44 protein-coding genes, 2 tRNA genes, 1 pseudogene and 2 riboswitches (1 of these 49 running past the window's edge) are annotated in these 48,361 nt (G+C 65.4%); of the genes and pseudogenes, 32 read left to right on the top strand and 15 right to left on the bottom strand.

Annotated features, from left to right (window positions below; all coding sequences use genetic code 11):
• Positions 1 to 151, bottom strand: the beginning of a protein-coding gene (locus Q7514_RS12180) for an HNH endonuclease signature motif containing protein (protein ID WP_330133498.1). Its footprint begins 1,082 nt before the window's first position; the window shows 151 of its 1,233 coding nt (coding positions 1-151); its start codon is at positions 149 to 151; its stop codon lies beyond the left edge, outside the window.
• Between the two features lie 220 nt (positions 152 to 371).
• Positions 372 to 464: riboswitch (SAM riboswitch) on the top strand.
• Positions 465 to 665: 201 nt separating this feature from the next.
• On the opposite strand from Q7514_RS12180, the gene Q7514_RS12185 reads away from it, so the two are divergent.
• The 10 genes and pseudogenes from Q7514_RS12185 to Q7514_RS12230 all read left to right on the top strand — a co-directional run bounded on the left by Q7514_RS12185 (position 666) and on the right by Q7514_RS12230 (position 10,752).
• Positions 666 to 1,637 (top strand): amino acid ABC transporter permease, encoded by a 972-nt coding sequence (locus Q7514_RS12185; RefSeq protein WP_330133499.1) that lies wholly within the window; start codon positions 666 to 668, stop codon positions 1,635 to 1,637.
• A pseudogene (locus Q7514_RS12190) lies at positions 1,634 to 2,128 on the top strand (amino acid ABC transporter ATP-binding protein); the annotation flags it as partial. The gene Q7514_RS12185 and the pseudogene Q7514_RS12190, both read left to right, overlap by 4 nt.
• Positions 2,129 to 2,145: 17 nt before the next feature.
• Positions 2,146 to 2,493, top strand: a complete 348-nt coding sequence (locus Q7514_RS12195) for an FAD-dependent oxidoreductase (protein WP_330133569.1) — start codon at positions 2,146 to 2,148, stop codon at positions 2,491 to 2,493.
• On the top strand, positions 2,490 to 2,996 hold the full coding sequence (locus Q7514_RS12200) for a GNAT family N-acetyltransferase (protein ID WP_330133500.1): 507 nt from the start codon (positions 2,490 to 2,492) through the stop codon (positions 2,994 to 2,996). The genes Q7514_RS12195 and Q7514_RS12200 overlap by 4 nt, the downstream gene beginning before the upstream one ends.
• Positions 2,993 to 4,042: an LLM class flavin-dependent oxidoreductase gene (locus Q7514_RS12205; protein WP_330133570.1), complete on the top strand. Its 1,050-nt coding sequence runs from the start codon at positions 2,993 to 2,995 to the stop codon at positions 4,040 to 4,042. Before Q7514_RS12200 ends, Q7514_RS12205 begins: the two co-directional genes overlap by 4 nt.
• Before the next feature lie 154 nt (positions 4,043 to 4,196).
• Positions 4,197 to 5,336, top strand: a complete 1,140-nt coding sequence (locus tag Q7514_RS12210; RefSeq protein WP_330133502.1) for an LLM class flavin-dependent oxidoreductase — start codon at positions 4,197 to 4,199, stop codon at positions 5,334 to 5,336.
• Entirely contained in the window at positions 5,326 to 6,681 is a 1,356-nt protein-coding gene (locus Q7514_RS12215; RefSeq protein WP_330133503.1) for an NtaA/DmoA family FMN-dependent monooxygenase, read from the top strand. Before Q7514_RS12210 ends, Q7514_RS12215 begins: the two co-directional genes overlap by 11 nt.
• A 35-nt stretch (positions 6,682 to 6,716) precedes the next feature.
• Positions 6,717 to 7,943, top strand: coding sequence for an LLM class flavin-dependent oxidoreductase (locus Q7514_RS12220; protein WP_330133504.1), 1,227 nt, complete (start codon positions 6,717 to 6,719; stop codon positions 7,941 to 7,943).
• Positions 7,944 to 7,975: 32 nt separating this feature from the next.
• On the top strand, positions 7,976 to 9,334 hold the full coding sequence (locus Q7514_RS12225) for an NtaA/DmoA family FMN-dependent monooxygenase (protein ID WP_330133505.1): 1,359 nt from the start codon (positions 7,976 to 7,978) through the stop codon (positions 9,332 to 9,334).
• A 5-nt stretch (positions 9,335 to 9,339) separates the two neighbouring features.
• Entirely contained in the window at positions 9,340 to 10,752 is a 1,413-nt protein-coding gene (locus Q7514_RS12230; RefSeq protein ID WP_330133506.1) for an MFS transporter, read from the top strand.
• Here Q7514_RS12230 and Q7514_RS12235 read toward each other — a convergent pair.
• On the bottom strand, positions 10,747 to 11,877 hold the full coding sequence (locus Q7514_RS12235) for an NADH:flavin oxidoreductase/NADH oxidase (protein WP_330133507.1): 1,131 nt from the start codon (positions 11,875 to 11,877) through the stop codon (positions 10,747 to 10,749). The genes Q7514_RS12230 and Q7514_RS12235 overlap by 6 nt on opposite strands.
• A 135-nt stretch (positions 11,878 to 12,012) precedes the next feature.
• A riboswitch (SAM riboswitch) is annotated at positions 12,013 to 12,104 on the top strand.
• 200 nt (positions 12,105 to 12,304) lie between these two features.
• Here Q7514_RS12235 and Q7514_RS12240 point away from each other — a divergent pair.
• The 8 genes from Q7514_RS12240 to Q7514_RS12275 are packed head-to-tail and all read left to right on the top strand — an operon-like array spanning position 12,305 to position 21,852.
• Positions 12,305 to 13,933, top strand: a complete 1,629-nt coding sequence (locus tag Q7514_RS12240; RefSeq protein ID WP_408016072.1) for an ABC transporter substrate-binding protein — start codon at positions 12,305 to 12,307, stop codon at positions 13,931 to 13,933.
• A gap of 2 nt (positions 13,934 to 13,935) precedes the next feature.
• Positions 13,936 to 14,970, top strand: coding sequence for an ABC transporter permease (locus Q7514_RS12245; RefSeq protein ID WP_330133508.1), 1,035 nt, complete (start codon positions 13,936 to 13,938; stop codon positions 14,968 to 14,970).
• Complete coding sequence (locus Q7514_RS12250; RefSeq protein WP_330133509.1) at positions 14,963 to 15,859, top strand: ABC transporter permease; 897 nt, start codon at positions 14,963 to 14,965, stop codon at positions 15,857 to 15,859. Before Q7514_RS12245 ends, Q7514_RS12250 begins: the two co-directional genes overlap by 8 nt.
• Positions 15,856 to 17,463 (top strand): ABC transporter ATP-binding protein, encoded by a 1,608-nt coding sequence (locus Q7514_RS12255; protein ID WP_330133510.1) that lies wholly within the window; start codon positions 15,856 to 15,858, stop codon positions 17,461 to 17,463. Before Q7514_RS12250 ends, Q7514_RS12255 begins: the two co-directional genes overlap by 4 nt.
• Positions 17,453 to 18,562 carry an LLM class flavin-dependent oxidoreductase gene (locus Q7514_RS12260; RefSeq protein ID WP_330133511.1) on the top strand — a complete coding sequence of 370 codons (1,110 nt, stop codon included), beginning with the start codon at positions 17,453 to 17,455 and terminating at the stop codon, positions 18,560 to 18,562. The genes Q7514_RS12255 and Q7514_RS12260 overlap by 11 nt, the downstream gene beginning before the upstream one ends.
• Before the next feature lie 7 nt (positions 18,563 to 18,569).
• Complete coding sequence (locus Q7514_RS12265) at positions 18,570 to 19,946, top strand: NtaA/DmoA family FMN-dependent monooxygenase (RefSeq protein ID WP_330133512.1); 1,377 nt, start codon at positions 18,570 to 18,572, stop codon at positions 19,944 to 19,946.
• A complete protein-coding gene (locus tag Q7514_RS12270; protein ID WP_330133513.1) occupies positions 19,943 to 20,713 on the top strand; it encodes a DUF1684 domain-containing protein in 771 nt (256 codons plus the stop codon). The genes Q7514_RS12265 and Q7514_RS12270 overlap by 4 nt, the downstream gene beginning before the upstream one ends.
• Positions 20,710 to 21,852, top strand: coding sequence for an LLM class flavin-dependent oxidoreductase (locus Q7514_RS12275; RefSeq protein ID WP_330133514.1), 1,143 nt, complete (start codon positions 20,710 to 20,712; stop codon positions 21,850 to 21,852). The genes Q7514_RS12270 and Q7514_RS12275 overlap by 4 nt, the downstream gene beginning before the upstream one ends.
• On the opposite strand, the gene Q7514_RS12280 is transcribed toward Q7514_RS12275, so the two are convergent.
• The 3 genes from Q7514_RS12280 to Q7514_RS12290 are packed head-to-tail and all read right to left on the bottom strand — an operon-like array spanning position 21,853 to position 24,915.
• Positions 21,853 to 22,497: a hypothetical protein gene (locus Q7514_RS12280; protein ID WP_330133515.1), complete on the bottom strand. Its 645-nt coding sequence runs from the start codon at positions 22,495 to 22,497 to the stop codon at positions 21,853 to 21,855. It abuts the gene before it with no gap.
• Positions 22,484 to 24,031 (bottom strand): hypothetical protein, encoded by a 1,548-nt coding sequence (locus Q7514_RS12285; protein WP_330133516.1) that lies wholly within the window; start codon positions 24,029 to 24,031, stop codon positions 22,484 to 22,486. The genes Q7514_RS12280 and Q7514_RS12285 overlap by 14 nt, the downstream gene beginning before the upstream one ends.
• Positions 24,028 to 24,915 carry an ABC transporter ATP-binding protein gene (locus Q7514_RS12290; RefSeq protein WP_330133517.1) on the bottom strand — a complete coding sequence of 296 codons (888 nt, stop codon included), beginning with the start codon at positions 24,913 to 24,915 and terminating at the stop codon, positions 24,028 to 24,030. Before Q7514_RS12290 ends, Q7514_RS12285 begins: the two co-directional genes overlap by 4 nt.
• A gap of 133 nt (positions 24,916 to 25,048) precedes the next feature.
• On the opposite strand from Q7514_RS12290, the gene Q7514_RS12295 reads away from it, so the two are divergent.
• The 3 genes from Q7514_RS12295 (at position 25,049) to Q7514_RS12305 (ending at position 28,157) form a co-directional block, all read left to right on the top strand.
• Complete coding sequence (locus Q7514_RS12295; protein ID WP_330133518.1) at positions 25,049 to 26,383, top strand: sensor histidine kinase; 1,335 nt, start codon at positions 25,049 to 25,051, stop codon at positions 26,381 to 26,383.
• The gene (locus Q7514_RS12300) at positions 26,368 to 27,039 is read left to right on the top strand and encodes a response regulator (RefSeq protein ID WP_456239143.1); all 672 of its coding nucleotides are present in this window, start codon (positions 26,368 to 26,370) and stop codon (positions 27,037 to 27,039) included. Before Q7514_RS12295 ends, Q7514_RS12300 begins: the two co-directional genes overlap by 16 nt.
• 146 nt (positions 27,040 to 27,185) lie before the next feature.
• Positions 27,186 to 28,157 carry an alpha/beta hydrolase gene (locus Q7514_RS12305; protein WP_330133519.1) on the top strand — a complete coding sequence of 324 codons (972 nt, stop codon included), beginning with the start codon at positions 27,186 to 27,188 and terminating at the stop codon, positions 28,155 to 28,157.
• Positions 28,158 to 28,189: 32 nt separating this feature from the next.
• Here the strand turns inward: Q7514_RS12305 and Q7514_RS12310 are convergent, their stop codons facing one another.
• Both Q7514_RS12310 and hisC read right to left on the bottom strand, forming a co-directional pair.
• Positions 28,190 to 29,878 (bottom strand): bifunctional metallophosphatase/5'-nucleotidase, encoded by a 1,689-nt coding sequence (locus Q7514_RS12310; protein WP_330133520.1) that lies wholly within the window; start codon positions 29,876 to 29,878, stop codon positions 28,190 to 28,192.
• A 98-nt stretch (positions 29,879 to 29,976) separates the two neighbouring features.
• Positions 29,977 to 31,056 (bottom strand): histidinol-phosphate transaminase, encoded by a 1,080-nt coding sequence (gene hisC / locus Q7514_RS12315; RefSeq protein WP_330133521.1) that lies wholly within the window; start codon positions 31,054 to 31,056, stop codon positions 29,977 to 29,979.
• 26 nt (positions 31,057 to 31,082) lie between these two features.
• Here hisC and Q7514_RS12320 point away from each other — a divergent pair, with 26 nt between their 5' ends.
• The 6 genes from Q7514_RS12320 (at position 31,083) to Q7514_RS12345 (ending at position 35,559) form a co-directional block, all read left to right on the top strand.
• Positions 31,083 to 31,829: a dienelactone hydrolase family protein gene (locus tag Q7514_RS12320; protein WP_330133522.1), complete on the top strand. Its 747-nt coding sequence runs from the start codon at positions 31,083 to 31,085 to the stop codon at positions 31,827 to 31,829.
• Between the two features lie 76 nt (positions 31,830 to 31,905).
• Positions 31,906 to 31,997 (top strand) — tRNA-Ser (locus Q7514_RS12325).
• A gap of 42 nt (positions 31,998 to 32,039) precedes the next feature.
• Positions 32,040 to 32,112, top strand: a tRNA-Arg gene (locus Q7514_RS12330).
• 149 nt (positions 32,113 to 32,261) lie between these two features.
• Entirely contained in the window at positions 32,262 to 33,908 is a 1,647-nt protein-coding gene (locus Q7514_RS12335) for a flavin-containing monooxygenase (protein WP_330133523.1), read from the top strand.
• Complete coding sequence (locus Q7514_RS12340) at positions 33,905 to 34,699, top strand: SDR family oxidoreductase (RefSeq protein WP_330133524.1); 795 nt, start codon at positions 33,905 to 33,907, stop codon at positions 34,697 to 34,699. Before Q7514_RS12335 ends, Q7514_RS12340 begins: the two co-directional genes overlap by 4 nt.
• A gap of 2 nt (positions 34,700 to 34,701) precedes the next feature.
• Positions 34,702 to 35,559: a mycofactocin-coupled SDR family oxidoreductase gene (locus Q7514_RS12345; protein WP_330133525.1), complete on the top strand. Its 858-nt coding sequence runs from the start codon at positions 34,702 to 34,704 to the stop codon at positions 35,557 to 35,559.
• Positions 35,560 to 35,585: 26 nt separating this feature from the next.
• On the opposite strand, the gene Q7514_RS12350 is transcribed toward Q7514_RS12345, so the two are convergent.
• A complete protein-coding gene (locus Q7514_RS12350; RefSeq protein WP_330133526.1) occupies positions 35,586 to 35,909 on the bottom strand; it encodes a hypothetical protein in 324 nt (107 codons plus the stop codon).
• A 120-nt stretch (positions 35,910 to 36,029) separates the two neighbouring features.
• On the opposite strand from Q7514_RS12350, the gene Q7514_RS12355 reads away from it, so the two are divergent.
• The gene (locus Q7514_RS12355; protein WP_330133527.1) at positions 36,030 to 36,719 is read left to right on the top strand and encodes a PadR family transcriptional regulator; all 690 of its coding nucleotides are present in this window, start codon (positions 36,030 to 36,032) and stop codon (positions 36,717 to 36,719) included.
• Positions 36,720 to 36,783: 64 nt separating this feature from the next.
• Here the strand turns inward: Q7514_RS12355 and Q7514_RS12360 are convergent, their stop codons facing one another.
• From Q7514_RS12360 to Q7514_RS12375, 4 genes are all read right to left on the bottom strand, one after another.
• Entirely contained in the window at positions 36,784 to 37,542 is a 759-nt protein-coding gene (locus Q7514_RS12360; RefSeq protein WP_330133529.1) for an IclR family transcriptional regulator, read from the bottom strand.
• A 194-nt stretch (positions 37,543 to 37,736) separates the two neighbouring features.
• A complete protein-coding gene (gene bphC / locus Q7514_RS12365) occupies positions 37,737 to 38,642 on the bottom strand; it encodes a biphenyl-2,3-diol 1,2-dioxygenase (RefSeq protein ID WP_330133530.1) in 906 nt (301 codons plus the stop codon).
• Positions 38,643 to 38,692: 50 nt separating this feature from the next.
• Positions 38,693 to 39,874, bottom strand: a complete 1,182-nt coding sequence (locus Q7514_RS12370; protein ID WP_330133531.1) for an acyl-CoA dehydrogenase family protein — start codon at positions 39,872 to 39,874, stop codon at positions 38,693 to 38,695.
• A 38-nt stretch (positions 39,875 to 39,912) separates the two neighbouring features.
• A complete protein-coding gene (locus Q7514_RS12375; protein ID WP_330133532.1) occupies positions 39,913 to 41,091 on the bottom strand; it encodes a Rieske 2Fe-2S domain-containing protein in 1,179 nt (392 codons plus the stop codon).
• Between the two features lie 143 nt (positions 41,092 to 41,234).
• Here Q7514_RS12375 and Q7514_RS12380 point away from each other — a divergent pair, with 143 nt between their 5' ends.
• Positions 41,235 to 42,056 carry a class I SAM-dependent methyltransferase gene (locus tag Q7514_RS12380; RefSeq protein WP_330133533.1) on the top strand — a complete coding sequence of 274 codons (822 nt, stop codon included), beginning with the start codon at positions 41,235 to 41,237 and terminating at the stop codon, positions 42,054 to 42,056.
• Positions 42,057 to 42,065: 9 nt separating this feature from the next.
• On the opposite strand, the gene Q7514_RS12385 is transcribed toward Q7514_RS12380, so the two are convergent.
• Positions 42,066 to 42,959, bottom strand: coding sequence for a TIGR03619 family F420-dependent LLM class oxidoreductase (locus Q7514_RS12385; RefSeq protein WP_330133534.1), 894 nt, complete (start codon positions 42,957 to 42,959; stop codon positions 42,066 to 42,068).
• A 292-nt stretch (positions 42,960 to 43,251) separates the two neighbouring features.
• Between Q7514_RS12385 and Q7514_RS12390 the strand changes: the two genes are divergently transcribed.
• Positions 43,252 to 44,484, top strand: coding sequence for an acyl-CoA dehydrogenase family protein (locus Q7514_RS12390; protein WP_330133535.1), 1,233 nt, complete (start codon positions 43,252 to 43,254; stop codon positions 44,482 to 44,484).
• Complete coding sequence (locus Q7514_RS12395; protein ID WP_330133536.1) at positions 44,484 to 45,638, top strand: acyl-CoA dehydrogenase family protein; 1,155 nt, start codon at positions 44,484 to 44,486, stop codon at positions 45,636 to 45,638. The genes Q7514_RS12390 and Q7514_RS12395 overlap by 1 nt, the downstream gene beginning before the upstream one ends.
• Positions 45,639 to 45,672: 34 nt before the next feature.
• Here Q7514_RS12395 and Q7514_RS12400 read toward each other — a convergent pair whose 3' ends face one another.
• Both Q7514_RS12400 and Q7514_RS12405 read right to left on the bottom strand, forming a co-directional pair.
• Positions 45,673 to 46,089, bottom strand: a complete 417-nt coding sequence (locus Q7514_RS12400) for a very short patch repair endonuclease (protein WP_330133537.1) — start codon at positions 46,087 to 46,089, stop codon at positions 45,673 to 45,675.
• Between the two features lie 22 nt (positions 46,090 to 46,111).
• A complete protein-coding gene (locus tag Q7514_RS12405) occupies positions 46,112 to 47,257 on the bottom strand; it encodes a DNA cytosine methyltransferase (RefSeq protein WP_330133573.1) in 1,146 nt (381 codons plus the stop codon).
• A 154-nt stretch (positions 47,258 to 47,411) separates the two neighbouring features.
• On the opposite strand from Q7514_RS12405, the gene Q7514_RS12410 reads away from it, so the two are divergent.
• Positions 47,412 to 47,978: an AAA family ATPase gene (locus Q7514_RS12410; RefSeq protein WP_330133538.1), complete on the top strand. Its 567-nt coding sequence runs from the start codon at positions 47,412 to 47,414 to the stop codon at positions 47,976 to 47,978.
• The last annotated feature ends 383 nt before the right edge of the window (positions 47,979 to 48,361 follow it).

Consider the following 48,361-nt stretch of genomic DNA (forward strand, 5'->3'; position numbering starts at 1 on the left):
TGCGGTAGCCGTGGTCTTCGACGGTGTCGCGTTCGTACATCGCGATCATCAGATCCACTCGTTGCACCTGCATGGTGTGGATTTCGGCGGACACGGCGAGTGTCTCGGCCATGAGTTGCTTGTTGTCGAGTTTCCAGAGTTCCCCACCCATGATCAGATTCTATCGAACTAGCATTCGATTTGCAAGACTCACTCGAACATACAATCGATATTGGCGGTGGTGGTCTCGGTTCCAGCTCGGCGGCGCGGTGGAGTCCTCCGGCCAGCGGAGAATTCAGATCAGAGTGATTCTAATTGTGTACCAACATAATTCAGTCGACTTCAACAGGCTCAACTATTGACCACATGTCCGAATGGCCTTACAGTTCGAGGCGCCATCCAGAGCGACCGAGAGACCTGGCTCAATGACGTCGCAGCAACCCCCCGCTTTCGGGTGCGGGTGCTACCGCCGGGACCGATGGAGGTCGGAGATGACTAGCAGTATCGAACGCGCTTCGTGGCGCCGCAGGCACATCGATCTGTGCCGCGGCGCATCATCACGCTGTTGCTGAACGACACCGACAACGCTGTTGCGAAGTGCCGCCACCGAAACCGGTTGCGGAATACCGTCTCCTTGTCTCCCGTGAAAGGCATGTTTCGATGTCTCCTGTTCGCAGGAGGTCGGCGTGAGCGCGCCGACCGATATCCGTACCACCGACTCGGCCCCGGAACGCATAGACGACGCAGACTTGTCGGTGGCCCGCACCCGGCACCCATGGAGATGGGTGACCAGCGCCGCGGTTCTGATCGTCGTTGCACAGTTCATTCACGGTCTCGCGACCAACCCCGGCTGGGACTGGCCGACCTTCGCTCAGTACTTCACCGCGGGGTCGGTCCTCTCGGCCCTGTGGATGACGATCAAGCTCACCCTGTGGGGGACCGTCGTCGGATTCGCGCTCGGTGTGCTCCTGGCGGCCAGCAGATTGTCGAACAATCCAGTACTGCAGGTCATTTCGTGGACCTACATCTGGGCGTTCCGGTCCATCCCACTGATCGTCCAGCTGCTCTTCTGGTTCAACATCGCGTACCTCTACCAAACCCTGTCTGTCGGAATCCCGTTCGGACCCGGATTCTTCGAATTCCAGGTCTCGGGAGTGATCTCGGGTTTCACAGCCGCCGTGATAGGCCTTGCACTCCACCAGGCTGCGTACTCGGCGGAGATCATTCGTGCCGGCATCATCTCCGTCGACCACGGGCAGATCGAAGCGGCCAACGCACTCGGCATCCCGCGGCTGCGCCAGTTCTTCCGGATCGTGCTGCCGCAAGCGATGCGCTCGATCCTGCCGAACGCAGCCAACGAGGTCATCAGCCTGTTCAAGGGCACATCGATCGTGTCGACGATGGCGATCGCCGAGCTGTTCTACCAGGTACAGGTTATTTTCGGCCGCAACGGCAGGGTCGTGCCGCTGCTCATGGTCGCGACCGTCTGGTACATCGTCCTCACCACGGTGCTGTCCATCGTGCAGTACTACATCGAGCGGCACTACGCGCGCGGCTCGGCCCGCGCCTTGCCTCTCACCCCGTGGCAGAAAGCGGTCGCACAGTACCGCGAGATCCGAGACACCGGTGTCGGTGCACCCCGAGGAGCAACCCGATGACCGCCACCGAACAGCAGAGCGAATACGCCGTCGACGTGCGAGGCGTCCATAAATCCTTCGGGTCGCTCGAGGTGCTCGCGGGCGTGGATCTGCAGGTCCGCAAGGGTGAGGTGATGGTGATCCTCGGCCCGTCAGGGTCCGGGAAGTCCACGCTGCTGCGCACCCTCAATCACCTCGAGAAGGTCGACCGCGGCACCATCCGCATCGACGGGGAGCTCGTCGGCTACCGCCGTCGCGGCGACAAGTTGCATGAACTGCGCACCCGCGACGTCCTCCGGCAACGGTCCCGGATCGGGTTCGTATTCCAGAACTTCAATCTCTTTCCCCACCTCACCGCACTCGAGAATGTCATCGAAGCACCGCTCTCCGCGCAGAAACGCAGACGCGCCGTGGTCGAAGCCGAAGCCCGCGAACTGCTCGAACGCGTCGGTGTGGGAGACAAGATCCACGACTACCCCAGGCAGTTGTCCGGCGGCCAACAGCAACGCGTGCGCTCGGGGCCGTCGGGATCGATCACGAGCTCCTCGATCCGTCCGACGCCGGAAAACGCTGGCCCGGTGTCCGATTCGATACCGCGGTCGTGCATCACCGCAATGCAGGACGACTCCACGCCGACCGATCCGTCGTCGCATTGCAGCACGCCGCAGCCCTCGCCGGCGCCGACGTCCGCTTCGGTGTCGCAGTGCGCGGACTGCGTCCCGTCCCCGACGGAATCGAAGTCGTCACCGACCGCGACGTGGTGCGCGCCAAGTTCGCACCCGCAGTCGGCGAACTCGTTGCAGGACCGGCCGACGGCACTGCCGTCGCACCGGAACTGTTCCGATTCGGAACCCGAGAGGAAGCGGTGGTCCGATGAGCGAGACCCGACGACTGCAGATCCGGGCGGTTGCACAGGACGATCCGCTGGCGGCGCCGCTGCTGGAAGAACTGGCGGTGGAATACAGCACTCGCTACGAGCGGCCGCTCGAGGAACAGGTCGAGTCCCTGACCACGTATCCAGCAGAGGAGTTCGCACCACCGGACGGCGCGTTGCTCGTCGTCATCGAAGACGGCGAGCCGGTCGCGGGCGGTGCCTTCCGTCGGTACGACCAGACCACGGCCGAGCTCAAGCGAATCTGGACCTCCCGCGGGCACCGTCGCCGCGGACTCGGACGCATCGTCCTCGCAGAACTCGAAGCCGAAGCCGTGGTGCGTGGATACTCCCGCATCTATCTCACGACGGGGTGGCGTCAACCGGAGGCCGTCGGCCTCTATCTGTCGACCGGTTACACGGCGTTGTTCGACCCGAGTCGCCCCGCCGAGGAGATCGGCCCGCACCCGTTCGAGAAGCACCTGACCCGAAAGGTGGAGTCCGCATGAGATTCCTGCTCCTGAGCTTGATCACCCACCAGCCGGACCCTGCGACAGGCGAACTACTCACGCCCTCCGAACGGCTCCTCGAGGTGGTGGACACCGCAGTACTGGCCGAGCAACTCGGCTTCGAAGGATTCGCGGTCGGTGAGCGGCACGAGCATCCGTTCCTCTCGTCGTCACCTCCGGTCGTGCTGAGCAACATCGCGGCTCGTACCAGCACACTCGAGCTGTGGACCGGTGTGACGACGCTGAGCCTGCTCGATCCGGTGCGAGCATTCGAGGACTACTCCACACTGGACAACCTCTCGGGTGGTCGACTGCAGTTGATGATCGGGAAGGGAAACGGCACAGCTCAGGCAGACCTGTTCCACGTCACCCCCGACGACCAGTGGGACCGCAATCGTGAAGGATACGAACTGTTCCGGGCGCTGTGGGGCAGTGAAAAGGTCACCTGGGACACGCGGTTCCGGCCGCCGCTGACGGATGCGGTGACCGTGCCGCGTCCGCTGCAGTCGCGGCTGACGATCTGGCACGGCAGCGCAACCAGCCGGGAATCCGTAGATCTGGCTGCACAGTACGGGGATCCGGTGTTCTCGGCGAATGTCACGAACCCCATCGAGCCCTACGCCGATCTGATCGAGTACTACAGTGAGAGGTGGACGGCGTACGGGCACGATCCCGCGGATGCTCGCGTCGGTGCCGGGACCGCCGGACTGTACGTCGCGCCGACGTCGCAGGAGGCCGTCGAGCGGTTCCGCCCGCTGTTCGAGCAGCGGCTGCAGTTCGCGCGCGAGTCGGGACTGCCCGTCGTGTTCGAGACCGTCGAGGATTTCGTCGAGCGGAGCTCCGCGCTCATCGGTAGTCCGCAGCAGGTGATCGACAAGGTGCTGCGTTACCACGAGCGTCTCGGACACGAGGTCATGCACGTGACGGCCGACAGGGGTGGGCTCACATCCGCGGAGCAGCGCGCGAGCCTCGAGTTGTTCCAGGCCGAGGTCGCTCCGGAGCTGCGCAGGGCAACCCCGCACCGCGAATCCGTCTCGGTGCGCTGACCCGGTTCGAATCTCGACTCGGTTCGAATCACGGTGAGAGGAAGGGTGTTCCCTCCCCGATCCGATTTCTAGTCTGAGTAGAACGATCCAGAGGCTTTCCTCCCGCCCGGTGGCATCGCGAGTACGCGGTGCCACCGGAGCCATCCTCGAAGTGGTGAGTACCTTGCCAGTCACATCCACATCACTTGCGCTCGCGGTCGAGCTCGACGGCACCGGTGCGCATCCCGCGTCCTGGTACTTCGGTGACCTCGCTCCGAGCGACGGCCCGTCGATCATCGATCTCGTTCGACGCGTCGAACGCGCCGGATTCGCGCTCGCGACGTTCGCCGACCCCGCGACACGCGGCGAGCATCCGACGATCCGAGGCAGGCTCGATCCGGTGGAGGTCGTGGCATTCGCCGCCGCCGCGACCGACGCGATCGGATTGGTCCCCGCAGTGGGCGCGATCCACGCCGAACCGTTTCACCTGGCGAATCAGCTCGCCAGCGCCGATTTTGCGTCGTACGGTCGCGCCGGCTGGATCGCAGAGGCCACCGACAGTCCTGTTCGAGCACACGCATACGGCTCCGTCCAGGTGACCGATCCGGACGCGCTCCACCGCGAGGCCGACGAGGTGATCGCCGCCGTACGTCGGCTCTGGGACACCTGGGAGGACGGCGTGGCCATCGCAGATGCCGCGACCGGGCACTTCCTCGACCCGCAGCGACTGCACTACGCCGACATCGGCGGGGGGTTGTTCGCTGTCAAAGGACCGTCGATCACACCGCGACCTCCGCAGGGCCAACTCGTCGTGTTCGCGCCGTTCGGGACCGTCTCCCCGCATCTCGCCGACGTGCACCTCGTCGATGCGCCGACCGCACTCGAGACAGGCGCCCGTGCCGATGCCGCGCACCTCGCAAGCGAGGGACGTGAACATCGGGTGTTCGCCGAGGTGGAGGTCGTGCTCGACTCCGAACACGGCAGCGCAACGCAACGGCTCGCCGAACTCGATGGGCGCACTCCGTGGCCACTCGGCGACCGCCTGCGGTACGTCGGATCCACAGACGGGTTGATCGGGTTGCTCGAAGACCTCATCGGTCGAGTCGACGGAGTGCGACTGCATCCCGCGGTGCTCGCGACGGACCTGTTCCTCCTCGAACACACAGTGCTGCCCGAACTCCGCCGGAAGCGGCGCCTCGTCGTACCCCATCCGGACTCCTCGCTGCGTCGGACACTCGGCCTGACCCGACCTGTCAGCGTGTTCGCGCAGAGCGGCCACGAAAGTTTCCTGATCGGAGCGCGACATGACCAGTGAAAACCAGCAGCGCGGCCGACGCCTGCATTTCAACCTCTTCTTCCCGTTCGCTCCCGATTACGTGTGGTCGCAGCAGTCGCGCACCGACATCTACTACGACTTCGATGCTCTCACCGCACTGGTTCGCAGTGCGGAACGGGGACTGTTCAGCGCCGTCTTCTACGGAGAGAGCCTGCGACTGCGCGAACACCTCGGCATGCTGAACACCGACGCGATCACGGGCCGCCCCGACGCACTCGTGCTGTTCGCGCACCTCGCGGCACGCACCGAGCACATCGGTCTCGTGGCGACCTTGAATACCACCTACTTCGAACCGTACGATCTCGCTCGACGAATCGGGACGATCGACGTCCTGTCCGGCGGACGCGCCGGTTGGAACATCGTCACCACCGACAGTGCCTGGACCGGAGCCAACTTCCGTAAGGGCGGCTATCTTCCGCACACCGACCGCTACACCCATGCCGCCGAGCACGTCGACATCGTGCAGGCCCTGTGGGACGCGTGGCCGGACTCGGCGCCGATCACGCCGCTCGACGCATTCGAGTGGGCCGACACCTACTACCGGATCACCGCGCAACCCGAGTGGCCACGGAGTCCGCAGGGCCAACCCGTCTTCTTCCAGGCCGGCGAGTCGGACCAGGGCCGCGACTTCGCCGCCCGCTACGCCGAGGGAATCTTCTCCCGCTACCTGGAATTCGGTGCCGCCCTCGATTTCGCAGACGACCTCGGCAGGAGGCTGGTTGCGGCGGGGCGCCCCGCGGACGATCTGAGGATCTTCCCCGCCACCTCCATCGTTCTCGGCGACACGGACGCCGATGCCCGCGACCGCCACGAGTGGTTCCGCGACCAGGTGTGGACCGACCGGCGTACGCGCGCGGTGATCGAGAAGGTCTGGGGCCGCGACCTGTCCGACCTGGACCTCGACGGACCACTCCCGGACGCACCACCGACGATCGTCAAGCAGAGCCGCAGTCACGGCGTGATGAACAGCCGCGACCGGCCCCAGGCGATCGCGCAGCAGTGGCGTGAACTCTCCCAGGAACGCGGATTCACGGTGCGCACACTAGTGCGCCATCTCGCTCCGAGTGCGGGCTTCGTCGGGACACCGGCGGGCGTGGCCGACCGGCTCGCCGAGTACGTCCGAGCCGGAGCGATCGACGGACTCAACCTGACACCCACGGCATTTCCCGACGGTCTCGACGAGATCGTCGACCGGCTCATCCCGGAACTACAGGACCGCGACGTCTATCCGAGCGAGTACGCGGGCATCACCCTGCGCGAGAACCTCGGGCTGTCCACGAACGTCGCGCGCCGCGAGATCCGAGACCGAACACTCGCGGTATAGGTCACCTTTCCCCACCGACCACAGGAGTTCACCCGATGTCCCAGTCCCATCCCTTCCACCTCGGCGTCGCGCTCGACGGAGCCGGCTGGCATCCGGCCTCCTGGAGGGAGCCGAATTCTCTTCCGCAGGAGCTGTTCTCGGGCGCCTACTGGACCGGGCTCGCTGCGGCCGCGGAGCGGGGTCTGCTGGACTTCCTCACCATAGAGGACACTCTCGCGGCGCCCACCGATCCGTATGTCGCCGAGGACCCGGACGCAACGGACGTGGTGCGGGCGCGACTCGACGCCCACCTGGTTGCCGCCCGCATCGCACCGCAGACACAACATCTCGGGCTGATCCCGACGATCACCACCACACACACCGAACCGTTCAACGTCTCGAAGGCACTCGCGACGCTCGACTACACCTCACGTGGTCGTGCCGGATGGCAGGTCAAGGTGTCGCCGTCGCAGCAGGAAGCATCCCACTTCGGGCGCCGTACGATTCCCGGACTGAACAAGACGGGCCGGGAGGCATCGGCGAACAGTGAGCCGCCCACGTTCGTCCGCGATCTGTTCGATGAGGCCGCCGACGTGGTCGAGGTGGTGCGCCGGCTGTGGGACAGCTGGGAGGACGGCGCGGATATCCGCGATGTGGAGACCCGCCGGTTCATCGACCGCGACAAACTGCACTACGTCGACTTCGAAGGACGTTTCTTCAGCGTGCGTGGGCCGTCGATCACCCCGCGTCCGCCGCAGGGGCAGCCGGTGGTCACCGCACTCGCGCACCGCGACTTCGCATACGAATTGGCCGCACGCGGGGCGGATCTGGTCTTCGTCACCCCGACCGAGACGAACGGTTCCCGGGTTCTGGCGGACGTCGCGTCGGCCGCGGACCGTGTCGAGCGCGAGGGGGAGCGGCTGCGGGTGTACGCCGACGTGCTGGTGTTCCTCGACACGGACGGCGAGCTCGGCGCAGACCGGCTGCGCCGACTCGACGATGCGGCGGGACGCGAACTCGTGTCCGACGCGACGGTGTTCACAGGCAGCGCAGCCGAACTCGCCGACCGACTGGAGGCGTGGCAGCAGGAGGGCTTCGACGGGTTCCGGCTCCGTCCGGGCGTCGCGGTGGACGACCTGCGGTCGATCACCGAGGCGTTGGTTCCGGAGCTGCAGCGGCGCGGACTGTTCCGCACCGAATATCCCGACACGTCGCTGCGCGGTCTGCTGGGTCTGGCCACCGATGTCCCGAACCGCTACGCCACCGGTACTCCCGCGGCCTGAACTCCGAACCCAGCAGACAAGGACACCAGACGATGAGTACAGCAAAGAAGCAGGTCATCCTCGGCGCCTATCTCGGCGGCGTCAACCACCACACCGCATGGTGGCACCCGAACGCCGGCAGCCAGATCGAGTTCGACTCCTTCGAACACACCGCTCGCACCGCAGAACGAGGCAGGTTCGACTTCTTCTTTCTCGCCGAGGGTCTCGCATTGCGCGAACGTGCGGGACAGATCTTCGACCAGGACATCATCGGCCGACCCGACACGTTCACTGTGCTCGCATCGTTGGCCGCGGTCACCGAGCACCTCGGCCTCGCAGGGACCATCAACGCCACCTTCAACGAGCCGTACGAACTCGCTCGCGAATTCGCGTCCCTCGACCAGCTCTCGGGCGGCCGCGCAGCATGGAACGTCGTCACGTCATTCGACGAGTTCACCGGTCGCAACTTCCGTCGCGGCGGATTCCTGCCGCACTCGCAACGGTATGTGCGCGCCGAGGAAAACGTCGAAGCTGCTCGCCTGCTGTGGGATTCGTGGGATACGGACGACATCGTCGCAGACAAGGATTCCGGTCGCTTCCTTCGCAGGCCGGACGCGGGCTCCTTCGAGTTCGACGGTAGCCAATTCGCAATCCGTGGCCGGTTCACGGTCCCGCGCAGTCCGCAGGGGCGTCCGGTACTCCTGCAGGCGGGCGTATCTCCGCAGGGACGGGATTTCGCGGCGGCGAACGCCGACGCGATCTTCTCGCCGTACGGCACACTTCCCGAAGCAGCCGAGTACTACCGGGACCTCAAGGCACGAGCCGTCGCCGCGGGCCGCAGCCCGGACGACCTGAAGATCCTGCCGTCCGCAAGTTTCGTCCTCGGTGACAGCGAGGCGGACGCGCGCGAGAAGTACCTGGAGATTCGAGACCAGCAGGTGACCGGACAGACCGCGCTCATCCTGCTCGAGCAGATCTGGAATCGGGATCTGTCGGCGTACGACCCGGATGGACCGGTCCCGGACATCGACCCCGACCCGGACGCGCCGCCGATCATCCAGGGCCGCGCGTTCATCCACCAGGACCGCTTCGAGACCGCCACAAAACTCCGTGTCGTGTCGGAGCAGAAGAAGCTGACACTGCGCGAAACCGTCGCCGATCAGTTCGAGCGGGGTCCGATCATCGGAACCGCGGCACAGGTCGCCGAGAAGATCGACACGTTCGTGCAGAACAACGGCTCGGACGGATTCATCATCGGCTCGCATCTGGTGCCCTGGGGACTCGACGAATTCGTCGACCAGGTGGTCCCGCTCCTGCAGGACCGCGGCGTCCTGCGCAGCGAGTACACGGGGACCACACTGCGAGACAATCTCGGCCTGCCGGTCCCTGCAGACCCCGTGACCGTCCGGTAGGGCAGGTGACCCTTGCCCTGCGCCGGGCCCCGGCCCGTCGCCGCGCACCCGAGGTCGTGGTCTGCGCGGCAGCAGGATTCACGACGCTCCTCGACTCGTCGGTCCTGAACATCGGTCTCCCCGCCTTGCGGTCGGCGTTGGATGCCGAGGGCGCCGAGGTGCAGTGGATCTTCGCTGCATACTCGCTGACCTTCGGACTCGCCCTGGTGCCCGCAGGAAGGCTCGGCGACGTCTACGGGCGTCGCCGGCTACTTCTGGCGGGGATGTTGCTGTTTGCCACGATGGGCGTCTGCAGCGCTGTGGCACCGGGTCCGTGGACGGTCATCGTCGCGAGATTCGGGCAGGGGCTCGGTGCAGGGATGATCTCCGCCCAGGTGCTCGGAATCATCGCCGAGCGTTTCACGGGGTCCGACAGGGCAAAGGCGCTCGCCGCCTACAGCACGGCGGGTGGATTGGCAGGGTTGTGCGGACCACTCACCGGTGGGGTGATCTTGTCGATCGCGCCGGACGCGGTGGGATGGCGGTTGCTGCTCTTGCTCAACGTCCCGTTCGCGGTGCTCACCCTGTTGCTGACGGTGCGTTACCTCGAGCCCGACCACCGGGAATCCGGCACGCGCACCGGTATCGACATCGGTGGGTTGTTCCTCCTCGCGGTGATCACGGCACTGCTCATGTTTCCCGTGGTCGCCGACGTCCCTCCGCAGGTGGTCGGCTCCTCGATCGTAGGTGCGGGCCTTGCGATCGCAGGATTCTTCTGGTGGGAGAAACGATTCGCGACCCGTTTCGGCAATCCAGTGTTGATTCCCGCGCTGACGCGCTCCGGCGGCTACCTCCTCGGAACTCTCGTCGCAATGTTCTGGTTCGGTGCCGTCGTCTCACTGAATGCCGTGGTCGGCCTGTACCTCATAGAAGGCCTCGGGTATCCCGCGCTGTACGCGGCGGTGGTGATGTCCGCCGGTTCGCTCGCGATGGCTGTTGCTTCCTCCGGAGGCTGGCGGATCGTGGCTCGAGTCGGTCGCGGTGCTGTCGCTGTCGCTGTCCTCGTCGAGCTCGCCGTGATCGGTGGCTACATCGGTGCGGCCCAGCTTGCCGCACCGATTGCGGTGTTCGTGGCACTTGCCGTCGTGTCCGGACTCACGGGTGGAATGGTCGACGCCCCCAATCGGGTGCTCACACTGGAGTCGTCGCCGCCCGGTGGGCACGGTGTCGCCGCCGGTTTCCTGCAGTTGTCGCAGAGGTTGTCGGCGACCGTGACCATCGCGGCCGTGTCAGGGTTGTACCTGTCCGCGCTCTCCACCGACCCGGCGGACTTCGCCGGCGCGGCCACTGCGGGGCTGATCGTGTGCGGGGTGATGATCGCCCTCTCGCTTGTGCTGGCCGTCGCGGACGGGCGGCGTCGAGCAGCGTCGAGCTCATGACTCTGTGACTTCAGTCCAGTCGCCACGCACGCTCTGGTGCTGCCACAGACGCTCGCGAGCCTCGAGTCCCAGGTCCTTCGCGGCGCGCAGCGGCCAGTTCGGATCCCGGAGTGCTGCGCGACCGAGGAAGATCACGTCGGCGCTTCCGTCCTCCAGGATCTGCGCGGCGTGCCGGGAGTCGTCGATCAGACCGACTGCACCGACTGCGAGGTCGGTGCCGCTGCGAACCTCGCGTGCCAGCGGGACCTGATAACCGGATTCGAGCGGAATTGCTGCGGGTAGCAGGCCACCGCTGGACACGTCGATCAGGTCGACGCCGCGTGGGGCGAGAAGATCGGAGATTGCGACGATGTCGTCCGGCGTGAGACCCCCGTCGAGCCAATCTGTCGCCGAGAACCGGACCGACAGCGGCTTGTGCTGCGGCCACTGCCTTCGCACGGCGTCGACGATCTCGACGAGTAGGCGGGCCCGTCCCTCGAAAGAACCTCCGTAGGAGTCGGTGCGGGTGTTGCCCAAGGGCGACAGGAAGGAGTGGATGAGGAAGCCGTGCGCGGCCTGGAGTTCGAGCAGATCGAATCCGGCGCGGTCGGCCCGGTGGGCGGAGTCACCGAATGCGCCGACGATGTCACCGATCTCCCCGGACGTCAGTTCGTGCGGCTCCGCGAGTCCTGGGAACGCCGACGAATCGGGTCCGACGCCGGCCCAGCCGCCCTCGGACGGAGGGATGCTGCCCTGCTCGGCGTCCCAGGGGCGGTGGATCGACGCTTTGCGTCCCGCGTGAGTGAGTTGGATGCCGGCGCGGGTGCCGCGTTCGTGAACGAACTCGACGATGCGAGACCACGCGCGAGTGTGTTCCTCGTTCCACAGCCCGGTGTCCTGCGGACTGATGCGCCCGTCCGGTGTGACGGCGGTGGCCTCGGCGACCACCGCACCGAACCCGCCCGCTGCGCGCGCACCGAGGTGCGCGAGGTGCCAGTCGCCGGGCACTCCCTCGACTGCGGAGTACTGGCACATCGGCGACAGCCAGATGCGGTTACCGAAGGTCACCTCGCGCAGTGTGAGGGGTTCGAACAGGATCTGGGCCGAGGTGGCGGTGTCGAGTGTGGGCTCGGTTCGAACGGTCATGAAACGGCCTCGCGGGGTAGGGAAGCATAGTCGCGGATTCGGTGACGATAGTGGCCCCCGGCGTAGCACGAAATAATTCGAATCGTGGTGAGGCGAACGGTTCGCTGCGGCCGAAGAAATGACTAGCGTCGGTGACGACCATCCAGAGCGACCGAGAGACCTGGCTCGACGACGTCGCAGCAACCCCCTGCATCGGGTGAGGGTGCTACCGCCGGGAACGATGGAGGACTGTTCATGACACACGAAGATGTCGTGGTGACGTGGTCGTGCCTGCATATCGACCTGTGCCGGCACAGTGCCGACATCTGTTGACGGTCGACCCGTCCAACCCTCATCCGGCGACATCGCTCCGGTTCGATGTCGCCGCTGTCATGTGGTGATCGCTGCCTCGCAGAGATCGCTGTTGTGTAGAGACAACGGAGTTCAGGTGTCCTTCTCGTTCATTCATGCATCCCGTCGTGTGATTCCGGCAGTGGGTGTCGCTGCGACGCTGGTCGTCGGGTTGTCCGCGTGCGGATCAGAGTCGGCCGCCACGCAGGGTGGTGGTACCCCGCAGGCCGGGGGCACGCTCAGGTACGGCCTGTCGCAGGCCCCCACGTGCGCCGATCCCGCGCAGGCAGGCAGCAACCAGACCATCTATGTCGCTCGTCAGGTTGTCGACTCGCTCACAGATCAAGACCCCGAGACCGGCGAGATCACGCCGTGGCTCGCCGAGAGCTGGGATGTGAACGAGGACGCCACACAATTCACCTTCCACTTGAAGGACGGGGTGACCTTCAGCGATGGAACACCTTTCACCGCAGAATCGGTGCAGAGCAACTTCGATTCCATCGTGGCCACTCTCGGCGGTGTCAAGGCTCCGCAGGCCACCGGGTACCTCACCGGTTACACCGGTACCACCGTGATCGACGAGCACACGGCCAGGGTCGATTTCTCGGCGCCCAACGCGCCGTTCCTCCAGGCCACCTCGACTCATCAACTAGGGTTCCTCTCCGCCGAGGACGTCGCGAAGAGCGCTGAGGAACGGTGCGCAGGCGAGCTGTCCGGCACAGGACCTTTCACGTATGAGGACTACCAGCAGGACAGGTCGGCAACGCTCGTCAAGCGCGCCGGATATGCCTGGGGATCGGACGTCTTCGCGCACGACGGTGAGGCCTACCTCGACCGGATCGAATTCACCATCGTTCCCGAATCCGGTGTTCGCACAGGTTCTCTTGCGTCCGATCAGCTCGACGCGGTCTCCGATGCCCTTCCGCAGGATGCTCCGCAGATCGAAGGTGTCGGTGGCCGCATTCTGACGACGCCGAATCCTGGCCTCCCGTTCGGTTTCCAGCCCAACGTGAGCCGCGGCGTACTCTCCGATCCCGCCGTCCGTAGTGCACTGATCCCTGCGATCAACCGGACCGAACTCGTCGACACGGTTCTCGGCCCCGACTTCGAGCCCGCGACGAGTGCCCTCGCCTCAGTGACACCGGGGTACGTCGCGCTGGACGAGGTCACCTACGACCCCGATGCGGCGGCGAAGATCCTCGACGACGCCGGATGGGTTCCGGGCGAGGATGGTATCCGCGTCAAGGAGGGGGAGAGGTTGAGCTTCTCGGTGCTGTTCAGTTCGGTGTTCGCCGGGAACCAGGCGATTCTCGAACTCGTCCAGCAGCAACTGCGGGAGGTGGGTGTCGACCTGCAACTCGATCTGGTGTCTACGCCCGAGACCACCGCCCGCCAGAACACCGGAGACTACGACACGACGTACTACAACAGCACACGCGCCGATGGCGACATTCTGCGCACAGCGTTCGGCACCGAGGGCCGGAACCTCAATCAGCGCGGTCCGATCCCGGAACTCGACGACGTTCTCACCGTACAGCTCACCACGACCGACCCGGCGGCACGTAACGGCTACATCGAGGAGGCTCAGCAACTCGTGATCGACAACGCCCTGTTCATTCCGACGGTCGAGTTGTCGCAGGCGATCGGTGCCGGACCGAAGGTGCAAGACTTGAAGTTCGAAGCGTCGGCACGCCTGCAGTTCTTCGACACCTGGCTCAGCGAGTAGTCATGGTGGGCTACCTCGCTTCCCGCTTCCTCCAGGCCGTCGGCGTGCTGTGGGCTGCATTCACCGTTTCGTTCGGCGTGCTCTTCCTTCTGCCGTCCGATCCGGTGAGCATGGTGGCCGGTTCCGACAACGGAACACCGGTCGACGCTGCCGCAATCGAGCAGCTGCAGGCTCGTTACGGCCTGGATCAGCCGGTGTGGGTTCAGTACTGGAATGCGCTGAGCAGTGCGGTCCGGGGTGATTTCGGAATCTCGATCTCCACCGGCAGACCGGTGACGGAGGCTATCGCCGACGCGTTGCCGAGCACCCTTGCCCTCGCGTCGTTCGCACTGGTACTGGCGGTGACATTCGGTACCGTCGTTGCCTTCCTCGCCACCTACACGCGTGTCGGCTGGTTGCGGAACGTCTTGTTCTCGCTGCCTCCATTGGGTGTCGCTGTGCCCACCTTCTGGGTGGGACTTATTCTGCTCCAGTTGTTCTCGTTCCGTGCGAAGCTGTTCCCGGCGTTCGGTGAAGGTGGCATCGAGCACCTGCTGCTTCCTGCGATCACACTTGCGCTGCCCACCGGTGCAGTCATCGCACAGGTGCTTGCGGTGAGCCTGCAGACCACGGCGCGTCAGCCGTACATCGAGGCTGCCAGAGCGAAGGGGGCATCGAGGTGGCGCGTCCAGACGCGACACGCTCTGCGGCTGTCCAGCATCCCGGCCTTCACGATCGCCGGCGTGATCGTCGGCAATCTGATCGCAGGGTCGGTTGTCGTGGAGACGGTGTTCTCCCGTGCGGGCCTCGGGCGCCTGACCCAGATGTCCGTGATGGCCCAGGACATTCCGGTGGTGCTGGGGATCGTGGTGTTCGGTTCGGTGGTGTTCGTGATCGTCAACCTCGTTGTGGACCTGTTCTACCCACTGATCGATCCGCGGATCGTCGCTGCACGGGGTGGCACCGACGCTCGTTCGGGAAGCGGCGAATCGGTACGGAGCGGGCCGGATCCGGACTCGACGATCGACAAGGACCCGAAGGTGAGCACTCATGTCTGACACTCTGATTCGAGAGCCGGTTCGAGTAGGCTCCCCGGTTCGGGTAGCGACATCCGCGAAACCGGCCGCCCTCCGCAGCGTGGTGAGAACCGCGCGGCGCAACTGGGTCGTGGTGATCTCCGCCGCCGTGCTGCTGATCGCTATCGGGTTCGCGGTGTTCCCGTCGTTCTTCGCGTCCGGCGACCCCCTGCAGGGCGTGCCCGCCGACAAACTTCAGGGGCCGAGTCTCGCGCATTGGTTCGGCACCGACAACATCGGCCGAGACGTCTACACCCGAGTTGTGCACGGCGCGGCACTGTCGTTGACCGCGACACTGGTTGCAGTGGGCATCGCCATCGTGATCGGCTCGCTCATCGGCCTGCTCTCCGGTGCGGCCGGCGGACTCGTCGACGCGGTCCTCATGCGGATCGTCGATGTGCTGCTGTCCATCCCCGCTTTGCTGCTTTCCCTCGCCTTGGTCACGGCTCTCGGCTTCGGCACTCTCAATGTCGCGATCGCCGTGGGGATCGGGCTTGTCGCGAACTTCGCCCGCGTCATGCGTTCGGAGGTGCTGCGTGTGCGTCACGCCTTGTACGTCGAAGCGGCTTTCGCCTCCGGTGTCCGCTGGCACACCGTGCTGATCCGCCATGTGCTGCGCAACGCGTACGCTCCGGTGATCGCGCTGGCAGCGGTGGAATTCGGGATGGCGGTCCTGGCCGTGTCGTCCCTGAGCTTCCTCGGGTTCGGTGCAGTCCCACCCACCCCCGAATGGGGCTCGCTGATCTCCGAGGGCCGTAACTATCTGGCCACCGCGTGGTGGATGACGACCTTGCCCGGTCTCGTCATCGTCGCCGTCGTTCTCGCTGCACACCGCATCGGTCATGCCGTCGACGATCGGAGTGGCCGATGAGCACACAGACCGCACCGCTTCTCGAAGTCGACGATCTGCGCGTCACCTATGGCAGCGACGACGATCCGGTCGTGGCAGTCGACGGTGTCGGATTCACGGTCGCGCGCGGGGAAGTCGTCGCAGTGGTCGGAGAGTCCGGTTCGGGCAAGTCGACGACCGCACACGCCATCATCGGTCTGCTCTCCGGTAGTGGACGCGTGGTGGGCGGCACCGTCACGTTCGACGGTCAGCGCCTCGACACACTGCCGGAACGCGCATTCGAGAAGGTACGAGGCGCGCGAATCGGCTTGGTCCCGCAGGATCCGACGACATCGCTCAACCCGGTGATCCGGATCGGCGACCAGATTGCGGAGACATTGCGTATCCACGGGCTCGCGGACCGCCGGACCGCGAAACTCGAGGCGCTGCGCATCCTCGAGGAAGCCGGACTCGACAACCCGGAATTGCGAGCGAAGCAGTACCCCCAGGCCCTGTCCGGGGGCCAGCGTCAGCGGGTACTCATCGGGATTGCCCTGGCCTGCGGCCCCGACCTGGTCATCGCCGACGAACCGACTAGTGCACTCGACGTCACCGTGCAGCGACGCATCCTCGATCACCTCGAAGCACGCATCGCCGAGACCGGCACGGCGGTGCTGCTCATCACTCACGATCTGGGTGTGGCGGCGGACCGCGCCGACCGCATCGTCGTCATGCAGAACGGTCAGGTGGTGGAGTCCGGTCCCGCGCTGGACGTGCTCGACAACCCGCGACACGAGTACACGTGGGCGCTGCTCGCAGCGGCCCCGAGCCTCACGGATACCGTACGGCCCGACCGTGTGCCGGCTGAGCCGCTGCTCACCGTGACCGATGTGTCGAAGACCTTCCGAATCGATCGACGGAACTCGCTCGACGCGGTGCGGACCGTCTCCTTCGAGGTTCCGCGGGGGCGTACGGTGTCGTTGGTCGGTGAATCGGGGTCGGGCAAGTCCACCGTCGCGCGCATAGCGATACGGCTCGAGACCCCCACCTCGGGTCGGATCCGGTTCGACGGCAACGACATCACCGCGCTTCGGGGACGGAACCTGCGGGCACTGCGCAGGCGGGTGCAGATCGTGCACCAGAATCCGTACGCCTCGCTCAACCCGAAACTGACGATCCGCGACATCGTCGCCGAACCGCTCGGTGCGTTCGGCATCGGGTCGAAGTCCGAGCGGGCGACGCGCGTCGCCGAACTCCTCGACCAGGTCGCCCTGTCGAGCGCGCATCTCGATCGCACACCGGCAGAACTGTCCGGTGGACAACGACAGCGAGTGGCGATCGCGCGTGCCATCGCTCTGCACCCAGAGTTGCTGGTGCTCGACGAGCCCGTTTCGGCGCTCGATGTGTCCGTCCAAGCGCAGATCCTCGATCTGCTCACCGACCTGCAGAACGAGCTCGGGCTCAGTTACCTGTTCATTTCGCACGACCTGGCGGTGGTCCGGCAGATCAGCGACACTGTCGCGGTGATGCGCTCGGGTGAGGTCGTGGAATTCGGCGCCACCACAGAGATTTTCGACAACCCACAGCACGAGTACACCCGAGTGCTGCTCGATGCTATCCCCGGGAAGGTTCGGCATGTCCGATAGTTCACAGTTCTTGTTGGCCATCGAGTTCGCGGGCACCGGTGCTCATCCGAGTTCCTGGCGCCGCGACGACTCTCGTGCCGAAGACCTCTTCGCCGCCCGTTACTGGGTCGACCTCGTCGGAAGCGCCGACCGCGCAGGCGTCGAACTCGCTTTCATTCCGGACGACTTCGGTATCGCGTCGACGGGAGGCGCAGTACGTGGCAGACTCGAAGCGGTCGGTATCGCAGCACGGCTGAGTGCCGCCACTTCGCGGATCGGTCTCGTTCCCACCGCGACCGTCACCCACACCGAACCGTTCCATCTTGCCAAGGCGATCCAGACGATCGATCACACCACCGCGGGCCGAGCGGGATGGGAGGTCGCTGTCACCGAGAACTACGATGCGACGAAATTGTTCGGTCGCAAGGAGACACAGCAGGACACCGCCTCGCTGTGGGCGGAGGCGCACGAGGCCGCCGAGGTCGCGGCTCGGCTGTGGGACAGCTGGGAGGACGACGCCGAGATCCGCGACGTGGCCACCGGCCGTTTCATCGACCGCGACAAGCTGCATTACATCGACTTCACAGGCGAGTACTTTTCCGTCAAGGGCCCGTCCATCACCCCGCGGTCGCCGCAGGGGCAACCACTCGTGGCCGCGACCGTCGACAGCGAGGAGTCCTTCGAATTCGCCGTGGCGCGAGCCGATCTCGTGCGTATTCGCGCGAAGACAGCTGAGGAAGCCGCCGCGCTGACCGCACGCCTCCGCGAGGCGGTAGGCAGTCGTCCGATCCGGGTACTGCTCGATCTGGATGTTCTCCTCGCCGCCGACGAGGACGCCGCAGCGGCAGCTCTCGCAACGCTCGACGGATGGACCGGACAGACATACACGCCGGACACGGTGTTCTACCGCGGTGCAGCGGAGGGTCTCGGCGAGCTGATTGCAGGTCTGCAGGGCGTCGACGGCGTCACCTTCCGGCCGCTCGCGCTCGCGTCCACCGCGAAACGACTGGTCGACGACGTATTGCCCGCCCTGCGCCCCACCGCGGCGCCGACGCCGGGAACGCTGCGCGAACGCCTGGGCCTGGCCCTCCCTGCCAACCGCTATGCCACGTCGAACTGAAGGAACGATGACGTTGTCCGGAAACGAAATCCGCAAGCAGATCCATCTGGCCGCCCATTTCCCGGGGGTCAACAACACCACCGTCTGGGCCGACCCCGCCTCCGAGAGTCAGGTCGATTTCTCGTCGTTCGTGCACCTCGCCGAGACAGCGGAGCGCGGCAAGTTCGACTTCTTCTTCCTCGCCGAGGGATTGCGTCTGCGTGAACACCGCGGCCGTATCCATGATCTCGACGTCGTCGGTCGTCCCGACACCCTCACGGTGCTCGAGGCTCTCGCCGGGGCCACCAGCCACCTCGGGCTGGCAGGCACGATCAACACCACGTTCAACGAACCGTACGAACTGGCCAAGCAGTTCGCGACGCTCGACCACCTCTCCGACGGCCGGGCGGCCTGGAACCTGGTGACCTCGTCGGACGCGTTCACCGGTGAGAACTTCCGACGCGGAGGATTCCTCGAGCATTCGCAGCGGTATGTGCGGGCCGACGAGGTCGTCGACGTCGTCCGGCAACTCTGGGACAGCTGGCGCGCGGGAGCACCCGTGATCGACCGGAAGAGGGGAATCTTCGCCGCAGACAGCGATATTGCGCCGTTCGATATTCACACGACACAGTTCGACATCGCCGGTCGCTTCGAAGTGCCGCGGAGCCCGCAGGGACACCCGGTGTTGCTCCAGGCCGGTGACTCGGACGAGGGCCGGGAGTTCGGAGCTGCGAAGGCGGACGCCATCTTCAGCAGGCACGGCACACTCGAAGAAGGGCGCGCCTTCTACACCGACGTGAAGAGCCGTCTCGCGAAATACGGACGCACCTACAACGACCTGAAGATCCTTCCCGCCGCCACCTTCGTGCTCGGCGACACCACCGAGGAAGCACACGAGAACGCGCGGCGCATCCGACTTCAGCAGGTCGGTCCCCAGACGGCGATCGCGTTCCTCGAGCAGGTGTGGGGCAAGGACCTGTCCGCGTACGACCCCGACGGTCCGCTGCCGGATATCGAACCCGAGGACAACGTGAACATCACTCGCGGGCGGGTCCGGCACGCGAAGGATCCACTCGCCGTCGCGAAAGAGTGGCGTGCGAAGGCGGAGGCCGAGAACCTCAGCATTCGTGAACTGATCATCGAGGTCACCGCCAGGCAGCAATTCATCGGTACCCCCGCGGACGTTGCCGCCGAGATCGACGAGTACGTGCAGACCGACGCCAGTGACGGCTTCATCCTCGTTCCCCACCTGACCCCCGGTGGTCTCGACGGGTTCGTCGACAAGGTTGTGCCGCTGCTGCAGGAACGCGGCAGCTTCCGCACCGAATACGAGGGCGCCACCCTGCGCAGCCATCTCGGGTTGCAGCACCCACACAGCACGAGCGAAGGAGTCCGCGCATCATGACCACCACACTCGATCGTTTCATCGCGGAGTGGCAGCAGTGGCACTCCGAGCGCGACGAGTCGTTGCGGCAGCCGCTCGGCTGGCTGAGCCTGACCGCACTGTACTGGCTCGACGACACCGCCGCCGACTACGGAGACGTTCCCGGTCTCTGGCGGGTCGACGGTGACGCAGTGGTGCGGGAACTGGCCGAAGAGACCACCGAATACCATCCGGTCGAGGGAGCACCCGGGGTCGACGTGGAGTTCGAGCGCGGACATATCGAGATCATCCAGCGGACGGGCCGTTTCGCGCTTCGAATCCACGACCGGACTGCGCCGGCACTCACGTCCTTCACGGGGATCCCGGCATACGAACCGGACCCCGGATGGGTGATCCCCGGGCAGTTCACGGCGTTCGACCCGCCGCGCACCGTCACCACGGGTGCCGTGGTGGACGGACTCGAACACCACCATCCCGCGCTCGGTCTGATCCGATTCGTGCACGACGATGCCGAATACGAACTCGTTGCGTTCGGCGACTCGGAGGCGTCGCTGCGCATCCTGTTCACGGACGCCACGAGTGGTGTCACGACGTATCCCGCCGCACGAATCCTGCAGGTCGGAGCGGTCGAGGACGGCGTGGTCACCCTCGATTTCAACCGCGCCTCGAACCTTCCGTGCGCGTTCACCGATGCCGCGACCTGCCCGATCGCACCGTCGGAGAATCACCTGCCGTTCGCTGTCGAAGCCGGCGAGCGCACCCCTCACGCAAGGGACTCGGGCGCATGAGCGCGTCGAATCCGACTCCGCTGTCGGTTCTCGACCTGTCGCCGATCAGCGAGGGGTCGAACGCGCCTGCGGCGCTGCACAACACCCTGGACCTTGCACGACGTGTCGAGAGCCTCGGGTACAAGCGCTACTGGGTCGCGGAGCATCATTTCGTCGCTGTCGCGTCGTCGTCACCCGCTGTGTTGATCGGAGCAATCGCCGCCGCCACCGCCACGATTCGGGTCGGTGCTGCGGCGGTGCAGCTCGGTCACAACACCGCGATTGCCGTCGTCGAAGCGTTCGGCACCCTCGACGCGCTGTACCCGGGGAGGATCGACCTCGGGCTGGGGCGATCGGGGCAGCGGCGGGCCGAGGCGCTGAAAGCCGCCGCGTCGCGGGGGGACGAGCCGGCGCCACGAGCCACCGAGATCCGGGACGGTCTCGTCATCCCCGCTCCGTTCCCGACAGCGAAGCTGCTCACGTCGTCGCGGCTGGCATCGAGCCTGGCGGTGCTGCAGCAGCCGGGTGCCGACGCCCCGAACTTCGCGCACCAGGTCGAAGACATTCGTGCCCTCCTCGAGGGCAACTACAAATCTGCGGACGGAACGGCCCTTCACGCGAGCCCCGGTGAGGACGCCGATGTGGAACTGTGGGTGTTCGGTTCGAGCGCTGGGCCTTCCGCGGACCTGGCGGGACGATTCGGGCTGCCGTTCGGCGCGAACTACCATGTCAGCCCCGGTACGACGGTCGAGGCCGTCGACGCCTACCGTGCCGCGTTCCGTCCTTCTCGGATCCTGGCGGAGCCGTACGTCGTCGTGTCCGCGGATGCGGTTGTGGCCGACGACGACGCGACCGCACAGGAACTCGCATCGACCTACGGTCATTGGACGCACAGCATCCGGTCCGGACACGGCGCCATTCCTTATCCCGATCCGAGGACGACCCCACCGCTCACCGACACCGAACGCGAGCTCGTCGACGATCGGCTGATCACCCAGTTCGTCGGATCCCCGAGCACCGTCGCGGAACGCCTCGAGACGTTGCGACGAGTGACCGGCGCCGATGAACTGGTGATCACCTCGGTGACGCACAAACACGACGATCGGATCCGCTCGTACGAACTGCTGGCACACGAGTGGGGGATCGCCGCGCCGCGGTAGTTACCCGATCGAGGTCGTCGCAGAGACCGACCCGTCCCCGGACCGCAGCCGCGCCGGGATCCCTGCAGGATCCTGCGGCACCTCGACGGTGCTCGCCCCCGTTGCGGACACGGCGTCGACCGCGTAACTGCCCGGGCCCACGACCAACGCGACGTCACCGTAGCGGGAATCAAGGTCGACGGCGGCACGGGTGTCGGTCACCGTCAGATCGCCGAACTTGGAGTTCGCGTGGATGACGGTGCCGTAGGGGACGAAGATCTCGTAGCGGGCGACGCAGGTGGGGCTGCCCACGGCGAACCTGTCGGGGCACCGCGTGCTGATCGTCAGACCGGACGCGCCGGTGTCGATGCTCTCCTCGGGCTTGTCGCCGTCGGTGAACTCCACGGTGCGTCGGATCTCGATGTCGTCGCGGTCGGAGCCGATCACCTGTGCGCTCAGCGACGCGGTGGTGACACCGAGTTGTTTCGCACCCGCATCATCGAGATCGAGTGTGACGGAGGTGAACGCGCCGCTGTAGGTGTCGCTCCGCTGTTCCTGACTCGCGGAACCGGCGGTGCATCCGGTGAGTACAAGAGTCGAGAGTGTCAGTGCCGCAACACCGGCAGAGAGAAGGGATTTCCGAGGCAGGTTTTCAACGACGGGCATGTCGAATCTCCAGTACGAGTAGGGAGGCGGCGATCAACACAGCGCTGATGCCGAGGGTGAACAGGGGAGACGGGCCACTGAGCGACCCGTCGGTGCGGAGCACGCCCATGACGTCGACGGCCGCGACGCCGTTGAGAACGGCGTACCAGATCACCAGGTAGACCGCCTGGAATACACGTGCGCCCCGTCCGATCGACCCGATCAGCAGCGCAAGTGCAGGGATCGACGCGGCACCCGCAACCCACGCGGCTACGCCGGTCGAGTCCGGTGCAAGGAGCAACTTCACCAGGGGGCCCACACCGGCGACGGCCGCAATGAGCACCCCCGCGCCCCACTCGGCGATGAGACGGATGCGCGGCGAGACACCACGCTCCACAAGGGGGTCTACGCCCTGTTCGTAGGTGAGCGTGCCGAGACGTGACCACAGCAGCACCGGCAGCAACCACGCGAAGAGCAGCGCGGTGCCGACGCGATCAGTGGGAACCGCGAGGGACGCGACCGTCACGATCGCGAGCGTGAGCCACCACCACCGCGACACACTTCCGAGATGGATCCGCACCTCGCCGATCAACAGACCCAGGAACGCGTGTCCACGCTCCGCCGGGGACAGTTCTCGTACGGGTCGTGAGAATTCCTGTGTAGCAAACGGTTCCGGTGTTGCAGAGAGCGGCTGGGTGGAAGTGTTCGAGAGGGAAATCTGCAGCCGTGACGGATCGAACCGAGTGAACCAGAACGACGGTATGACGGCGACGAGCGTCGATGCCGCGATCAATCCCACACTCGCTGCGACAAGGGTCGGGTGGACGCCCATTCCCGACCACGTGAACTGCCCGAGCGCACCGGGTTCCGCGGTGAGCCCGATCGAGATCTCGTCGTCCATCCCGGGGTGCTGCGCGGCCAGGTCGGTCTGGAACCCCGCGGTGATCTTGCCGTATATCAGCGGAATCCCAGCGAGGAACATCGACGGATAGACGAAGAACCACAGGATGTTTCCCGCACCACCGCGCAAGAGCGGGATCGTCTCGAACACCACAGCGGCAGCTGCGGCCACGGTCAGGACCGGAAGACAGAACAACACGATCGGAAGCCAGAGCGCCGTCATGTCGAGGCCCGTGGATTCCCCGCGGAGAAGCTGCATCACCGGTGCGATGAAGGCGAGTGCCGCAGCCATCGCTGCCAGCACCATCAGGTTGCTGAGGAACTTCCCCAGCAGATACATCGGCGTACGCATCGGGGAGGCGGCAAGCGTTTCGCCCACGCCGGTGGAGATGTCGCGCGCGATGCTGCTGCGGACGACGTAGAACCCGAACAGTGGCAGCCACAGACTGCCGATCATGGCGAGCATCATGCCGATGTACGCGCTGTCGTACATTCCCCGGAACGACCCGACCTTCACCATCGCGTACGTGGCGGAGGCGGGCGGGACGGCAACATACCCGAGGGCGACGGCACCGAGCACCGTCACCAGGAACGCGGGGCGCCGCGCACGATCCCGGAAATCTGCCATCGAGACGGCAGCAACCGCACTGGTCATCGGGTCACCCCGGCAGGTGCGATCGGGGTATGGACCGCACTGACATACGCGTCTTCGAGGTCGGGTTCGACAGGACGCGCACCCGGAACCGGAGGCGTATGTGCGACCGCACGAACACGCACGCCCTGTGATGTTCGGACGGTGCGGGTGATCGTCGCTCGCTGCCGGATGTCGGCCACTGCATCGATGGGCACGATCGCTTCCCACACCAGACCGTCTGCGGAACGCAGGAGTTCCTCGGGGGTGCCGCGCCGACGCAGTTCGCCGGCGGTGAGGATCGCGATGTCGTCGGCGATGGCTTCGATGTCCGACACGATGTGAGTGGACAGGATGACGATCCGGTCGGACGAGAGATCTCCCAGCAGGTTGCGGAACCGCATGCGTTCCTCAGGATCCAGCCCGACCGTCGGTTCGTCGACGACGAGAAGCTCGGGGTCGCCCAGAAGCGCCTGAGCGATCCCGACGCGCTGGCGCATGCCACCGGAGAACTTGCCCACCGGACGCGATCCCGTGTCGGTGAGGTTGACCAGTTCGAGCAGTTCGTCGACCCGCTCCTTGGCAGACCGCGTGCTCAGTCCCTTGACTGCGGCGAGATACCGGAGGAACTCCCTGGCACTGAGATTCGGATAGACACCGAAATCCTGTGGGAGGTAGCCGAGGACACGTCGGAGCGGCTCCGGCCGAGCGACGATGTCGGTACCGTTCCACGTGACCGTGCCGGAAGTCGGCCGGGTGATCGTGGAGAGAATACGCATCAGCGACGACTTGCCGGCTCCGTTGGGTCCGAGGAGTCCGAGAACTCCGGGCCCGATCCGCATGCTGACGTCGGTGACGGCCTGTTTACCCCGATAGGTCTTGGTGACCTTGTTCAGCTCCAGTTGCATGACTACAGCCGACCATTCCGCCGGTGCCGTGGTCACTGGGTCCACGCGGCGGATCGGAGGTGGTGCCAGCACCACCTTTCGACTGCACCTCACCTCATCCCGAAACCGAGGCTGCGTCGATAGGCTCACTCGAGTGTCCTCTGTTGAACCGACCACGGTGCTCGCCGCGATCACACGACGACGCTTCCTGCTGACAGGGTGGCTGTGGCGTTCGCTCGGCTATCTGCTGACCACTGTCCCGGTGGTGTGCGCGGTGGCGCTGCCGTTCGCGGCGTTCTGCGTCCCGTGGTTGGTCCTGGTCGTGTGGGCAGGCGACGGCATGTATCCGCAACCGCTCGGCAGGGTGTTGTTCCTCGGTGTTCTCGGCGTGGTGCTGGTGTTCGGGCTCGGCCCGTTGGTGGCGATACCGCTGGCGACTCTGGAACGTATGCGGCTGCGTCTGGTGAGCAGCGATCGGGCGCTCTCGGCGCACCGCGCTCCTCCCGCCGCGGGTTTGTGGCCGTGGGTGCGCACCCGCTACACCGAGGCCGCGACATGGAGGGAGCTCGGCTACGCAGTCCTGCTGCTCACCTTGGTTCCCGCGTTGTTGCTCCTGGCCGCGGTGATCGTCGGACTCATCGTCGTGATGGTGGTCGGCCCCCTGGTGGTCGGTGACGGTAACGAGGCGGTGGCGCTCGGCTTCAGTCAGATCTCGTCGGTCGATCAGGCCGTCCCCTACGCGATCGCAGGTCTGCTTCTGCTGCCGACGATCCCGTATGTGATTGCTCTGATCGCGGGACTGCACGGTGCGCTCGCCCGGTCGTTGTTGTGCGGCGACGACCCGGACGCGCTTCGCGCTCGGCTTGTCGAAGTGTCTCGGTCCCGGGCTCGACTGGTCGATGCTTTCGAGGCGGAACGTCGCAGGATCGAGCGGGACCTGCATGACGGCGCGCAGTCGTTGCTCGTCAACCTCACTCTGCAGTTGGGTATGGCCAAACTCGACCTCCCACCGGATTCCGCCGCCGGGAAAAGTGTGTCTCAGGCGCATGACCAGGCCAAGGACCTGATGGCGGAACTGCGGCAACTCATCCGGGGAATCCACCCCAGGGTGCTCACCGACCGCGGTCTACCCGACGCCCTACGTGAGCTGACCGAGGACTTCGTCGTCCCGGTCTGCGTCACCGCGGAGGTTTCGCCGCGCCCGGCGCCGGACGTCGAGGTCGCAGCCTATTTTGTGGTGGTCGAAGCGCTCAACAACATCGCCAAACATGCGGATGCGACGGCGGTCGACGTGGCTGCCCGGCGCGCCGGGGATCTGCTGGTCGTCGAGGTCGTGGACAACGGCTGCGGCGGTGCGGATCCGGAACAGGGGAGCGGTCTGACGGGCCTGGCCGACCGGGTCGCTGCGGTGGACGGCAGAATGCTTCTTTCCAGCCCGCCCGGCGGGCCGACCGTCGTCCGAGTGGAGTTGCCGTGGATCGAGAACTGACCGCTGTGCGAGTGGTCCTCGCCGAGGACGGCGCACTGCTGCGCGAGAGTCTCGCCGCGATGCTCGAGCGGTTCGGGTTCGAGGTCGTGGCGTCGGTCCCGGATGCCGTGGCATTGGAATCGGCTGTCGCCGAGCACCGTCCGGACCTCGTCGTGACCGATGTGCGGATGCCACCGGGGTTCATCGACGAGGGTTTGCGCGCGGCAGTGGAATTGCGGCGAACCTACCCGGAGCTCGCCGTGGTCGCGCTGAGTCAGTACGTCGAATTGAGTTACGCGGACGAGCTTCTGGGGGCAGACGGCGGGCGCGTCGGTTACCTGCTCAAAGATCGCGTGGTCGATGTCGAGGAGTTCGTCTCCACACTGCGCCAGGTGGTTGCAGGTGGCACGGTGATCGATCCCATGGTCGTCCAGCAATTGTTCCGGCGCCGGCGGGATCCTCTGGCGCAGTTGTCGCCGCGCGAGCGCGAGGTGCTCGCCTTGATCGCAGAGGGACATTCGAATGCGGCGATCGCTGGTCAGTTGTTCGTCACGGAGTCGGCGGTGGGCAAGCATGTCGGCAATATCTTCAACAAACTGGTGCTGCCGCCCACCGACGACACGAATCGTCGGGTGCTCGCTGTGCTTGCGTACTTGCGTCGGGATGAGCTCGACTGACGTGCCGGCTACGCCCGAATCGTCCGAGATGGGCAGAATTCGCACGGTGTACGGCGCCGACTACTAGGGTCGCTTCCAGTTGACTTGACCCGGACATGCCGGACGGGTTGAGATCGAACTCCGGTCGTCGGGGGACGAGGAGCTGTATGCACAAGAGGTCGATCGCCGCGTTTGCCGTGGCGCTGTTGTTACCACTGTCCGGCCCTGTGGTCGGGCACGCTCAGCCATCTCCACAGGCGGCGGTGATCGATCGCGCCGAGCACATCACCGACAGCCGCACGGCGCTGTTCGTGTTCTCGCCTGCGATGGGGAGAGTCGTGCAGGTCCAGGTGCTGCACCCGGCGTGGGACGGACCGCGCCCGACGCTGTATCTCCTCGACGGCGTCGGCGCGGGTGAAGAGTCCGAGTACCACGAGAGCACCTGGACGAAGGAGACCGACATCGTCGACTTCGTTGCGGACAAGAACGTGAATGTGGTGCTTCCCGTGGGCGGAACGGGCAGCTACTACACCGATTGGCAGCAACCGGATCCGGTCCTCGGGGTCAACCGGTGGGAAACGTTCCTCACCGAGGAGCTCCCGCCGATCATCGACGCGCGATTCAACGGCAACGGAACCAACGCGGTCGCAGGGCTGTCGATGGGCGCGACCGCGGCGATGATGCTGATCACCCGCAAGCCGGATCTGTACGAGGGAGTCGCGGCATTGAGCGGCTGCCTCGACACGCAACAGGACTCGACACGTAACTCGGTGCGCGCCACGGTTGTCTACAAGGGTGGCAACCCCAACAACATGTGGGGTCCGCCGGACGATCCGGACTGGGCTGCGCACGACCCCTACGTGCACGCCGATCAGTTGCGCGGCAAGGAAGTGTTCATCAGCACCGGCAACGGGCTGCTGGGTCCCCACGACTTCGCGGTGGCCAACGAACCGATGTCGACGGGCGTCCCGCTCGAGATGGGTGCGTTCATCTGCACCCTCACGTTCGATCGCAGACTTCGCGAGCTGCATATACCTGCGACCGTCGTGTACCGGCCGTGGGGCACCCACTCGTGGGGGTACTGGGAAGACGACATCAAGACCGCGTGGCCCACGCTCGAGGATGCGCTCGGGCTCTGACCGCCGAAGCATCGGTGGATCGTCGGTGGATCTCAGTGAACGTGTATGCGGTCTCGTGCCGGAGGCCGACACGGCGTGGGGTTCGACAGGAACGTGGTCAGGGCCGTGAGTTCCTCGCCTGCCCCGACACGCGACCGGGCCTCGGCGAACACGGAGAATCCGTCGCTGCCACCAGCGAGATAGTCGTTGACGGCGACGGAATACATGGCGTCGGGGTCCAGCGGAGCACCCGAGACGGTGATGCCGCGTACGCGCTGCCCGACAGGTGCAAGCCGGTCGAGGGTGTAGTGCAGGTTGTGCGACGGCGCCAGGATCCGTTCGTGGTCGGCACCCGCGACGTCCGTCTGGAACTGCTGTTCGAGCGCGGCCGTGAGCTGAGCGCCGGTCAGTTCGAGGATCTGGAGGAGATTTCCGAACGGCTGAACTCCATAGGCCTCGCCGTAGGTGATGGCACCACCGTCGTCGTAGTAGAGGTCGCCGCGGAGTCCGCCCGGGTTGGTCAACGCGATCTGCGCACCGAGCGGTGCGGTGGCGGCGAGCTGGGCGTCGGCGACGAGGTTGCCGAGCGCCGATTCACCGCTTGCGGACGGGTCGCGGGTGATGTCGGCGGCGATTCGTCCCACCTCCCGTGCGGCCGTGTCGGACGCTTTGTCGGCGACCCGCGCGACGAAATCCTCGGTGCGCGGATCGGGAGTGATGTCGTGGGTGATCACCTGGTTGAACGCGACTGTCCGGTCGCGTACGACGTCGCGGGTCGTCCGGTCGATGGCGATATCGGCAACGGAAAGTATGCGTCCGTGCGAGGCGCCCTGTAGGACGGTGCGCTGGTGGCCGGCCGGGTCGGGGTAGCTGCAGTTGAACTGCCCGTCACCGTCGGAGGTGACGATGAGATCCACATGCGAGGAGACAGTCGAGGTGATGTTCTTGGCTCGGCCGTTGTCGAGACTGCACGGATCGGAGTCGATTCCGGAGGCGATATCGCCCTTGAACAGCAGGATGATGGAGCGGACCCCGAGTGAGTCGAGGATGTCGGCGGTGCGGTTCACCGCTTCGATCTCGTCGCCGAACCGGAGGCCATCGATCGCGTCGTGACGAATGTACTCGGGGGTGTTGTGGGGCAGGATCCCGATAGCGCCGACGGGGATCCCGTCGACGTAGCTGATATCGAACGGCAGCGCGGCCGGCGCCCCATCCGAGGTCGTGACATTGGCCCCGAGGAACGGGAAGGTTGCGCCCCCGAACGTCTCGGTGAATTGACAGCCGGACTCGGGGTGGCATCCACCGTCACGTAGTCGTTCCAGCTCCGCGAAGCCGTTGTCGAACTCGTGGTTGCCGAGTGCTGCGGCCGTCACATCGAGATCGTTGAGAAACTCGACGGTGGGTTCGTCGTGGAACAACGCCGATTCGATCGGCGACGACCCCCAGGAGTCGCCCACCGCGTACAACACCGAATCGTCGGCCTGTTCGCGGAGCTGACGGACATACGCCGCGAGGTATGCAGCGCCACCGGCGGGCACGGAGTGGCCGTCCGAGCGAACCACTTCGCTGCGCGGGCCCTGTGGTGGCAGCAGATTGCCGTGCAGATCACCGAAGGTGATCAGACGCAGCGGGGCCGTGTCGGGAGGTACCGCGCCGGCCTGTCCGGCGGCGGTGGCAATGACCACGGCGGCGACCGTCGCCACGACGGACAGAGCCCGTCGCAGTGCCGAGCGTGCGCCCATCCGTTCCTCCGTGCTCACCGGTCAGTACAACCGGTCGAGTCTGACAGCCGCGGATAACACGCCCGATACCCAGCGGTAACGGTTGGGTCTCGCCAAGATCAGGCGACTCCCGCGATTTCCCGGCCGGCACCTGTCGCATAGGCCAGGAACAGGTCGTTCTCGTGTGGATCGCCGATCGAGATGCGGGTTCCTTCTCCCGTGAAGTTGCGCAGGATCACACCCGCATCGACCGCAGCTGCGGTGAAAGCCGCCGACTTCTCGCCCAGCGGAAGCCACACGAAGTTCGCTTGGCTGGGCGGCACCGAGTAGCCGGCCTCGAGCAGTGCACCGCGCACACGTTCACGTTCGGCAACGACACCGTCGGTGCGTGCGAGCAGTTCACCCGCGGCTCCGAGCGACGCGATCGCGGCCTTCTGTGCGAGTGAGTTCACCGAGAAGGTCGTGTGCACCTTGCTCATCGCGACGATGATCTCCGGGTCGGCGACGGCATAGCCGACCCGCAGGCCGGCGAGGCCGTAGGCCTTCGAGAAGGTGCGGAGCACCACGACGTTGCGGCGACCTTCAGCGAGTGCGATTCCGTCGGCGAGGTCTTCGCCGGGGGCGTTGCGCATGTACTCGAAGTACGCCTCGTCGAGGGCTACGACGATGTGGTCCGGGACGGCGTCGAGGAACAGCTCGAGCTCGTCCTTCCCGAGGCACGAGCCGGTGGGGTTGTTCGGGTTGCACACGAAGATCAGTCGCGTGCGGTCGGTGATCGCCGCGAGCATGGCCTTCAGGTCGTGACCGTGGTCGGGGGTGTTCGGCACCGGCACTGCGGTGGCGCCCGCGACCGCACAGACCACGGGGTATGCCTCGAACGACCGCCACGAGTAGATGACCTCGTCGCCGTCGTTGCAGGTGATCTGGACCAGTTCCTGACACAGGCTCACCGATCCGCACCCCGCAGCGATACGGTCGGCCGACATGTCGAGACGTGCCGCCAGCGCCCCGATCAGCTCGGTGGAGCCGTTGTCGGGATACCGGTTGACGGTGGCTGCTGCTTCCAGGATCGCGTCGCGAACACTGGGGAGCGGGCCCAGGGTCGTCTCGTTGCTGGCGAGCTTCACCGCGTTCGGGACGGTGCGTCCGGGAACGTAGGCGGGGATCGATGCAAGGTCGGGGCGGGTACGCGGAGTCACCAACCGATTATGCTCCCGAGGTTTGCGTGCACGACTCGGACGGTCGTGCCATCGTGGAGACCATGCCGGAACTCAGCAAGGATGCTGCACCGTTGGCAGGGGAGGCGGGCGAGCTGCCGCTCACCGTCGTTCGTCCGGATGTGAGCCCCCGAGGTTGTATCGTGCTGCTGCATCGCGCGCGCGTGTTCTCGCCGACGCTCCTCGAGTTCATGGAGGCGCTGGCCGACGAACGCTGGTTGATCGTGGCGCCGGATCTCCACAGTCGAGGCCCGGGATCCGATGAGGCGGCCCTGTTCGCAGAGGCAGCCCGCGTCAATGCCGACGCCACCTTTGCTTGGATCACGGCCGCCGGCATCGGGATGGACATGGTCGGTCTCCTCGGCTTCGATGAGGCGGGGACCGCAGCGATGTGGGTCGGGACCACGCGTCCCGTCGGCGCGGTCGTCAGTGTCGCGGCGCCGGGCATCGTCGAGTCGCTGCGACCCGTCGTCCCGCCACTCGTCGACCTGGTGCGGTCGATACGCGCACCGTGGCTGGGTCTGTACGGCATCGACGATCCGAACACACCTCGGCGGGACGTCGAGCAGTTGAGCGACTCCGCGGCCAAGGCGGACGCACCGACCCTCGTCGTGAGCTACGAGGGCCTCGAACATCGTCCCGACGAGCCGCCGGCGACGCACTCGACCGCCGACCCGGACGAGGACCCTCGGGAGGCCGCGATCATCGACGCGAGGCGCCGAATCTTCGATTGGTTCGACAGTAACCTGCGTTGACCAGGTGTTTTGCTTTTCTGTAGAGGGGTTGTGTAATGTTTTGCCCCGGCGGTTCGAGAGAATCGAAACCCCGCAAGGAGGCGTGCCAGAGCGGCCGAATGGGACTCACTGCTAATGAGTTGTCCCCCTTACAGGGGACCGGAGGTTCAAATCCTCTCGCCTCCGCCACGATGGTGTAGCGTCACCGTCGAAAGAAAACTGAATACACCTGCGCCCGTAGCTCAACGGATAGAGCATCTGACTACGGATCAGAAGGTTAGGGGTTCGAATCCCTTCGGGCGCACAGCAGAAGATCCTCCTCGTCGAATACGGCGAGGGGGATCTTCTTGTTTCTGCGGATTTCTCCGCGGTAGGCGCCTCCGCGACACCGTAGGGCCGCCCAGCGGGAGAACCCATAGCTGGGTGCTCGGTGGCATCCCTACCGTCGCCGCCATGACACAACCAGCAAATGTGGACGTCGTCGTGGTCGGTGCCGGCGTCGCAGGGATGTATGCGGTGCACCGCTTCCGACGGGACGGGCTGACCGTGCGCGGCTTCGAGGCGGGAGCCGACGTCGGCGGCACGTGGTTCTTCAACAGGTATCCCGGGGCGCGCTGCGATGTCGAGAGCGTCGACTATTCGTTCTCGTTCTCCGACGAGCTGCAGCAGGAGTGGGATTGGAGCGAGAAGTACGCGACCCAACCCGAGATCCTGAGCTATCTGAATCATGTCGCCGACCGGTTCGATCTGCGCTCCGCATTCACCTTCGACACCCGCGTCGAATCGGCGATATTCGACGAGGATGCCGTCGAATGGGTGGTACGCACGGATGCGGGCGAGTGTGTGCGTGCCCGGTATTGCGTGTTCGCGACCGGTAGCCTCTCGGCGGCGAACACCCCGGACATCCCCGGACGAGACCGATTCGCCGGCCGCGTGCTGCACACCGCTGCGTGGCCGCACGACGGCGTCGACTTCACCGGCATGCGGGTCGGGGTGATCGGCACCGGTTCGTCGGGAATCCAGTCGATTCCGATGATCGCGCAGCAGGCCGAGCATCTGACGGTGTTCCAGCGCACCGCCAACTATTCGGTTCCGGCGGGTAATGCTCCGATGACCGATGAGCACCGCGACGAACAGAAGGCGGAGTATGCCGAGAGACGGCGCCTGTCGCGGCTGAGCGGAGGGGGCTCCCCGTTCCAGCCGCACCCTCATCGCGCGCTCGAGGTAGGTGAGGAAGAACGCCGCCGCGCGTACGAGGAACGATGGAACATGGGAGGGGTCCTTTTCGCAAAGACGTTCCCCGATCAGACGTCCGATCCGGCAGCGAACGACACGGCGCGGATCTTCGTGGAGGAGAAGATCCGGTCGATGGTCGCGGATCCGGTCATCGCCGACCGGCTCATCCCGAAGGACCATCCGATCGGCACGAAGCGGATCGTCACCGACTCCGGGTATTTCCCGACGTTCAACCGTGACAACGTGACGCTCGTCGACCTTCGTGAAACACCGTTGCACGAGGTGACCGAGTCCGGAATTCGTACCACGGGTGAGCACTACGACCTGGACGCGATCGTGTTCGCGACGGGATTCGATGCGCTGACCGGCTCTCTCGACCGCATCGACATCCGAGGCCGCGCCGACCGCACTCTGCGTGAGCACTGGCGTGGTGGTCCTCGCACGTATCTGGGGTTGGGCGTCGACGGCTTTCCGAACTTGTTCCTCGTCACCGGCCCGGGCAGCCCGAGCGTGCTCGCGAACATGATCCTCGGCGCCGAGGACCACGTCGACTGGATCGCCGACGCCATCGGCTACCTCGACCGACACGGGTACAGGGGCCTCGAGGCGCGCACCGACGCGGTGGAGAGATGGCAGGCCGAGCTGGCCGAACGAGCCGACCGCACACTGTTCCCTCGTGCGAACTCGTGGTACATGGGCGCGAACATTCCCGGGAAGCCACGCGTATTCATGTTGTTCCTGGGCGGATTCGCGACGTACCGGGAGATTTGCGCGCAGGTCGCCGAATCCGATTACGACGGATTCGAACTCGTCGACGCTGTTCGCCGTCCGCGTCCGGATGCGGCCGAGGTGATGGCCGAATGAGGGCGCGTCTGGACGGTGCCGTTGTTGCGGTGACCGGTGCCGCCGGCGGTATGGGGAAGAGCCACTGCGTTCGGATGGCGGAGGAAGGCGCAGACATCGTGGCGCTCGATCTTGCCGGTACCGACCTCGATTCGGTCGTCGATGCCGTCTCACGCACGGGGCGGCGGTGCGTGAGTGCGGTGGCCGATGTGTGCGATCGTGCGGCGATGGCCGAAGCGATGGCTTCGGCAGCGGGGACCCTCGGTCCGCTGACGGCTGTGGTCGCCAACGCCGGTGTCTACGACACTCCCGGACCGGCGTGGACGGTGGCGACCGCGGACTGGCAACGCGCTCTCGATGTCAATGTCACCGGCGCATGGAACACGGTGTCTGCCGCTGCGCCGCACCTGGCAGACGGGGGATCGGTGGTGATCATCGCGTCCACGGCCGGTACCAGAGCGATCGCGACGGCCGCGCCGTACAGCGCCGCCAAGCACGCGGTGATCGGGCTTGCCCGCACACTCGCGAACGAACTCGGTGCCCGGGGAATCAGGGTGAACACGGTGCAGCCCGGATCGGTACGCACACCGATGATCATCAACCCGCAGGTATTCGCGCGGCTGTGCCCGGACATCGCCGAACCCACGGAAGCCGATGCTGCGGCTGTCCTCGCTGCACGGAACATCCTGCCGGTCCCGTGGGTGGATCCGGTGGACGTGAGCAATGCGGTGGTGTTCCTCGTATCGGACGAGTCCCGCTACATGACGGGGACATGTGTTCCGGTCGATGCGGGCCTGACGGAGAAGGTGTGAACATGACGGAACTACTGGCGCAGGCCAGGGGAGTGGGCAGGGTCCAGGGGAAGGTCGCACTGGTCACGGGGGCCGCTCGGGGAATCGGACGAGCACAGGCGCTGAGGTTCGCAGAGGAGGGCGCGAACGTGATCGCCCTGGACCTGTGCGGCACCGTCGAATCGGTGCTGACCGAACCTGCGAGCGTGGACGACCTCGCCATGACTGCCGACCTGGTCCGCGCATGCGGGGCAGAAGTGTGGACCGCGATCGTGGACGTTCGGGATCGGGAAGGGATGGCTGCCGCGGTCGATGAGGCTGTCAGTGCCTCGGGTGGTCTCGACATCGTCTGTGCAACAGCGGGTATCACCTCATCGGGATCGGCCGTCGAGATGTCCGAAGATCAGTGGCGCACCATGCTCGATGTCAACCTGACCGGTGTGTGGATCACGTGCGCGGTGACCGCCGAGCACCTCATCGCGCGGGGTGGTGGCGCCGTGGTTCTCACGAGTTCGATAGCAGGACTGAAGGGGCTGGTCGGCGTCGCGCATTACACCGCAGCCAAGCACGGCGTCGTCGGGTTGATGCGATCACTTGCGAAAGAGATGGCACCGCACGGAGTTCGGGTGAACACTGTGCACCCGACCAACGTCGATACCCTCATGATCCAGAATCGGCACGTGCGGGAGAAGTTCTGCCCGGGTATGCTCGATCCGAGCAGAGAAGAGTTCGCGACGGCGGCACGCACCATGAATCTGCTCGACGTGCCATGGATCGACCCGGTCGACGTGGCGAATGCCGCGCTGTTCCTGGCTTCGGACGAAGCCCGCTACATCACGGCGGTGGCTCTGCCCGTCGACGCAGGGAGCACTCAGCGCTGAGTGTTGTGGTGACGCCGGGATCTGCCTCAGCGGGTTCCGGCGTCACCGTCGCTGAAGCGGACCGGAGGCGGATCGTGGCGTGACGACAGGCCGATACGACCGGATTCGCACGCCTCGTCGATCGCGTGCCGTAGCGACGTGCAGGTCGGGCTCCAGCCGCCGGGCGACCGTTCGTGCACGAGCTGCGGGCACACCGTGCGCGCGGGCCATTGGACGCTCGTGTGGGCCTCGCTGAATTTCTCGACGAACACGGTCGTGCCGCATCCACACGACACAGGTTCCATGTGGTCGACCATGGAGTCCGCAGTGGGGTGGAAGCTTCGGCCGACATACTCGGATCGTTCCGTCATACCTGCTCACGGTACTGACGAAGCGAGCCGGCGTGACCCCGTGTTTCCCGCCCAGCGGACGTGTTCGCTCAGCGGTCCACCTGCTCTCCGGGACTCGTCGCAGTTGTTAGGCTCGAGCAGATGTCGGATCACCAGGAGTTCGCCGAGCCGTCCTACCCGTCACTGCCCGCGACGAGTTGGGCTGTCCTCGGCATGCTCTCGTTCGGTGAGGAGCTTTCGGGCAATGACCTGAAGAAATGGGCCGACTGGAGCATCGGGTTCTTCTACTGGAGCCCGTCGGTCAGTCAGGTGTACGGCGAACTCAAGAAGCTCGAGAACATGGGGCTCGTCGAGTCGCGCGCGATCGTCGAAGCGGGCGTGCGCGGCCGTCGGGTGTACAGCGTCACCGCGGCGGGCAAGGCCGCGGTCGGAACGTGGTCGCGCCACGCCCCGGTGGAAATCCCGGTCCTCAAGCACGGGGTGATGCTCCGGATGTGGCTCGGGCATCTCAACGATCCGGAACATCTCAAGGCGCTCGTGCGCGCTCATATCGACAACATGACCGAATTACGTGATCGTGCGGCCCTGCACGCCGAGCATTCGTCGCGAGAACCAGGGTGGGCGTTTCCACGGATGAGCCTGCGGTGGGCGGTCCGGTACTTCGATGCGGAAATCGAACTGTCGCGCGGACTGTTCGATGAGATCGACGAGGCAGCAGAACAGTTCGAGCGGGCGCGGTTCACGGGGTCCGGCGCCCTCGCGCCGCTCGAGCCCGGATCGTGGCGCAGCGTCGAGGAGATCGTCGAAGGCCTTCAGCGCGCAGGAGACTGAGCCGACGCGAGGACCTGCCGGAACGCCGTGTGCCCAGGGCTGCTGCGCGGTGTTCGGGTGTCGTTCACGCGGGCTCCATGACCTGATGTGCGTGCCAGGCGCGGGTCCGGCCCAGGACGGGCGAGACGCCGACGAGTTGCTCCTGGTAGTCACGCCAGATTCGAGTGGCGGCAGCACGCACCGGGTTGGCGAGGCGATGATCGAATGGCATCGAGCGCACCGGCCCGCACACCGAGATCGCTGCGACGGGGGAGTCGTCCGGTCCGATCGGGGCTGCGACGCAGCCGAATCCGCGCAGTGATTCCTCTTTCTCGATGGCGAAGCCCGATTCTCGAACCCGCGCGAGGTCTGTGTCTGCGAGTTCGGTCGTGCCGGCGAGCATCACCTTTCCGGCCGCGGTGGCCCGGGCAGGTCTGCGACCGCCCACCCTGGTGGGCACCGCACCGGCGAGTCGCCCTCCGATCTTGTCGAGGTAGACGATGTCGGTGCCGTCGAGCACGGCGAGGTGTACGACGCAGCCGGTCATCCGATGCAGCTCGTGCAGCACGGGTACCGCCGCGCTGTGTACTCGGTCCTGCGCGAGTGCAATCGATCCCAGTTCGATCAGTCGCATGCCGAGTTCGTAGTCGCGTCCGTCGCGCCGCAGCCAGCGCATTCTCACAAGTTGGTCGAGCATGCGGTGCGCGGACGAGCGCGGTAGTCCGGTGCGGCGGACGACGCCCGACAGTGTCAGCCGTCCGGGGCCGTCGAACGCGTCGAGGACGGAGGACAGGCGGTCGAGGGTTGCAGTGGGCACGGTAGGACACGGGCTTTCGACAGTCACGGGGGCTCCCTTGCGATCACCAAGCGTGTTTTCGGGCTTGACGTGGCTATTTCTAATCGAAATAGTGCCACATTCGGCGCCCGGAGGGAAGGGTATTCGTGAACTGCATCACAAACGCGCAGGCCCCGCGGTTCCGAAGGGAACCGCGGGGCCCGAGAAACGTCCGCTGACTGGGTCCGGTCGTGGCCGATCCGCTACATCGCCGCGAGAGGTTCGCTGCCCGACCAGTCGTGCCCCCAGTAGCTGTCGGCAGTGATCTCCTCGGCGCTGTAGTGCGCTTCGTCCACCTTCATGCCCTCCGTACCGAACTCGATGTCCCAACCTCCGGGTGCACGTACGTAGAACGACACCATCTTGTCGTTGGTGTGCCGGCCGAGAGTCGACGATACGGAGAATCCGTCCTTCATGACGCGGTCGAGCGCCTGGCCGACGGCGTCGAGCGAATCCACCTCCACCATGATGTGGATCAGGCCCGGTGCACCCGCATGTGGAGCCGGGCACAGCGCGAGACTGTGGTGCCGTTCGTTGATCCCGAGAAAGCGGATCCGTAGTGGCCCGAACTCGGGGGGCGCGGGCACGCGGAACGCGCCGCGAGGCAGGAAACCGAGGACATCGGTGTAGAAATCGAACGAAGCCTGGGTATCGAGCGCGGGCAGTACGACGTGGCCGAGGCCGAGTGCGCCGGTCACGAACCGCGCGCCGAACGGTGTGACCACGGGCGAGTGGTCGAGCACCGCGCCGTGGAACACCTCGAGTGCCGTGCCGTTCGGGTCGTCGAACGTGATCACCTCCTCCACACGCCTGGCATCGGCTTCCTCGAGCGACAGCGACTTGACGGCGACACCGGCCAGTTCGAGTTTCTCGGTGACCTGCTGCAGCGCGGCGTGATCCCGCACCTCCCATCCCACGGCGGCCACTTCGTCGGTGTCGCCGGGCACCACCACGATGCGTGCGGAGCGCTCGTCCATCCGCAGATACAGCGCGTCGGGGTCGGGACCGGACCCGCGCGCGAACCCGAGGACGTCGAACGCGAACGTCCGCCATCTGTCCATGTCGGTGGTCTGAATCCTGACGTAGCCCAGGGCCTTGAGATCCGTCATCGAGCAATCCTTCCGGTGATTCGAGTGTTGTGGTGCGGCATGCTCGGTGCTCAGATCATCGACCGCAGTGGTCCCTCGGGTTCGACGCCCAGCCGGCTGAGTGACGACGCGTGGAAGACCGTGCTCGGCACGTGGATCGCGTGGTGCAGCCCGGCGTGTGCGTCACGCCAGAAGCGTTGCAGAGGCTTGTCCATGCGCAGAGCGTTGCCACCGCAGCGCGGATAGATCCTGTCGATCGCATTCACGGCCCGCCATGCGGCCTGCACCTGGGTGCGACGCCCTTCCGCGCGCTGCGCGAACGTCGGTGTCTTCCCTGAATCGACCAGATCCCACATCCGGTCCACGTTCGCCAGCAACGTGTCGCGGGCCGACTGCAGGTCGGCGACGGCTTCACCGATCGCGAAGAGGGTGTAAGGGTCGTCCTTGATGGCGGTGCCCTGTGCGTTGATCCTGTCGCCCTGGTAGACCTCGGCGTGATGGACCATCCCCTCGGCGATGCCGATGGTCGCGGCCGTGATGCCGAGGGGGAACATCGTCGACCACGGCATGAGATAGAGCGTCTCGGTGCGCCCGTATCGGCGCACCGCGGTTCCGTCGATCACCTCGTCGCAGTCCATCACCCGGTAGTCGGGGACGAATGCGTCCTCGACCACGACGTCCTTCGAACCGGTACCGCGTAGTCCCATGGTGTCCCACGAGTCCTCGATGATGCGGTAGTCGGTTCGCGGGATGATCACGTGGAGCATGCGCACGGGCTGTTCGGGCACCCCGTCGGGGGTGCAGGCCAGGGCGCCCAGGAACGCCCAGTCGCAGTGATCGGTGCCGGACGAGAACTGCCAGCGTCCGGAGAACTTGTAGCCGCCGTCGACCGGCACGCACATTCCGCCCGGCATGTACGGGGATGCCATCCATGTGTTGTCGTCCTCACCCCACACTTCTTCCTGCGCGCGAGGGTCGGCGAATGCCAGCTGCCAGGGGTGGACGCCGACGATGCCGTGGATCCAACCGGCCGACGGGTTCAGTGATGCGGTACGCATGACCGTCTCGGCGAACTCGCGAGGATGGACCTCCTGGCCGCCGTACTGTTTCGGCTGGAGCATCTTGATCGAGCCGGCTTCCTTCATACGCTTGGCGGTCTCGTCTGCGAGTTTGCCGATTCGCTCGGCTTCCTCACCTTCGACGAACAACTCATCCGCCATCGCATCGACACGGTTCAGCACTTGGTAACTCATGGGGGTGTTCCTGTTCTTGCGAAGGATGTCGGTTGTGGTCATGGGGCGGTGGAGTTGATGACACGGCCGGCAGCGATGTTCTCGTCGACTTCCTTGCGCCAGTTGGAGACCGCGCGGGTGGTGTCGATTTCGAACTCGAAGCGGGTCGTCATGTCATCTGTGACCTCGGCAGAGTCGACGTAGAACTGCTTGTACCAGCGGCGGAGCTGATAGACGGGGCCGTCTTCCTCGGACAGCAGAGGGTTGTCTATCGGTGCCTTGTTCTTCCAGATCTCGACGTCCTGCTCGAAACCGAGTTCCACGCCTTCTGCGAACTGTGCGGCCATGCCCGCCGACTCCTCGTCGGACAGTCCGGGCAGCTTCTTCACGATCGCGCCGTATTGCAGCACGAATTCGTTGTTGCTCACCGGGTAGTGGCAGTTGATCAGTACCGTGTTGATGGTCATGCCGTTGGCCTGGCTCTCGAGCCAGTCGATCATGTATGACGGGCCGAAATAGGTGGCTTCGGATTGCAACTCGGCGTTGGGGTCGTCGTAGTTGGTGCCGACGATGACGTCCTCACGCCCCGTCGAGCGCATGTACTGGGTGGCGGTGTGCCCCTCGAACACGTTCTTGAAGTAGCGGGGGAACGAGTAGTGCACGTAGAAGAAGTGCGCCATGTCGACGACGTTGTCGACGATTTCGCGGCAGTGGGAACCCTTGATGCGCAGGGTCTTCCACGACCAGTCGGTCCATTCGTCGGTGCCGTAGCCCTCGATGTGCGGGATCGTGACATCCTCGGGCGGAGGGTTTCCTTCGGGGTCGTTCCATACGAACAGCTGGCCGTTGCGTTCGAGCGTGGTCCACGCCCGGGTCCGGGCGAGCGGGGGGACCCTGCGGGCGTAGGGGATGTCGCTGCACTTACCCTTGCCGTTCCAGCGCCAGTCGTGGAACGGGCACGCGATCGAGTCGCCCTTGATAGTTCCCTGTGCCAGGTTGCCGCCCATGTGACGGCAGTACGCGTCGAGCACGTTGAGCTTTCCTCGGCTGTCGGCGAACACGACGAGGCTGGTGCCGAACACGTCGATCTGGTGGGGCTCGCCGTCGGTGAAATCTCGGATCAGGCCGATGCAGTGCCATCCGCGTGCGAATCGTTCCGGGGGTGCCGCTGCTTCGATGACGCGGATCTCGTCCTCGTGCGAGGCGGTGGTGTCGGGTTGGCTGGACAATGCGGTCATTGCAGGCCTCCGGTGTGGGCAGTGTGTGATGCACTGCATGGTCGAGATACGGAAGGCCGGAGGGAAGCGGTGTCTCCCGCTGGGCGGACGCATCATTCATCGAAGCCATTTCGATTAAGGGTCGCCTAACCTATATTGAAGCGATGGGTGAATCCATCTCGCTCGGCGAAATTCAGGAAACTCTGCTGATCCCGCTCTACGGGCGGGCGCTCGACGCGCGTAAGCGTCACAGCGTGCTCGACGATCGCAAGGCCGCCGAACTCGTCGACACACTCGACTACGACTTCGCCAAGTTCCGCGGCCCGTCACTGTTCGGATCGGTACTGAGGGCGTCGATCTTCGACGGGTACGTGCGCAGCTTTCTCGCCGAGCACCCCGACGGCACTGTCGTCGATCTCGGGTGCGGATTGTCGACGAGATTCGAACGGCTCGACAACGGTCGCGTGCGTTGGTTCGATCTCGATGTTCCCGACACCATGGAGCTGCGCAGGCGCTTCTTCTCCGACAGCGATCGCTACACGATGATTGCCGGTTCGCTTTTCGACACCGATTGGTTCGAGCAGGTCAAGGAGCGTGGCGGGCCGGTCTTCCTGCTGAGCGAGGCAGTGCTCCTGTACTTTCCGGCGGATCAGGTTCACTCGACGCTCGAACGTATCGTGGCGGAATTTCCTGGAATCGGTCTCGCGTTCGACACCGGTGGCCGAGCGATGATGAACAGCCAGGACCGCAACCCGGTCTTCAAGGCGGTGCCCGCCCGAATGGTGTGGACGTGCGACGATCCGCGCACGCTCGAGCCGCTCGGGTTGACATTGCTCGAATCCCGTACCTTCGCGTCGCCCCAGCCGGAGGTGGGGCGCATGTGGCCGCTGCGGTACCGGTTGGGGCTCAAAGTCCTGCGCTGTCTCGTTCCCCCGCCGGTGACCACGTACAAGCTCAACCGGTTCGAGACGGCGGCAGAGACGTAACCTCCCGCGTCAGGTGAGTCGGTCGATGATCCTCTCGTGGAAATCCCCGATCGACGCACGATAGTGTTCCGCGGTGCCGCGCAGATGGTCTTGATCGCCGGAGTGTGTTCGCTCCCAATTGGCCCACGGCGACACCATGACGCCGGTGATGCCGATCTTCTGGGCCTGCTTGTACAGCTCGAGCGACGGGGTGTCTCGCAATCCCATGATGAAATCGAACGGTTCGTGCTCGCGCCCGTACTCACGACGGAGATCGTTGATGCGCGTGATCCACTGTTCGGCGTCGTCGAGTGTGTAGGCGGTGCCGACCCAGCCGTCGCAGTAGCGCGCTGCACGCCGTAGGGCCGCCTTCGATTCGCCGCCGCACAGGATCGGAACCGGCTCAGGTGGATGCGGCTCGATCATCATCTCGGGAATGTCGTAGTACTCGCCCTTCCACGACACCCAGCCGCCTTTCCAGAGTTCACGCAGGGCTTGAATCATCTCGTTGAGTCGAGGGCCGCGATTGTCGAAGTCCTGGCCGAGGAGTTCGAATTCTTCGCGCATCCATCCTGCCGACAGCCCGATCGAGACACGGCCACCGGCGATCGTCGCAGCGGTGCCGACCTGCTTCGCGACCTCGATGATGGGGCGCGACGGTGCGATGTAGACGTTGTTTCCGAAGTGCAGGTTCTCGGTGACTGCAGCCATGGCGCCCACCAGTACCCACGCATCCGGCCATTCGGTGTCGGCGGGCCAGAACATCTTGCCACTCTCGTGGCCCGGATAGATCGTCTTCATCTCCTTGGGGAAGACGAGGTGGTCGGATATCAGCATGCCGTGGAACCCTGCCTCATCGAGCATCCGCGCGACCGGCGGCATCTCTACGGTCTTCATGAACGCTGTGCCGCTCCAGAATTTCATGTACTCGACTCCCGTATCGGTCGCACTCGCCTGGTAAGACGTGAAATCTCCGTGACGAGAGTAACTATATGCGTTTTCGAGAATGATGTTCCGGAGACTTCGTCGCGCTCGGGCGTTCGAGCCGATTACGTGAACGACGGGTCGCACATAGCCGGACGGGTATCTCTTCTTCGTTGATCGCGGATGTCTTGTTGACGCTCGGGTATGTGCGCCAGTAACCTCCGTTCAATCCGAAAAAGTTAACGTAGATTCGCACAATCGGTTGCGGTGAGCGACCCTGCTGGGAGACAACATGGAACTTGCGTGGTCAGCGGCCGAAGCCGCATTCAGAGACGAGGTCCGCTCGTTTCTCGACGAGAAGCTGACACCCGAATTGCGTCGTGCCGGCACGCTTGCGACGAGCGTGTACTCCGATCACGAGGCGAGCATGGAGTGGCAACGCATCCTGCACGAACGTGGCTGGGCCGCCCCCGCGTGGCCGGTCGAGCACGGCGGCTGCGAGTGGACACAGACCCAGCACTACATCTTCGGCCGAGAGTCGGTCCTCGCCGGCGCTCCGACGCTGTCGCCGATGGGAATCAGGATGGTCTCGCACGCGATCATCGCCTACGGCACACAGGAGCAGAAGGACTTCTTCCTCCCCGGGATCCTCTCCGGTGAAGTCTTCTTCTGCCAGGGCTACTCCGAACCGGAGTCCGGGTCCGATCTGGCATCGCTCACGATGGCAGCGGTCGACGACGGCGACGACCTCGTCGTGACCGGCAGCAAGATCTGGACGACACACGCCACCGAGGCGAACTGGATGTTCGCGCTCGTGCGCACAACCAGGTCCGAGAAGAAGCAACACGGAATCACGTTCGTGCTGATCGACATGTCGACGCCGGGCATCGAGATCCGTCCGCTGGTGATGACCTCCGGCGAAGAGGTACAGAACCAGGTCTTCTTCGACGAGGTGCGGGTACCCAAGAGCAACGTCCTCGGCAAGATCGACGAGGGGTGGTCCGTCGCCAAGTACCTGCTCGTCTTCGAACGCGGTGGTGCAGCAGCAGCACCGGCTCTGCAGGTCATGGCCGAGAGGATCGCGGCCGCCGCAGCGGAGCAACCGGGCCCGGCCGGCGGAAAGCTCATCGACGATCCCGCGTTCTCCGCCGCGCTCGCCGAGGCGCGCATCCGAACCGAGGTGCTCGAGATCCTCGAATACCGCACGCTGGCAGCATTGTCGGCGGGTAAGGACACGGGGCCGGCGTCGTCGATGCTCAAAGTACTCGGCACCGAACTCAGCCAGACGATTACACGACTCGCGCTCGAGGCAGCCGGCCCGCGCGGCCGTGTCTATCAGCCGCATGCGACCGAGCCCGGCGGCCCGGTCGCGGATTTCGTGCCGCCGCACGACGACTACGTCAGCGGCGACGACTGGCAGGCGGTCGCACCGTTGCGCTACTTCAACGACCGCGCCGGTTCGATCTACGCCGGTAGCAACGAAATTCAGCGAAACATTCTCGCCAAAGCAGCATTGGGGCTCTGATGGACTTCGGTTTGAGCAAGGAGCAGCAGCTCCTACGTGATTCGGTCGCCAAATTCCTCGCGAGCCGGTACGACCTGGCCCGCAGCCGGAAGGCCGCGACCACGGGTGCGGGCTGGCAGCCCGACATGTGGCGCGCATTCGCCGACGAACTCGGCATCCTCGGCGCGACACTTCCTGAAGACGTCGGCGGCATGGGCGGTGGACCGGTCGAACTCATGGTGGTGGCCGAAGAACTCGGCCGTGCGCTCGTCATCGAACCGTACGTCGACACGGTGGTTCTCGGGGGCGGACTTCTCGGCCGCGCAGGGGGCGTTCGTGCCAAGCCCGTCCTCGAGGCCATCGCGGAAGGGAACGCTGTCACCGCGTTCGCCGCAACCGAGCCGACGTCCGGTTACGTACTGCACGACGTCACCACGACCGCGCGACGCGACGGCGAGGAATGGGTGCTCGACGGCGCCAAGATCGTCGCGGGGAGCGCACCGCTGGCCACTCACCTGGTCGTCACCGCCCGCACCGAGGGCAAGCGACTCGACACCGACGGCATCTCGCTGTTCCTGGTCGAGTTCGACGCAGCGAACCCGCCCGACGGAGTCGAGATGCACTCGTACCGGACGATCGACGACCGTCGTGCCGCCGACCTAGAGTTCACCGGACTGAGGCTGCCGGCCGATTCGCTGCTGGGCGAACAGGGCCAGGCCTGGAGTTCGATCTCCCGGACGGTCGACGAGGCGATCACCGCCGTCGCTTCCGAATCCGTCGGGCTCATGCGCAAGGTGCTTGCCGACACCGTCGAGTACTGCAAGCAACGTCAGCAGTTCGGCCAGGCCATCGGTAGCTTCCAGGTCCTCCAGCACCGCATGGTCGACATGTACATGGAGCTCGAACAGTCCGTTTCGGCGGTGTATCTCGCGGTGCTGCACCTCGACTCCGATGATGCAGACCGGGCGCGTGCCGTCTCGGCCGCAAAGGCGACGACCAGCCGCGCAGCGCGGTTCATCGGCCAGAACGCAGTCCAGCTGCACGGTGGGATGGGAATGACCGAGGAACTCGCAGTAGGTCACTACTTCAAACGCCTGACAGCGATCGAGTACGAGTTCGGCAGCGCCGAACAGCACATCGCTCGATATGCGGAGCTGACCAAGGCGTCGACGTAGGCGGTAGGTGAGGGCGGCCGGCCGTCACAGCGCGTCATTGTGCGAGGGAGCGTTGGACACGGTCGGCCGCCGTCGTCGCGTCCTCGTGCTCCCACACCCGCACGACGGTCCACCCCGCGTCGGCGAGTCGTGCGTCCGTGTCGCGGTCGCGGCGCACGTTCGCCGCCAGCTTCGCGTCCCACCACTCGGCGTTGTTCTTCGGTGCGGTCGCGTGCTCGGGGCATCGATGCCAGAAGCATCCGTCTACGTAGACGGCAACGCGTCGCCGGGGGAAGACCAGGTCGGCGCGTCGTCGCATGCCTGCGATCGGAGCGCGGTCGACGAAGAACCGTAGACCGCGTCGGTGTAGTTCCCGGCGTAGCGCCAGCTCGGGTACCGTGTCGCGCCGACGTTGCCGACTCATCCGCGAGCGTGTGCGCGGATCGGTGGGTGGCCGGTCGGACGACGCCATACAGACTCCTGCGCTCGGCTACCTATGCCGCGACGGTCGGGAACCCGCCCATGCGGTCGAGATGATTCTCCACGTCGTCGAGGAACCCGGGCGGAAAGCGCAATTTGCCGGAGCGTGCGCGGCGCAGGAACCCTGCGGTGGCCCTCGCCGACAGCAACCGGGATTCTTCGAGGAATCCGCCGAGGTCCTCGTACGGGGCATGGACAGGCCACAGTGATTCATGGACGCGGAAGGTCTTGTCCTGCACACCCCAGGCCGCGCTCGGCCAAGGATCGCCCGTTGCCATGGGTGTCTCGTGATCGGCGGAGTACTCGATCCGATGTCCGAGCCGGTGACCCACCCACGACGCCATTCGCACGCTCACCGCATTGCCGACGAGCCGCCACCGATGTCCGGGCCGGACGCCGACGGCCTGGACGGCAGGTGCTGTCCAGTCGGGGTCGAAGCCCTGGAGGCGTTCGGCATCGATCAGTCCGGGGGTGACGATCTCTCCCGACGGCAGCCGCACCGCCGGTGGACTCGCGATGCCCAACGTCGAGCCGCCCTTCAGTGTGGGGACTGCGTTGACCGCCCACCCCAGGCCACGAACGCCCTCGGTCCAGTAGAAACCGCACGGATAGAGGTCGGGCTCACCTTCGATGGGCATGCCGGCGTCTTCGCCGAACAACACGGTTCGCGGGTCGTCGGTGCGGGAGGCGACCATCAGGACGCGCTGTCGGCGCTGCGGTAGACCGAAGGCGCGAGCATCGACGACGCGGTAAGCCCACGCGTATCCGAGGTCGCCCAGCACGTCTGTGATGTGTCGCATCGCAGCGCCCCGCCCGAGTTGCAGCATGAAGGGCACATTCTCGATGACCAGCCAGCGGGGACCGTTCTTCCTCTTCACGAGCCGGAAGACCTCGTCGACGAGGCTCGACTTCGATCCGGTGATACCCGCCGTCCGCCCGGCCTGGGACAGGTCCTGGCAGGGGAAGCCGGCCGCGACCAATTCTGTGTTCTGGGGGAGAGAGCGGAGGCGCGTCACATCAGGGTGCAGAGGAATGTCCGGAAACCGCGAGCCGAGGACAGCCTGTGCTCCGGGGTCCACCTCGCACAGAAGCTGGGTGTTCCACCCGTGTTCCGCCAGCCCCAGCTCGAGGCCGCCGATTCCGGCGAACAACCCGACCATGTTCCCCGTCGACGTCACGGCACCCTTCCTCGCTCGGCTCAAACGAAGACGTTACTCGAGAGTTGTACTGATCCGTGAGTCGACGCATGAACACGGTGTCGTACAGCGATGAAGTCCCTCCCCGACGCTCAGATCCTTCGCTTACGGTGATTCCGTGGTTGCACAACACGTCGAACCCCCACTCGTGGTGATCCGTGGTGCTTCGGGGTCGGGTAAGAGCACGGTGACCAAGGCGCTACGGCACCGCTTCGGTAAGGCGGAGTGCGCGGTCGTCGCCCAAGACAACGTCCGTCGCACAATTCTGCGTGAGCGCGATGAGCCGGGAGGTTTCAACATCGACCTCATCGAGATGATCGCGATGGAATGCATGAAGAGGGGGCGGCTGACCATCATCGAGGGGATTCTCGACACCGACCGGTACGGCGAGATGCTCGAGCGACTCATGACGTCGACCGACCGCCCCTTCTTCTATGCCTTTGACCTGTCGTTCGCGCAGACCCTCGACCGGCATGCCACGCGTCCGGAGGTGGCAGAGTTCGGTCCTACAGACATGCGCACCTGGTATCGAAGGCACCAACCGCTGCCTTTCGTCGCGGAGACCGTGTTCGACGTGTCCTGGTCTGTAGAAGCGGTGGTGGGCCGTATCTACGACGACCTGCGGTCCTCCATCGGCCGATTCGGTGCCGATGACGGCCGCGCTTCCGGAAGAAAACTACCCTGACCTGGCGATTTGGTGTTCCGGTTGATCCTCGCGTAACTTATTTCAGGTCAGAGCGACACGGACACCGACCCGGACCGCAAGGTCAGGGACAACGAGGTTGGACGCAGGCGCCTGAATGTCACTGGTACGACACCTTCTGGTAAGGTTTCGCACCGCCCCTGGTTCCGGAAACCGCACGGATTTGCGTCCGTGGATGAAACGAACTAGGCTGGAACAGTTGCCTCGGAACGATCCGGATGTGTCCGGTGAGTGATGATGTGTGCGTGTTCTTTGAGAACTCAACAGTGTGCCGATGAATGTCAGTGCCAATATTGTTTTGGTGCGACCCCCATATTTTTGTGGGTGGTTGTTTTGCTGATCATCACATTCTTCCGTCTGTGGTG

The organism is Rhodococcus artemisiae, from assembly GCF_036327795.1.
Lineage (GTDB): Bacteria > Actinomycetota > Actinomycetes > Mycobacteriales > Mycobacteriaceae > Rhodococcus > Rhodococcus artemisiae.

Bases quoted from the DNA above. Each gene is read 5' to 3' on its own strand.
- Q7514_RS12200 (WP_330133500.1), top strand. From the start codon at position 2,490: ATGAGCGAGACCCGACGACTGCAGATCCGGGCGGTTGCACAGGACGAT.
- Q7514_RS12205 (WP_330133570.1), top strand. From the start codon at position 2,993: ATGAGATTCCTGCTCCTGAGCTTGATCACCCACCAGCCGGACCCTGCG.
- Q7514_RS12215 (WP_330133503.1), top strand. From the start codon at position 5,326: ATGACCAGTGAAAACCAGCAGCGCGGCCGACGCCTGCATTTCAACCTC.
- Q7514_RS12220 (WP_330133504.1), top strand. From the start codon at position 6,717: ATGTCCCAGTCCCATCCCTTCCACCTCGGCGTCGCGCTCGACGGAGCC.
- Q7514_RS12225 (WP_330133505.1), top strand. From the start codon at position 7,976: ATGAGTACAGCAAAGAAGCAGGTCATCCTCGGCGCCTATCTCGGCGGC.
- Q7514_RS12235 (WP_330133507.1), bottom strand. From the start codon at position 11,877: ATGACCGTTCGAACCGAGCCCACACTCGACACCGCCACCTCGGCCCAG.
- Q7514_RS12245 (WP_330133508.1), top strand. From the start codon at position 13,936: ATGGTGGGCTACCTCGCTTCCCGCTTCCTCCAGGCCGTCGGCGTGCTG.
- Q7514_RS12250 (WP_330133509.1), top strand. From the start codon at position 14,963: ATGTCTGACACTCTGATTCGAGAGCCGGTTCGAGTAGGCTCCCCGGTT.
- Q7514_RS12255 (WP_330133510.1), top strand. From the start codon at position 15,856: ATGAGCACACAGACCGCACCGCTTCTCGAAGTCGACGATCTGCGCGTC.
- Q7514_RS12260 (WP_330133511.1), top strand. From the start codon at position 17,453: ATGTCCGATAGTTCACAGTTCTTGTTGGCCATCGAGTTCGCGGGCACC.
- Q7514_RS12265 (WP_330133512.1), top strand. From the start codon at position 18,570: ATGACGTTGTCCGGAAACGAAATCCGCAAGCAGATCCATCTGGCCGCC.
- Q7514_RS12270 (WP_330133513.1), top strand. From the start codon at position 19,943: ATGACCACCACACTCGATCGTTTCATCGCGGAGTGGCAGCAGTGGCAC.
- Q7514_RS12275 (WP_330133514.1), top strand. From the start codon at position 20,710: ATGAGCGCGTCGAATCCGACTCCGCTGTCGGTTCTCGACCTGTCGCCG.
- Q7514_RS12280 (WP_330133515.1), bottom strand. From the start codon at position 22,497: ATGCCCGTCGTTGAAAACCTGCCTCGGAAATCCCTTCTCTCTGCCGGT.
- Q7514_RS12285 (WP_330133516.1), bottom strand. From the start codon at position 24,031: ATGACCAGTGCGGTTGCTGCCGTCTCGATGGCAGATTTCCGGGATCGT.
- Q7514_RS12290 (WP_330133517.1), bottom strand. From the start codon at position 24,915: ATGCAACTGGAGCTGAACAAGGTCACCAAGACCTATCGGGGTAAACAG.
- Q7514_RS12305 (WP_330133519.1), top strand. From the start codon at position 27,186: ATGCACAAGAGGTCGATCGCCGCGTTTGCCGTGGCGCTGTTGTTACCA.
- Q7514_RS12310 (WP_330133520.1), bottom strand. From the start codon at position 29,878: ATGGGCGCACGCTCGGCACTGCGACGGGCTCTGTCCGTCGTGGCGACG.
- Q7514_RS12335 (WP_330133523.1), top strand. From the start codon at position 32,262: ATGACACAACCAGCAAATGTGGACGTCGTCGTGGTCGGTGCCGGCGTC.
- Q7514_RS12340 (WP_330133524.1), top strand. From the start codon at position 33,905: ATGAGGGCGCGTCTGGACGGTGCCGTTGTTGCGGTGACCGGTGCCGCC.
- Q7514_RS12345 (WP_330133525.1), top strand. From the start codon at position 34,702: ATGACGGAACTACTGGCGCAGGCCAGGGGAGTGGGCAGGGTCCAGGGG.
- Q7514_RS12350 (WP_330133526.1), bottom strand. From the start codon at position 35,909: ATGACGGAACGATCCGAGTATGTCGGCCGAAGCTTCCACCCCACTGCG.
- Q7514_RS12355 (WP_330133527.1), top strand. From the start codon at position 36,030: ATGTCGGATCACCAGGAGTTCGCCGAGCCGTCCTACCCGTCACTGCCC.
- bphC (WP_330133530.1), bottom strand. From the start codon at position 38,642: ATGACGGATCTCAAGGCCCTGGGCTACGTCAGGATTCAGACCACCGAC.
- Q7514_RS12370 (WP_330133531.1), bottom strand. From the start codon at position 39,874: ATGAGTTACCAAGTGCTGAACCGTGTCGATGCGATGGCGGATGAGTTG.
- Q7514_RS12375 (WP_330133532.1), bottom strand. From the start codon at position 41,091: ATGACCGCATTGTCCAGCCAACCCGACACCACCGCCTCGCACGAGGAC.
- Q7514_RS12380 (WP_330133533.1), top strand. From the start codon at position 41,235: ATGGGTGAATCCATCTCGCTCGGCGAAATTCAGGAAACTCTGCTGATC.
- Q7514_RS12385 (WP_330133534.1), bottom strand. From the start codon at position 42,959: ATGAAATTCTGGAGCGGCACAGCGTTCATGAAGACCGTAGAGATGCCG.
- Q7514_RS12390 (WP_330133535.1), top strand. From the start codon at position 43,252: ATGGAACTTGCGTGGTCAGCGGCCGAAGCCGCATTCAGAGACGAGGTC.
- Q7514_RS12395 (WP_330133536.1), top strand. From the start codon at position 44,484: ATGGACTTCGGTTTGAGCAAGGAGCAGCAGCTCCTACGTGATTCGGTC.
- Q7514_RS12400 (WP_330133537.1), bottom strand. From the start codon at position 46,089: ATGGCGTCGTCCGACCGGCCACCCACCGATCCGCGCACACGCTCGCGG.
- Q7514_RS12405 (WP_330133573.1), bottom strand. From the start codon at position 47,257: ATGGTCGGGTTGTTCGCCGGAATCGGCGGCCTCGAGCTGGGGCTGGCG.